This window comes from Parapedobacter tibetensis, from assembly GCF_024704835.1.
Lineage (GTDB): Bacteria > Bacteroidota > Bacteroidia > Sphingobacteriales > Sphingobacteriaceae > Parapedobacter > Parapedobacter tibetensis.
This window is the reverse complement of the sequence record NZ_JAMXBE010000003.1, coordinates 228,278-285,948: the sequence shown is the minus strand read 5'-3', so window position 1 is coordinate 285,948 and position 57,671 is coordinate 228,278. Positions and strand designations below refer to the sequence as shown.

Below are 57,671 nucleotides of genomic sequence, written 5' to 3'. Positions count from 1 at the left end.
TGAAAGACATGTTCCGAGCCATTGTCCCGGCTATCAAGAAAACAATCGGCAAAGATATCGTAGATGGCATACCGCTCTGATTGGATGATTTCTTCCAAAATCGGATGTGCCGCATCATAATCTTTAGAAAACACATGGAGGCGAGCCAATAGCCCTTTGGCGGAATAGGCCGTGGCACGGCCGGCTTGGTCGCCTGTCTGTTCCTCCGGCAATAGTTCCGCGGCCTGCTCAAAACCTGCAGCAGCAAAAGCCATTGTCTCCTCCTGCGTGGCACGGGGGATGGTTGTCAATTCCTCTGCTGTAAGGGGAGCTTCGATGATGGGAACACCACCGAAAAGCCAGCCAAGCTGAAAGTATGAAAATGCCCGTAAGAATAAGGCTTCTCCTTTGATGATGCCCCTCCACTCCTCGTTGATGAATGTGCCTTGGTCTATCGTGGCGAGGATGTTGTTGTTGCGGTTAATGATGGCCCAATAGGCTGACCATATCGACAAGATATTAGTCTCTCCATCAGAGAAGCCCATCCGGGTATAGGGATTGTTTGTAAACGTACTGATGTTATCGCTTAGGCTCTCCAGCACCAATGGATATTGGTAGCTATGGATGCCCCTAAGGCCGCCGTAGGCACCTGCGATGGCTAATTTGAAATCCTGTTCGGTGGTATAAAAATCATTGGCATTATAATTCGATTCGGGAGATAGATCAATATCTTTGTTGCAGGCCGTGCTGCAAAATACCACAATAAGGAATGCTATACATGTTTTATAATAGGATACCATTGTCATTGTTTTTAATTGTTAGCGATCAAAATACCACATTAATGCCCAAGGTATACCGGCGTGAAAGGGGATATGCCCCATAATCTACACCTGCAGCCGTGCTTTCATTGCCTTCATTATTTGCCTCAGGATTGGCTCCAGGATAATCGGTAAACGTGTATACATTATCTCCCATCACATAAATACGGGCGTTGCTTATTTTCAAGCGTTCAAGCAAACTCGATGGCAGGTTATACCCCAAGGTGATGTTGCGGATACGGACAAATGACGCATCATACACCCACGTATCATTATAAAATGGGTTCACACCAAAAAAATTGGGTGTTTCACCATCCCAAGTCATATCACGCCCTGCGGGAATGGAAGCCATGCTCTCAGGAGATTTGTAGGAATAGCGCCAGCGGCTGTATTGGTTGGTGCCATCACCCACGCCGTTATCAAATCCCCTTCGTCCCTGATAGAAGATCTCGCCCCCTTGCTGACCCTGCAGGTCGAAACTGAAATCGAACCCTTTGAACGACAGCTTGCTGGATATGCCCCATAAAAAATCGGGCTGGAAACTACCAACGGCTGCCTGGTCGTCCGTATTAATGATGCCATCGCCATTGACGTCTACCGCCCTCAAATTGCCGGCCAATTGCCCATCAAGTGTAGGTACTAGCGGATTGCCATCGGCGTCAAAATCCGACGCTGTAAGCAACCCCTGTGTGCGATACATGTAATAGCTACCTACGGGATGGCCCACACGAGTCACAAAGGCATCGCCATTCCATGAGTTGATGATAATCGGCGCATTATCTGGCCCCATGCTCAATACCTTATTTCGGTTTTGAGAGAAGTTGAACGACGTATTCCAACGTAGGGATTCATTATTGATGTTCTGGGTGGTAAGCTGGAGCTCCCATCCATTGTTTTGCATCTCGCCGATGTTGCGGCGGATGGTAGAAAAACCACTCAAACGGGTGACGGGCACCCTGAGTAACAGATCGCGCGTGCGGTTGAAATACATATCGGCAGTAAACTGTATCCGGTCCTCGAACAGAAAAACATCCAACCCTATATCACGCGATATGGTGGTCTCCCAGCTCAAGTTGGGATTAGGAATGTTGGAAGGCACCAGCCCATTTACCAACTTGCCATTGAGGTTATAGTTTTGTCCGGCAAGCAAAGAAATGTGTTCATAGTTGCCGATACGGTCATTGCCCGCCATACCAATGGATGCCCTGATTTTAAGCAGCGACATCCATTCCACGTCGCTCAGGAAATTTTCCTCGTTGATCTTCCAACCCACGGAAAGGGAAGGAAACAAACCCCACTTATTATTGGGGCCGAACCGTGAAGACCCATCATAGCGCGCCGCCAAGGAGAGCAGGTACTTATCCAAAAAATGATATTGTATACGGCCAAAGAATGAGGTGATGGCGTTCACGCCAATGGAGGTGGTAGCCAACGTGGGATTGCCTGCATTATTGAGTGAAGGTATCAAGTCATTGGGATAGCCATCGCCGCCTGCCGCCATGTATTCCTCACGGAAACGTTCAAAGCTCTGCCCCAAAAGGACATCCAAAAAATGACTGTCCCCGAGGTCGGGGACATAGTTCGCCGTATTTTGGATGCTGAAATGGTATGTATTGCGGTTAGTAGCGAACCCGGTGGCTTGTGCTCCCTTATTGACATTGAATGGAATAAATTCATTATATGTAGCATTATGGGAATTATACCCCAATTGGGAGCGCAAAGTCAACTCAGGGATGGGGGTATAATCCGCAAAGGTATTGAGCTGAATGTTGGTGCCTTTGCCTGCTGCGGTCATTTCTTCCAACCGCACCAGTGGGTTGATAAAGGTTTGTGCTTGTGAATAACCTGTTGCCTCCGTATTCTGATCGATACCTACAACAGGAGGCATCACGATGGCGTAATGTGCATTGCTTTCCTTGCCTTCGGTATTGGGGTTGTTTTGCCGAGTGGCAGACAAGGCAAGGTTTGCCCCTATTTTTAGGGCTTCTCCGATATTGAATAGCGTATTTGCCCGCAAATTGTAACGCTCAAAACCCGTATGGTGCATTACCCCATCTTGCCGTAGGTACCCTCCTGACACCACATACGATCCGATTTCGCCACCCCCTGATACATTGAGGTTGTAATTTTGCATCATTGCCCGGCGGTAGATGATATCTTGCCAATTGTTGTTGGGTAAGCTACCGGGTGTCAGGTAGGATTCCGGGTATTGGAACTCGGCTGGACGGCTTGTAATAGGCTGGCTCAAATCGCCGCCCGTGAGCCGGAAACGTTCATTGCGCACATACATGATGTAAGCGGTGTAATCCTCGGTATTCATCATGGGCAATACATTATCTACTTTCTGAAAACCGGTATAGGCATCAAAATCGATTTGCGTTTTGCCTTCCGCACCCGAACGGGTGGTAATAACAATTACGCCATTGCCTCCCCGGGCTCCATATATCGCCGCTGAAGAAGCGTCTTTCAGCACTTCCATGGACGCGATATCCCGGGGATTTATATTGCGCATATGGTCTTGCGGGATACCGTCAACCACGTACAGGGGCGAACTGGAGGCCGTGATGGAATTAATCCCCCGAATTTTGACGTTCATGGCAGACCCAGGTAGTCCCGAAGGCTGACTCACCCGTACACCTGCAATTTTGCCGGCAATACCTTCTTCCGTGTTGGTAATGGCATTGTTCTGAAAGTCTGCACCCTTGAGGGTGCTTACTGCCCCGGTAAGGTTTTTCTTCTGCACCGTGCCGTAGCCGATTACCACCACCTCATCTAAAGCCTCGGCAGCAGCTTCCGTGAGTTCAATGGTTTGTCCATTGGCTAAGTTCATGGGCATTTCAAAGGTTTCGAACCCCAGCAGGGAAAACACCAACATGGAAGAGGAGTCTGCCGAAGTTTTGATTTCGAAAGCTCCTTCTTCATCAGACTGTACAAGAACATCTGTACCCTTAACTTCAATGGTGACTCCAGCTAACGGGGCTTTTTTACTGTCGGTCACCCGGCCTTTTACAGCGTCTTGCTTGGCGGTGTCTTGTGCTTTGATTGTGTCCTGGTTGGTAATTTGATGACGAACGGATAAACCTGAAGCTTTGGTTTTTTGGCTATGAAGTGAAAGTATAATGCCCCAGCAAACTATGCTGATCTTTACCGAAGTGAAATAAGAGGAATAGGTGATCACATAGTTTCCAATATTTTTTTCCATAATGTAGTATACGCCTGAAGCTAGTGTTTTGTTTTTTATAATTGACTGTCTGGGGGTAGATGCGTTTTCTCCCGAATGGAGTCCATTGATTCTCGTGAGATAAGATGTAAAAACCGTTCCAGTTTTATGCATATGATTCATATTCAGAATAGTATAATGAAAAATAGAAAAAGAAGGTGTAGAAAAACTTACCCCATTTGGGTAAGAACATGCAAGGTTAAAGGGGCTTAACTATCGGCATTGGGTTTTACAATTTCACGATGCCTCGATAAATTTTTCGTAGGTTTGACAAATAGATTAAAGGTAACCAAAACCTTGTTGTGACCATGTTACGCTTCTTTTTGTCAATCGTATTGTGTATGTGCCCAGGAGTATGGCTGGTAATCGCGACAGCACAAACAGTACAATTCCAACAATTGGATATGGATGATGGCTTATCCCACAATAACATCACCGCGATTCTTAAAGACGACCAAGGGTTTCTATGGTTCGGCACTCCGGCGGGGCTCAACCGCTATGATGGCCATCAAGTAAAATTATTCAGGCATATCCCTAAAGATATGCAGAGTCTCATGGACAATGGAATAAACGACTTGTTTATGGGCCCGGAAGGCCGGCTATGGGTGAAGACCCAGATGGGCTATAACATATACGATGCCCGCACGGCACGCTTTATCCGTAATGCGGATAGCGTATTGATGGAAATGGGTATTCCGGCTGGTGATGTATTAAGTATCAAACAGGATTCAATGGGAAGATACTGGTTTTTGCATGGCAATGGGCAGCTCTACGGATATGACGCACAACAACATGAGTTGAGGGAATATAGGGGTGCACCAGGGGCAGCGCCCTTTACGAGTATGTCCTTGGGCGGGGATGGCAGTATTTGGCTGGTCAGTGAACTGGGCTTGGTTCAACGGCTCGACCCCAATACCTTGGCCATCCAATGGTCGGAATCAATTTATACTCCGGCCACGGAAACCCGGGCCAACTATAAGCTCTTCATTGACCGTGATGGCCGTCCATGGGTGTACGCCAAGAACGTCCCCATAGGGGTGTATTGGTGGCCCGATATACAATATCCACCCAAACATTTACATACGCAATCCGAAGGGGTAAGGCTCAATAATAATTTTGTGACCAACATCGACCAGGACGTGGAAGGAAGGATGTGGCTTGCCACCGACCATGGAGGGATCAACTTGTTCGATAAAAAGGACCATAGCATGGCCTACCTTGTGAATGATGAATTCAATGACCGCAGCTTATCGCACAACAGCACCACAACACTCTACCGGGACGTGGACGGCATGATGTGGGTGGGCACGTTCAAGGGAGGGTTGAGCTATTACCACCAGCATCAGGTACAGTTCCCACTGTATAGGAGCCATCGCGGGGATCCAACGGGACTGCCCTTTGATGATGTAAACTGTTTTGTGGAAGACCAAGTGGGCAATATTTGGATTGGAACAAACGGAGGTGGGCTTATCTATTTTAATCGGCGTGAAAACCGCTTTACGCAATATACGCACAATCCCAAAGATCCCTATAGCTTAAGTAGTGATGTGATTGTGAGCCTTTATCTCGATAAAGCAGGTGTGCTGTGGGTGGGTACCTATTACGGCGGGCTCAATCGGTTTGATGGACGTAGGTTTGTCCAATATAAGCACAATCCTTCCAATTCGAAAAGCATCAGTGACAATAGCGTGTGGGAAATATATGAGGATTCCAAGGGTCGTTTTTGGATTGGCACCCTTTCGGGCGGGGTAAATTTGATGGACAGGCAAAGGGGAACGTTCACCCCATTGGGTTTCGGTGCTGATGGTGGGCCTCGGTCCTCTTACGTTTCGGTCATCATGGAAGACCATGAGCATAACATTTGGTTTGGTACAGAGAAGGGAGTGGAGGTGTTAGAACAAGGTAATGGTCAATATCGGTATTTTTCCTATGATTCACGGAATGCCAACAGCCTGAGCAACGACTATGTGGCGGATATATTGGAAGATAGCCGGCATCGGATTTGGGTGGCCACGCGAGAGGGGCTCAACCTGTACCGGCCCGGTACGATGGATTTCGACGTGTTTCGGGTGGAGGATGGGCTGCCTGATAATTCGGTATTGACCATTGAGGAAGATATGGAGGGCACCATTTGGGTGAGTACCGCAAAGGGCCTTTCGGCCATTAGGCAGGTGCAATCAGCACCTCGCCATTGGCGCTTTAGGAACTACGATCGCCGTGACGGCCTTCAAGCCACGGCCTTCAATGAAAATGCTGCGCGGCGCTTGGTGAGTGGCGAACTGCTCTTTGGTGGCCCATCGGGCTTCAACATCATCGATCCATCACGGATCGTGCATACCTCCGTACTGCCCAAGCCGGTTTTGACCGACTTTCAATTGTTTAACCGTAGTATCATATTACCTACCGCTCCCAGCCATACTCGTAAAATAACGCTTCCGCATGACCAGAATGTATTGAGCCTGGAAGTAGCATCCTTATACTTCCTGCATAAGGACGGGGTTTATTTCCGCTATAAACTCGAAGGTTTTGGTGAGGAATGGTTGGTGATGGACAATGAATCGCGCAAGGCTACATTCACCAACCTGGATCCGGGCGATTATCGCTTCAAGGTAATGACCTCTACAGATAATGAATCATGGAGTGATGAGTACACGCTGGTAGATATCACCATATTACCACCGTTCTGGAAAACAGGATGGGCCTACTTTGCTTATTTGGTGGTATTCGTGAGTGCGCTGTTGTTGGTACGACATATTGAACGAATGCGTGAGAAAACGCGTTTTGCCCTGCGTCAAGAGCGGGAAGAAGCTCGTCGGATACGCGAATTGGACCGGATGAAAACCCGATTTTTCACCAATGTAAGCCATGAATTCCGGACACCGATAAGCCTTATCCTTGCGCCCCTTGACAAACTGGCCAGTGAGGCTACAGACGATTCCACAAGACAGCACCTCATCCTTGTGCAACGCAACGCCAAACGCTTGCTCAACCTCGTAAACCAGCTGCTCGATTTCAGGAAGATAGACACACAGGTATTGCAATTGAATCCCGAAAAAGGTGATATTGCCATGGCCATTCAACAGCATTTTGGGTCATTTACAGATTTGGCAGAACGAAAACGGATTGATTATAGACTTTCAATGCCTGAAACACATTTATACGTGTGGTTTGACCATGATAAATTGGAACGGATCTTATTTAACCTGTTATCCAATGCATTCAAGTTTACACCGGTGGGTGGCCAGGTAACGGTGGACGTGTCATTCACGCCTGAATCTATGGGTAAACCAGAACGGGAAATGACCATTACGGTTCGCGACACGGGAATCGGTATCCCTCAGGAAAATCAAGCTCGGATATTCGACCGTTATTTCCAACATGATACGCCGCCTAGTATGCTCAATCAAGGTAGCGGCATTGGTCTTGCCATAGTCAAGGAATATACACTACTGCTGAATGGAAAAATCGATGTGGAGAGCATCCCAAACGAGGGGAGCGCCTTTACGGTCACCATCCCGTTAATGGAAATTGTAAACGGAGATATTGACGTAGCAAAAGAAGTGCTTAATGAGCAGCCGCTATTGCTGGCGAAAGCCAGTGAAGCACCATCAACAGGGAGCATGCGACGTGTATTGTTGGTAGAAGACGACGAAGACTTCCGGTTTTATTTGAAAGATAACCTACGCGCGTATTTCTCCATACAGGAAGCCAAGGACGCCGAAGAGGGATGGTCGCTAGCATTGGCCTTTCATCCCGATATCATTGTTTCGGATGTGAGTATGCCTGGAGATGACGGTGTGGCGTTCTGCCTCCGGCTAAAAAAAGACAACCGTACACGGCATATTCCATTGATCCTACTTACTGCCATGGCCGATGAAAGCACACAGTTGGCGGGAATCAAGGCTGGTGCAGCAGATTACATCATAAAACCCTTCAATTTTGAACTATTGCGGTCTAAGGTGAGCAGCCTCCTTAAACAAAGGGAGGCCATGGAAAGGACATTTAGAAAGCAACTTGATGTACGGCCAGAAGAAAAAAAAGTGATTTCTGTCGATGAACAGTTTATGCGCAAAGCATTAGACGTCATCACACGCAACATGGGCAACCCCAATTTTTCCGTGGAGCTATTGGCGAGAGAGATGAATATAAGCAGAGTAGGCCTTTATAAACGAATACTTACCCTTAGCGGATACACACCATCTGAATTTATTCGCAATATACGCCTCAGGCAGGCAGCCCAATTGTTAGAGCAATCGGGGATGAATGTGGCTGAGGTGGCATACGAAGTGGGGTTTGGGAACCCCAAGCAATTCAGCAAGTATTTCAAGTCCTTGTACAATACTTCCCCATCGGCATATCGCAAGGAAACCTGATGGCTGAAAGGCCCAAAACAAGTGATTATAGGCGAAAAGGCAAAGAAGGTTTACCAAATCACCCCAAATTGTTAACATAAGCATCCCCCCGTAACCCGATATCCCCCTTAATTTTGTGCTATAGCTAACCACTGTATGCTTGTGCTGTAAGACAAGGGTACATTAGCCAATGTTAACTGGAGTAAGCCACCGCGTAAGTTTTTATAACCATGAGATTCCTATTTATTGCATTATACTTGATGATTATTGCCGCCATGCCAACGATGGCGCAATCCAATAAGGCAACATATATCCAAACGGATTTTGGTGTCACTATTGAATATAAGGGACTCCAGACGGCTATTAATCAGCAGTTGGAATTGGAAGTCATTACAGACGAAATTATCCATGTGGTGTCAAGACCGTTGGGTCATGAAGCAATCCAGCGGGAGTCGTTGATTATTGTCGATTCCCTTAGGCGTACGGCGGGGCCATGGACGCTGGAGGAGAAAGGCGACATGTTATCGCTTGAAACAGCATCATTGGTGGCCCATATCTCGCTGCACACCGGTGTGGTAGATTTCCATGATCGGATGGGCAATCCCATTGTGACCGAACAGAAGAGGAATGCACAATCGTTTGTAGCTGATGCGTTTGGTGGGGATGCCTTTTATCAGGTGAAACAAGGGTTTGTGATCACTGAGGATGAAGGACTTTATGGTCTAGGGCAACATCAAAACGGGGTGATGAATTATCAAGGGCGGCAGGTGACGCTTTTGCAATACAATACGACGATTGGCGTGCCCTTTTTGTTGTCAACCAAGAATTATGGTATCCTTTGGCATAACTATTCCATCACCAAAGCAGGCGACATCCGTCCCTTGCTACCTCTTTCTTCATTCAAGTTGCATGCTTCCGATGGCGAGCAGGGCTGGCTAACAGCCACTTACCGGGATAGAAATAACCCTGATAACGTAATCGTTTCACGGCCTGAGTCAACGGTAGAATACGCTTACCTGACCGATCAACACAAATTGCCCAAAGCGATAGACCTCTCCCAAAGCTTGGTGCATTATGAGGGGCAGATTGAATCGCCCTATGAGGGCCTGCATCGTCTACATTTTAAGTATTCTGGATACCTAAAAGTGTGGATAAATGGTGAGCTTCAACAGGACCGCTGGCGCGAATCATGGAATGCCGGATCCTTTGAATTGGATTTAACGATGGAAAAGGATCAAAAGTATCCCATCAGGGTAGAATGGTTGCCGGATGGTGGTGAGGCTTATCTCAGCATCAATTGGCAGCGACCACTTCCTGAAGTTGGTCCCCAGCTTTTTTCTTTTGACTCGGAAGCCGGCGATGCGGTAGACTATTACTTCATTGCTGGTGATAATATGGACGATGTCATTGGCGGGTATCGGCACCTCACGGGCCGTGCACCCATCATGCCCAGGTGGTCCTTTGGTTTCTGGCAAAGCCGCGAGCGCTATAAAACGCAACAAGAACTGTTGGATGTGGCCGCCGAATTCCGCAAGCGGCGCATACCCATAGACAACATGGTGCAAGATTGGTCGTATTGGCGCGAGCATGACTGGGGCAGTCACGATTTTGATGCCGGTCGATTCCCTGACCCCGATGGCATGATCAATAGTTTGCATCGGGATCATTTCAGAATTATGATCTCTGTGTGGCCGAAAATCAATGAGGAGTCCAGTGTATATACGCATTTCAGGGACAATGGATGGTTGTATATGCGTAATATCCATGACGGTCGCCGCGATTGGATAGGCAAAGGCTATACCTCTACCTTCTATGACCCGTTCAATGCAAGTGCGCGACAAGGGTTTTGGGACTTGATGAATGAAAAGCTCTATAAAAAAGGGATAGATGCTTGGTGGATGGATGCTAGCGAACCAGATATCCACTCCAACATCAACCTGGAAGAGCGGAAATCCGTGATGCAGCCAGCCATTGGTTCATCAGTAAGGTACTATAATGCCTTCCCATTAGAAAATGCACGAGGTATTTACGAAGGGCAACGACAAACGGACCCTAACAAGCGGGTATTCATCCTCACGCGTTCATATTTTGCCGGCCAACAACGCTACGCCGCCGCGGCTTGGAGTGGTGATATCTCATCCCGCTGGCATGATATGAAGGATCAGATTTCTGCAGGGATTAATTTCTCCATGTCGGGTACACCTTATTGGACCATGGATGCGGGTGGATTCCTGGTAGAAAAGCGCTTCCATAACCCCAATGCCGATGACTTGGAAGAATGGCGTGAACTGAATGCGCGCTGGTATCAGTATGGGGCATTTCTCCCCCTCTTCAGGGCACATGGGCAGTTTCCTTTCCGTGAGCCGTTCAACATCGCTCCCGAAGGGCATCCAGCCTATGCGAGTATGGTCTATTCCATCAACTTGCGGTATCGTTTGCTTCCCTATAACTACTCATTGGCCGGTAAGACCTATTTCGATAATTATTCGATGATTAGGGGGATGGCCATGGATTTTGCCCAGGATAAGGAGGTGCTCAACATCAACGACCAATACCTCTTCGGCCCTTACTTATTGATTAGTCCAGTTACCGAAAAAGGTGCCACATCACGCAATGTGTATTTGCCAAGTGGCCAAGGCTGGTATGATTTCTACTCCGGCGCATATATACAAGGAGGGCAGCATATTGAGGCCGAGGCCCCTTACGAGCGTATGCCGCTGTTTGTAAAAGCGGGGAGCATCCTACCGTTGGGGCCGGCGGTGCAATATACCGACGAGAAAAAGCCAGAAGAAATCACCCTCTACATCTATGCGGGAGTCGATGGTAATTTTACCCTATATGAAGATGAAGGCACCAACTACAACTATGAACAAGGAGCATTCAGCACGATAGCCCTGCACTACCATCATGCAACACGCCAATTGGTGTTTGGTGAACGTAAGGGCACATTCAATGGGATGCTGAAAAGCAGGACCTTTCGAATCGGGTACATTACGGAGGATCGACCCGGAGGATTTGACAAAGAAGCTGGGAGAATGACAACTATAAAATACAACGGAAAGGAGAAAACCATTCAATTGGATTAATAACAAGACAATAAAGCCGGGTGCCGGGGCTGATAGCCGGCAAGATGATAATTTATGGAATAACCAATGGTATGGGCACAATCGATGTATGCTCATCCGATAACACCTATAATTTAAACAATATGATCAAGCAACTTTTCAACAAATGGGGGCTTACCATACTTATCGGTATGCTATCCACAGCTGCCTTTGCACAAACCATCACGGGTACCGTGCTATCCGCAGACGATGGAGCGCCTATCGCTGGAGCAAATGTGCGGGTGCAGGGAGGCTCCACCGCGACTGTGACCAATGACCAAGGAAAATTTTCCATCAATGCATCCATTGGGGATATCTTGGTCGTATCGTACTTGGGATTTCTGGAACAGGAAATAACGGTAAATGCGGCCTCCGTTATGACCATCAGGCTCCAATCGTCGATCGCTGATCTTGATGAGGTGGTGGTGGTAGGCTATGGCGTGCAGAAGAAAAAACTGGTTACCGGGGCAAACCTACAGGTAAAAGGAGACGACCTGCTAGGCCAAAGCCAGACCAACGCGCTACAGGCGCTGCAGGGGCAAGCGCCGGGGGTGCAGATTACGACGGTATCCGGTCAACCTGGTTCGGGCCTTAATGTCATTGTCAGGGGCCTAGGTACCATTGGCAATGCTGGCCCGCTGTATATCGTAGATGGCGTGCAAACAGGGAGCATTTCCTACTTGAACCCTGCCGATATCGAGTCTATCGACATCCTCAAGGATGCTGCATCAGCAGCCATCTATGGATCCCAGTCGGCCAACGGGGTGGTTCTGATTACCACCAGATCGGGAAAAGCTGGGCGTGCTCAGCTTACCTTTGATGGTTATACCGGAACCCAACAGGTGGCCAAAAAAGCGCGGATGCTCAATGCCTCCGAGTACGCGGCCATCATGAACGAAGCACGGATTAATTCCGGAAACCCGCCATATTTCAGCAATGATGAATTAGCCGCGATGGGCGAAGGGACCAATTGGCTCAACGAGATGTTTGAAGATAATGCCCTTACACAGAATTATACCCTAGGAGCCACCGGAGGCACGGAGCAATCCGTCTATTCTTCCTCCATTGCTTATACCTCGCAGGAGGGCATTGTGGGAGGCAAGGGCTCTTCCTTCTATGAACGGTACAATTTCAGGTTGAATTCCGAGCACAAGCTTTACAAGGACATCATCAAATTCGGGCAACACCTTACCTACACCTATGCTAACAACAATGGAATCGGAGTAGGCAACCAGTATAATAATACACTACGCGGAGCATTCAACACCAGCCCCTTTGTGCCTATGTATGATGAGGAAGGCAATTTCTTCGACAACAGTAGCTCCGATTGGAATAATGGTGAAGCCAATCCTTATGCCGAAATGGTCATCAACAACCAAAACACCAACAATGACCAAAAGCTTATCGGCGACGTATATCTATCGGTGCAACCGATCCCGAGACTTACCTTCAAAACCATGCTCGGACTGGATTATTATGCCAACGAAGGACGGTCGTTTTCACCCATATACCGTTTGTCAATCTATGCGTTCAATGATTTCACCTCAGTGAACCAATCCATGGGTAAAGGACGGGCAATCATGTGGGATAACACGCTGACCTATGATTTCAGTCCGGCACCCGAACATCAATTCACTGCCATGGTAGGCTCATCTTCCTATAAATTGGATGGTTCCGGGATATGGGGGAACAATCGCGACCTCATCTTCAGTGGGCTTAAGTATGCTTGGTTAGACAACGCTACTAATACAGACGGTGCAAACATGTCCTTGGGAGGGGCCCCCGTCGAACCGGAACGAAGGATGTCCTATTTTGGCAGGTTAAACTATAATTTCAGGGAGACCTACTTGCTCAATGCCACCTTCCGTGCTGATGGCTCATCCAAATTTGCCCCCGGTCACCAATGGGGTTATTTCCCCTCGGTTTCGGCCGGATGGATTGCTACCAATGAATCCTTTATGGAGGCCACCAGTGGATGGCTCGATTTCCTCAAGCTTAGGGCTAGCTGGGGTCAGGTGGGCAACCAGAATATCAGCGGCTTTCAGTTCCTCGCTCCAGTAAGCTTTGGCATCAATTATATTTTTGGCCCCGAGGAGGGTGTGCTCACGCCCGGCGCCTACCCAAGTCGCTTGGGCAACGAGCTCATCAAATGGGAAACTTCCGAGCAGACCAATATCGGACTGGATGCCCGGTTGATGCGCAACAGGCTGGACGTAAACGTCGATTGGTATATCAAAGATACCAGGGACTGGCTTATCCAAGCACCGATACTGGCTACCGCCGGAGCTGCTGCCCCCTTTATCAATGGAGGCGATGTGCGCAACAAAGGCGTTGAGCTGGCGCTCTCATTCCACGATCGTGTAGGCGACTTGAACTATTCAATTGGAGTAAACGGAGCCTATAACACCAATAAAGTGGGAAGGATCCCCACCGGAGATGGTATCGTACATGGCAATACAAATTCACTGTACGCCAATTCCCTGGAATTTTACCGGGCGCAAGATGGCTTTCCCATCGGCTATTTCTGGGGATTAAAAACGGATGGTATCTTCCAATCTGAGGATGAAGTACTTGCCCACAGGAATCCAAATGGGCAATTGGTACAGCCCAGCGCGCAACCTGGAGATGTGCGCTACATCGATCTCAATGATGATGGTGTCATTAATGACTTGGATCGAACAATGGTGGGCGATCCCAATCCTAACTACACCTTTGGCATCAACATCGCTCTCGAATATAAAGGGTTTGACTTCGCTTTGCTGGCATCGGGGGTGGCCGGAAACCAGCTGGTCCAATCGTGGCGCAATCATTCTAGTCCCCAAGCCAATTACTCAGCGGCTATCTTAGATCGTTGGCATGGCCCGGGATCATCCAATTCCATGCCTCGGGTCACGGAGGATGCGCGCAATTGGACACAATTTTCCGACCTGTACATCCACGATGGCGATTACCTGCGTATCAACAATATAACGGTAGGGTATGACTTTGGCAAGGTGTTCAATAAAAGCTACCTCAGTAAGGTGCGGCTCTATGCCTCAGTGCTCAACCTGTATACCTTTACACGCTACAACGGTATGGATCCCGAAATAGGTTATGGAGAAGGGTTCTCCTCAGGGGTAGATTTGGGTTATTACCCCCGGCCACGGACATTCATGCTAGGGGCTAATATTAGATTTTAACCAATTAACGATGAAAACAATGAACGCATTCACACGATATATCATGGCGCTGTCTCTTCTTGCTACAGGGGCATGTACGAAAGGATTTTTACAGGTGGAAGACGTGACCAATGTCTCGGAACAAACATTCTACCGTACCCCTGAAGATGCATACCGGGCACTTGTGGGGGTATATGATGGGCTGCAGATCGTATGGGCTGAGGGAGTTTCCCTGCCGGTAGCTACGGAACTGTTCTCTGACAACTGCTTCGGCGGTACCGGCGCCTCCGATGGTTTTGGATACCAAATGCTCGACGAATTTGACCGATTACGGTCGCCCTCAGACCAGAATATCTTCGGTGCCAATTGGGCAGCATATTACAGGGCACTGCACCGGGCCAATACGCTCCTTATCAAGCTTGATGACATCGATTGGGAAGGCAACGAATCCCTGCGACCCATATACGAAGCTGAAACCCGTTTTCTTCGTGCGTACCTCTATTTTGATATGGTACGCCTTTGGGAAAACATCCCCTTGCTTACGGAACCTTCTGCAGAAAACCTGCCCCAGGCCCATCCGGACGAGGTATACGGTGTAATTGCTGAGGACCTGCAATTTGCAACAGCAAACCTGCCTACCGTTTCATTTTCAGCCAACAATCCCAACGCCGGCAGGGTTACCAAATGGGCCGCCCAATCCTTGCTTGCACGGGTATTTCTGTACTATACGGGCTATTATGGCAAGGCGGACCTTGTCGGAATGGTCTCCAAGGCAGAAGCTCTTGCCGCCGTAGAGGATGTAATCAGCAATAGCGGCCATGGATTAGTTGATGACTATGCGAAGCTCTGGCCAGCCGCTTCCATAGCCGATTATGTGGGAGAAGACAATATGGAAACCGTATTCGCAATCAAATATACCTATACCAGCGATTACGATGGCAATACAGATGGCAACCATTGGATGGTGATGGTAGGTATGCGCGAGCAATGGAGCTATCCATATGGAAATGGTTGGGGTGGGGCCACCGTGAACCCGAAATTGTGGAATGCCTATAGTGATGACGATACACGTAAAGTTGCCTCTATTATTGCGGTCGAAGAGGAAGGAGTCAATTTCACTAATCTTGGAGGTCAACGTGAATATACCGGTTATTATGTAAAAAAATATTCGCCCATGGTGGATGAGGAAGGTAATAGCCTAGTCGTGCTCAGGGGCGGCGAAAACTTTATGATCGGCCAATATCAGGATTATGTAGCTATCCGATATGCCGATGTTTTGTTGATGGCCGCCGAGCTGGGTAGTGCCAATGCCCAGGTGTATTTTGATGAGGTACGCAGAAGAGCATACAAGAGTGGTTTTTCCGCTTTGTTGGTCAACAATGCCAACCTGCTCCGTGAAAGACAGCTGGAATTTGCTTTCGAAGGCATACGTTACTGGGATTTGTTGCGTCAAGGCGTCGAAACAGCGGCTAATGAAATTGCTGAAACCACTACGGTACGGAATGGGGGAGCGGAGGTGACCAAAACGATATCGGCTTCTAAAATCACGGAAACCCGAGGGGTGCAGCAACTTCCCTATACACAAATCACACTTTCAAATGGGGTGCTTAAGCAAAACCCAGGCTGGTAATTTTGTAGACTTTTTTAAAACCTGAATGATATGAAAAGGTACGTAAGAATAACCATGGCATGGATGGCAGTACTGCTATGCATGGCCACATGTAAGCAAGTCGACCCCCAATTGGGTCAGCTGCTGGACAAATCACAAATAAATTTTGAAGTGGTGCAGGATTTGGTGACCGATCCCGGTGGCAACACGGTAATCCTCATCAACCATACCTCGGGCACCGTACCCGTTTGGGATTATGGTACAGGGAAGTCAAACCGGGCAAGGGACACTGTGCGCTATGCTTTTGAGGGTGAATACACCATCCGATTCTCGGCGATGACCGCAGGGGGTATGGTAGAGATGGATCCGGTGACCATCACGGTAACCGAAGACAACCTCAACTACGTAAACGACCCGCTTTGGATTGCGTTATCCGATGGACCGGGCGAAGAAAAACAATGGCTCTTGGATACTGAAAGCAAATATTTTGCAGGGCCCCTCTCTTTTTATGGCGTAAACAACGGCTGGTTGTTAGAAGGAGGTGCTTGGGATGGAGGAGGCGCCACCGGCTGCTATGGCGATGATTGCTGGACTTGGAGTCCTGAAGGCGTGTATGCTATGGACGAAGGTGATTATGGTGTCATGACCTTCAGCTTGAAAGGAGGACCTTTTTTCCACGCCATCAAGCCTATGGAAGGCGGTATTGAACAAAATGGCACCTATTACCTGGATATCAATAGCAAAATGCTCACCATTAATGGAGCATCTATCCTTCGGGGTTACAAACCCGAAAGTAACGGCTTGACAGGCATTAGCAATTGGACTAATTATCGGGTACTTGCCCTTGATGAGGATATACTTCGGCTGGGTGTCATCCGAGACCGGGATGTAGATGGCGAAGGACTGGCTATGTTGGTCTATAATTTTATCTCCAAGGAATATGCAGACAATTGGGTACCCGAGGAAGACAATACACCCGATGAAGGGTTTGATCCTTCATTTGAATCTGGTCAGTTGCTGAATTTATTGACCGGAGGGCCATCTTCAGGTAAACTGTGGAGGCTCGACGGTGAAGGTAATCCCGTAGACTGGATTGCCAAAGGAAAGGGCTGGACGGAAAATGCAGGATCTTCACACGATTGGGGATGGAATGATGGTTGGGCAGCTATTGCCGAAAACTCATGGATAAGGTTTGACCGCTATGGAGGGCAAAACTACACACGGAGCCAAAACGGTACGATCACCAACGGTACATTCACCATCAATGAGGAAACCAACGAAATCACGCTGTCAGGCAATACACTCATCCAAAATCCGGATAGCTGGATGAGCCCGACGCAACATACCATTAAAGTAGTGAAGGCGTTCCCAGATGAGCCCGGACGGGGCATGTGGTTTGGCACCGCCTATGATACGGGTAAAGACGAATGGCTTGCATTTCATTATATCATACCACAAGATTAATAACGAACGTAGTAAGACACCGCATGATAAATAGCACCGCCATATACCGTAACGGGATTGCGCTGCTTGTTGGAGCCAGCCTGTTGGCATGCAGCAAGAAAAACCAAACCGTAGAGATGGGAAACGAAACGGTGAAACCACCCACTGAAGTAGGCATTCCCGCTTCAGTAGGGTTTTTCATGGACGACTGGGCTCCGCGGCAGTTCATGGCACCCGCGTATGTACCCACCACGGCACCGATATTAGGTTCCACCATTACCGTCACGGCTGATTACAGTGAAACCATCAGTCGTGTAAACCCGAGTATATTCGGCACGAATACCAACTTGTACATCGGCCAAATGGTCGATCAGCCTGTGTTGCTCAATCATCTACAGGCACTTTCCCCCGGAATTATTCGGTTTCCGGGCGGAAACCTTTCTAGTATATATTTCTGGAACGCCAATAATGGCCAAATGCCTATGGATGTGCCAGCCACACTATACGATACAGGTGGAAACCCCACACAAGCCTTCTACTGGTATGGCAAGAACACTGATTCTTGGACACTCTCGCTGGCCAATTATTACCAAATGCTACAACAGACCAATACCAAAGGGATGATTACCATCAACTATGGTTATGCACGGTATGGCTTAAGCGACGATCCAGTGGCCGCAGCAGCGCACCTGGCTGCTGAATGGGTACGGCATGATGACGGGCGGACCAGCTATTGGGAAATCGGCAATGAAAGTAGCGGCCCATGGCAGGCAGGCTTCAAAATTGATGTGAACGACAATAAGGATGGGCAACCTGAGATTATCAATGGAACGGTGTATGGTCAGCATTTCAAGGTCTATGCCGATTCCATGCGCAAGGCGGCTATCGAGGTAGGCGCAACGATTAAGATTGGTGCTCAGCTCATGCATTATGATGCGGCAAACAGCTGGAATGTGCCAGACCGCACATGGAATGAGGAGTACTTTGCAGCGGCGGGAGATGAGGCAGACTATTACATCATCCACGATTACTATACACCATTGGGTGCCAATACGGGAGCAGCGGATATTCTTCAGTCGGCCGTATCCGGTACACGAAGCATGATGCAATGGATGCATACCAGCACCCAGCGGGCGGGAGTGGCCATGAAACCCATAGCCCTTACGGAATGGAACATTGGTGCCGAAGGATCCCGGCAGATGGTATCGCACATTGCTGGGATGCATGCCACGATGGTGCTAGGGGAGTTTATCAAACACAATTACGGCATGGCCGCCCGCTGGGGTATCGCCAATGGGTATGCCAATGGCAACGACCACGGGATGTTTAGCTTGGGTGATGAAGGTGATGGCACGGCCAAGTGGACCCCACGGCCGGCGTTCTATTACATGTATTATTTCCAGAAATATGTTGGCGACCGCATGTTTGCCACTACGGTTTCCGGGAGTGATGAGGTGCTTGCCTACGCCGCTGGATTCAGCTCGGATGATGCCTCCATGGTATTGGTCAACATAGGAACCGAAGCAAAAGTCACCTCGGTAGACATCAAGAATTTCAAGCCTGGCAGCCGATATTACTATTATTCATTGGTGGGTGGCGAAGGAGGCACGTTTTCACGACAAGTATTGATTAACAGGCAAGGACCTGAAGGATTATCGGGAGGGCCCACAAATTATGACAGCGTAAAAGCACTGTCAGCCCCGCTCAATGGCGTGATAAAACTTGAATTGCCGCCAAGATCTGTGGTTTATCTGATGGTGGATGGGGCTTAGTTTATGCTATCCCTAGCCTATTAGGAATCTGAGGCCTTATATCACATATCTCAATTCTAACTATTATCTTTGCAGCCTATGATGTATATCACCAGGCGCGAACGGTTTAATGCTGCGCACAAATTATATCGTGAGGAGTGGACGTTGGAGCAAAACGAGGCGGTCTTCGGTAAGTGCTCCAATCCAAATTGGCACGGCCACAATTATGAGCTCTTTGTAACGGTGAAAGGGAGTGTAGATCCCCAAACGGGTTTTATAATAGACCTGAAGGAACTGAAAAGTATCATCATGACCCACGTTATCAACAAGCTCGACCATAGGAATGTAAACCTCGATGTGGATTTCATGCGAGGTAAGATGGCGTCTACGGAAGTGCTGGCCATGGAAATTTTCAACCAGTTAAGGCCACATATCGAGGCGCATCAGGTCATTTTACATTCCGTCAGATTGGTCGAAACCGAAAATAACTCTGTAGAGTATTTCGGAGAATAAAATGCGCCAAAAATTAACAAGACATGGCTATGAACAATGATTTTCCGCTTGATGAAGAAAAAATTGACGGATACGTGAAAATCGACCGTTATAACCCCGATAAGATAAACCGTATAGCGGCACATTACGCGGATATTCTTGAGGCATTGGGCGAGAACCCAGCGCGTGCAGGCTTGGCGAAGACCCCTGAAAGGGTAGCGAAGGCCTTGCAATACCTCACGCATGGATACGATTTGGATGCCTCCGAGATTTTAAGGGGCGCTATGTTTGAGGAGGAATACAGCCAAATGGTGGTGGTGAAAGACATTGAAGTATACTCCATGTGTGAGCATCACATGTTGCCTTTCTTCGGCAAAGCGCATGTGGCCTATATCCCAAATGGACATATCGTAGGCTTGAGCAAAATACCCCGGGTGGTAGATATCTATGCCCGTCGTCTACAAGTGCAGGAGCGTCTCACCAATGAAATACGCGATTGCATACAGCAAACACTGAATCCTGTTGGTGTGGCCGTGGTCATCGAATGTAAACACCTCTGCATGTGTATGCGAGGTGTACAGAAGCAGAATTCGGTAACCACCACATCCGCCTTTACCGGAGAGTTTGCACACGAACGTACACGGAGTGAATTTTTGAGGCTCATCACGGCCTCCCTAGGCTAACTAGTGTCTGTCTATAATGTCCGCCAACTGCGTTACGCTTGTTCAAAAAATGCTCATCCCGCCTCAGCGGGACTGCGCTTTTTTTCACTACACAAGCCTTGTTGGCAAACGTTCTAGCCTAGACACTGACTTTATGGACAGACGCTAACTAATCAGCTTTAGCAGGTATTACCAAACCGGATTAGCCCTTCAACTATGTTGAGCGAGCTATCTAAGGCATTATAATTCCGCTACAAACTCCTTTATCGCCTGTGCCGGATTTCCGGTTTTCATAAAATTTTCACCGATGAGGAAACCTTGGAAACCAGCTTTGCGGAGCGTTCTGATGGTATGAGGGTCACTGATGCCGCTTTCTGAAACCTTAATGAAAGAAGACGGAATCAAATCTACCAATTCAAACGAATGGTCCAGTGAAACGGAAAAATCATTCAGGTTGCGGTTATTCACGCCCACGGCATCCACGGTATCCATAAGGGTTCTTCCTAGTTCGGTGCGGTTGTGCACCTCCAACAGTACATTCATTCCAAGGGATTTGGCATACGTAGATAAATCCCTTACCTGTTCGGGTGTAAGTACCGCCGCAATTAGTAGGATAATATCTGCACCATAAGCTTTGGCTTCGGCAATCTGGTAGCTATCAATGACAAACTCCTTGCGAAGCAACGGTATTTGCAATGCTGCACGGGCTTGTACCAAATCCTCGAGGCTTCCCTTGAAGAAATCGTGGTCTGTAAGCACCGAAACGGCTGAAGCTCCAGCGTGTTGGTAGCCGGCCGTGACTTCCGCCACAGCCGAACGGTCATTGATAATTCCCTTGGAGGGAGAAGCCCGCTTATATTCCGCGATGATGCCGTTTTTTTCAACGTCTAGTATGGAGTTGCGCAAGGAAAGGCAAGCCCTTGCAAATAGGGGCATCTTTTCCAAACCCTTAATCGTAACTTGCTTTTTTGCCTGTTCAACCTCGATACTTTTTTTGGCAATGATGGTATCTAATATGGTCATTCTCTTTATGCGTTAAGCCATCAATTTTCACCCAACCAATTGGAAATCATTTCTTTACCGTGTGACGTCAACACCGATTCGGGATGGAATTGCAGCCCTTTTACATCCAGTGTTTTGTGCGACAGTGCCATGATTACCCCATGCTCGTCTTCCGCAGTGATACGGAGCGCATCAGGAAAACCATCATGCGATACTGCCCAGGAATGGTACCGCCCAACAGGGAATGAATAGGGGAGCCCTTTGAAAATCGGTTCATCGGGCATGGTGACGAGCAGGGTTGTCGCCGTGCCGTGCACAGGCTTGGCTAAGTTGTATAATGAGCCGCCGTATACTTCAGCAATAGCTTGCTGACCCAAACAGATGCCAAGAATGCTCTTGGAGGCCCCGTATTCGCTGATTACATCCAATAGTAGGCCAGCCTCTTCAGGGATGCCGGGACCGGGAGACAGCAGGATTTTGTCAAAATCCGCTACATCTTCCAAAGCGAATTTATCATTGCGCCATACGGTGGCATCATGGCCACATTCATGCAACAGGTGCACCAGATTAAATGTAAAAGAATCATAATTGTCTATGACCAATATATTGGGTCGATGTTCTTGCAACCTGTTCATTTTCTATATCCCGTGATAATCGTTTGAATCATTCATTAAATGTTTTGTGCCAAATCCAACGCTTTGCGCAACGCGGCAATTTTGTTGTCCACTTCGTTTAGCTCCATTTCGGGGTCTGAATCGGCTACGATACCTGCCCCCGCCTGGTAATGGAGGGTATTGTTTTTGCTCAGGAATGAGCGGATCATGATGGCATGATTGAAATCGCCATTGAAGCCCATATACCCAATGGCTCCACTATAAAAACTACGCTGTCGGTTTTCATAGCGGTCTATCAATTGCATGGCCATGTGTTTGGGCGCTCCACTGAGTGTACCTGCCGGAAACGTATCGCCCACTACGTCAAAGGAGTTTACTCCCCGTTTTAGTGTTCCGCATACTTTTGATACCAAGTGAATAATATGTGAATAATATTGCGCCTCTTTATAGGATTTTACATGAACATGCTCGCAATGCCGGCTTAAGTCATTCCGAGCCAGATCAACTAGCATCACATGTTCTGCGTTTTCTTTAGGATCCAATTTGAGTGCTTCCGCTATTTTTTCATCTTGTTCCGTGTCGCCCGTGCGTTTGAAGGTGCCCGCTATTGGATAGATAGTCGCCTCCCTGTCGCGAATGGTCAATTGGGCCTCGGGTGAAGAGCCGAAAAGCTTGAAATCGCCATAGTCAAAATAAAATAGATAAGGCGAAGGGTTGATGGATCGCAGGGTGCGGTAGACATTGAATTCATCACCGAGGAATGGCCGTGAAAACCCCCTAGAAGGCACAATTTGGAAGACATCGCCCCGGTAAATATGAGCTTTCATTTTTACCACGAGCGCCTTGAATGCATCATCCGTCATGGTTGATTCTTCATTTCCATTAAGCGAAAAGCTATATTCTGGAAAGTTCTTGTTCTGGATGAGGTATTGAATTTTTTCCAATCCCGATGGGCCTTCTTCGTTTTCGAGCTGATGTTCGAAGACATAAAGTTGGTTGCGGAAATGGTCAATGGCAATCACATATTGGTATACATGATATTGCATGAATGGGATATTACGGCTAAGGTCTGCGGCGCTTTTCAGCTCGATATCTTCAAAATGGGATACCGTATCAAACGTAAAAAATCCAAATAACCCATTGGAAATGAACTTGAAATCCGAATCCCCATTTTCGTTGAACGCGTTTCTGAATTGAGAAACTTCATGCCGAAGGTCTATCGTTGAGGCAGGCTTCCTTTCCAGTGGGCTATTAGGGTATTGCACTTCAAAAAAATCCTTATCCAATTTGATGCCAGCTATGGGTTGGCAGCAAATGTAGCTCATGTTATTTTCGCGGCTATGGTAATCCGAACTTTCGAGCAGCAAGCTGTTGGGGAATACATCGCGAAGCCGTAGGTAGATGCTTACCGGCGTAGTGGTATCGGCCAGCAAGTGTTTATAAGTTGTTTTAAATCGATATGTCATATTTTTCCCTTTAGCAAAATAACACAAAAAAACCCGACGAATTTTTAAAAGCGTCGGGCCAATCTTTCACAAGGCTTTGGTTGATTATGAATACGATAACATATCATAGCTCCCGACGATATTTTCTCCGGGCCACCACCATGTACTGTTATGATATACGTTAATCAACATACGCCAGCAAACTTAGATAAAATTGTTTTTTTTCACAAGGATTAGTTTTCTTTTGTGTTCAAGCCGGCTTCGCCGGTATATGCACCCATCTTTGGGGGCAAAAACACGAAAAAAATTAGTTCATTCGTCCAGCAAATCGGGTCGACGGGCTTTTGTGCGGGAGATTGCCTGTTCATCACGCCAAAGGTTAATGGCAGCCTCATTGCCACTGAGCAACACATCCGGCACCTTATGCCCTCGCCAATCGGCAGGGCGTGTATACATGGGTGCATCCAGTAAGCCCCCTTGAAACGAATCCGACAAGGCAGAAGTTTCATCAGACAGTACCCCTGGAATAAGCCGTACCACGGCGTCCACCAACACCGCTGCGGGTAGCTCTCCCCCTGAGAGCACGTAATCACCAATGGAAAGCTCCCGTGACACATAGATATCCCGTATGCGTTGGTCTATCCCCTTATAATGTCCGCAAAGAATGATGATATTGCCTTTTGTGGATAGGTTGTTGGCTATCGTTTGATTGAGTGTTTCACCATCGGGAGTCATGAAGATGATTTCATCGTATTCCCTTTCTGCCTGTAGTTGCTCGATACAGGTGGCAAACGGCTCGATTTGCATCACCATGCCGCTACCTCCACCATACGGATAGTCGTCTACGCTTTTATGCTTATTGGCGGCATAGTCACGTAGGTTGTGGATTACAATTTCACACAATCCTTTTTTTTGTGCCCGCTGCAAAATGGAATGAGCAAAGGGGCTGTCTAATAGCCCAGGCAATACCGTGATGATGTCAAATCGCATGGGGCAAAGATAGGTTTTTCAGTCGGGAAGTCCGGCTTGGGTTCTTTTAGGGTGCATTCCAAATTGTCGCTCCTCGTCTTTGCGAACCAGCGCGGGAGGCATAAGCGATGGAGTGAAGCAGATTAAGAGGCCATCCGCTATGTTGAAAAACAAGTTTACTGGTGAGTTTTTCAACATAGCGGACAGCCTCTTCTTTTTCAGCATGTATGGTTGCCGTTATCGGGCCATGCACACAAGCTTTTGGGGATGAATGGTGCCGGTATGCCAATTAATTTGCTTCGGCATATTTTTTAAAGTTGTCTGTAATGGCTTGCCACCCGCCCCGCTGCATTTCAATAGGGTTTTCATTTTCGGGGTCAAACGTGGTAACCACTTCGGTTTCGTCACCCTGCCCCTTGAAATCGATTTCCGCTTTTCGCCCATCTTCCAAGGTGTAGACAATCCGTTTGTTGGTGATTACTTCATCATACATCCCCGCAAAGTCAAAACCAAAGCTGCCATCTTTAGCTTCCATCCGCGATAGGAATTTGCCGCCTACCCGCAGGTCATTTTCAGCCCTTGGCGTATGCCAGTCGTCTGAGGGGCTATTCCACTGGATGATGTCCTCGGGAGTCGTCCAAAGCTTCCATACTTTTTCTACCGGTGCCTTCACGGTAGCTGCTACCGTGATTTTTGTTTTGTTCGTTGTTTCCATTTTTTGTAATTTATTTGTTTGTATTTCTTGTTCTTTTCTTACAAAACAAAGGTCAGGGTAAAATTCGACATCCGTGAGGTATGAAAACGTCATATTAGCGGGTATATTGCGACAAGTCGATGGGCTGCTTTAGTCTTCACGGCTCGCCATGCACCCTATGTGCTTACCAAGCCGCTGCATGCATCCCTGAAACTGTTGAAACAAGATGAGACTGGGGCTATTATCCGCATCTGCGTGGTGCTCAATTTTGAATTGGAACGAGAGCTACTGGGCTTTGGCGAAGCGATGAAAGTGCTCTCGCCACGTGATTTGCAGAAGCGCATTTCCACACGTGCTGCGCAAACAGCAGCTTTATATCATGAGATGGCGTAAAGCTTAGCCTATGAGTGGCTTTTCATTTTGTCGGTACGGGTCCTTAGGAGTTGGAGCACTTTGTCCGTGGCTTGCTTGAAAGCCATGTCAATGTTATCGGCCGTTGCCGTTACCGCTTCGGGATTCATGCTTTTTATTCGTACCTCTATGGTGCAGCGCTTGTCGTTGCTCCCTTGCTTGTCGCTGTTCTCGTCAGCGAGGAACACTTCCAGACGGGTAATGAATTCGTCAAAGTGGGATAAGGAATCGGTTAAGTTTTCTGTAATCTTGCTAATGAATCCTTCGGTTACCTCGATGTTTTTGTCGGAATTAACTTGTATTGTCATAATTTCTTTTTGCGATGATACGGATAAGGATTGAAACTGCCGAGCCGGTAAGCCATTTAAGCGTCATTTTCTATCGGCTGGCAACCACTTCACTAAGTTTTTTTACTGTTAACAACCAATTATTCCATACTACCTTTTGTTCCCAACACTGGTTCAAGTTTAGGAGTCGGGAAATGCGGCTGGCTTAACTTGGACCTATCCAATACAAAGAAGCCTGTGGCTTCATATAGACCACCAAGCTACAACTGTCTCGATGCGGCCTTAAGTGCGGGGCCGCGGGACGCATCAAACCTTGGTTTTATTGTCAGGCACAAGTTACTCCGCCCACGGGCCTTTGACGCCTAAACTTACGCCAGTTTAGGGGTGGTATTCACGATGGTTTGTATAATATTAGTTTTACTATAAATTTACATATAGGGCTCCACAAAGCCAACCCTTATTTTTTAGCCAAACTCTCTCTTAATGCATATACCGCATCGGTGTCCAGAAAATTGTCGAAGCCTTTTTTAAAAGACCCTTGACCAATTTCTTGTCGCCACTCCATATTTTATGATTAAAGTGCAGGGAAAAGGCCACGTAAGATATATCTTTTGGGTCTACATCGTGTACCAGTTGTTCGGCTTCCAGCCACGCAGAAATACGGATTTGTTCCTCCGATATGAAAGTAATGTCTTTATATATTATCTGAAATTCGGCTTCTTGGATCTGTTGAAGTTGAAGTTTGGAGATGCTAACGAGTTTAAGGTAATGATCTTTGATCTCTTTGCGTAGGTATTCGGGGCGATTAAGCGCAAGTGATCCCGTGAATTAATCAATAGATCTGCAATTTTTCCATTGGTATTCAGAATGCCGCTGAAAATGATATTGGCATCGATGATCAGGTTCACTTAACAAAGCGGCTTCTGTTTTTGCTCCACCAGGATTCATTGACTTCGTCAGCCAGTTTATCTACGTCTGCCTGCGTAGCCTTACTTTTAGCGGTTGCCTCCAAATAATTGACATAGTCAATCAGGCGTTGCAAGCCAAAACTATCCACTGCAGATGACAGCGTGATCTTGATCTGGTTGTTTTCTATGCGTTCTATTACCATAATGACAAATTTACATAAAGGGTTTCACAAAAACAATGCCCTAACACTGTTGTTTAGCTTTTGCTGTCTTCATCCCCCTTCAGCAGCCATCCGCAAACCGAACGTCTTTATATGTTTGCTCACCCTTTGTCAACCTCAATGCCTTCTTTCCAGCCCACGGGCCTTTGACGCCTAAACTTACGCCAGTTTAGGGCTAGTTCCAATCTGATTCTTCCAATTCAAAAAGATCATCTACCTTGATGTTAAGTACAGAAGATATTTTCAGCGCTAATGCTGTCGACGGAACGAAACGTTTATTTTCAATAGTAGGATCGCGTAATCCCGGATATCCGTCGAATCATCTGTCCTGCAGTAGGCTTGCTTGCTGCTTGGGTAAATGTCATAATTTTTATGGTAGTAAAAAATTGAAATGAAAAACCTTATATTTGTTTTATGGAAGCATACGTGGTATATCCTAAAAATAAAGAACAGCTTTCCGCATTGAAGGCTGTGTTAAAGGCGCTTAAGATTAATTTCGAGCCAAAGGGCGTAGCGCCTCTGCCTCCCCACGCTATCGAAGGAATGAAACGCGGACTTGAGGATTTGGACAATGGCCGGAAAATCCCTTTCAGCGAATTTGAGGAATTGCTGACCCGTAATCCTTAGTTTCCGGAATGGAGGAATATAAACTCTACTTCTCCAAAGAAGCAAAAGACAGCTTTGAAGCATTATTGGAGCAGGTAAAAAGAGCGGTGGGGCATCAAAACCGCCAAACAATTCCAGAAAGATACCCGACGGGTATTGGGTATTGTTACCAAATTTCCATTTGCCTTCCAAACCGTTCAGGAGGATGTGCATGTAAGACGCGCTATAGTCCATCGCACCATTTCGTTTCTGTATCGGGTAGTCGGTGACGAGGTGCAGGTTATTGTTTTCTTGGACAATCGGCAAGAACCTATTCTTTAGGCCTCTACCTCTAAAAGCTCAACCCTTCTCTTGCTTTTCAGTATCTTCATGGGTATTCCTTCTACAATTAATCCCAACACTGGTTCAAGTTACTCCGCCCACTGGCCTTTGACGCCTAAACTTACGCCAATTTAGGGTCACCACCCATCCGGTGGGTTTCCGTTAAGTTTTCAGGAGGGTTACACAACCAATCAGACAAGTTTTTGAGTACCACAATGGAAATTATATTTCCGATTCCACTTTGTTTAATATTTTTTGCGCTATGACAACAATGAAATCAGCCATTAAAGCCGCTGTCATTGAATTTGTTGCGGATACGGACAAAACCATGCGCTTTTCCTGGGTGACGGATGTTCCAGTTGCGGCTATTTCGAAAATGACGGTGCCACCTATCTTAAAACGGGAACTTTCAGGGATGAAGAAGAAATAGAGGATAGCCCCCAACAAACGCCAAGAGCAGAAATCGGAGATCCAATCCATGCTGATATTAACGGTGATGGCATAGTAGATCGCTATGACCTTGTTGTCCCCGTAGACGCAACGAACACAAGGGAATTGACAGTTCGTGTAGCTAGACGTGAAAGAGTGGCTCGGGAGGGGCTCGCCAATGAGTTGAGCTATCAGGAGCTGGCTTCGCTGGTAGCATACCTCGAAAAACAGAAATAATGGCGACTTAGCTTGGTCGGGTATTCCAAAAATCTGTATGTTTGGACAAATTTCCAATTATGCCGCACCCATCGCCAAAAGTAGACCCCGATTTGCTACGCAGATTGCGTGAGGGGGATGATGCGGCATTTAAGGAAATTTACGACTGCTTTGCTCCTATTCTTTACCAGCGGCTATTGCGTTTACTGAAAGACCCCGATACCGTAGAGGAAATCCTGCAAGACACCTTTCTGAAACTTTGGGAGAAGCGCGCGCAGATAGACCCTCAACGCGCGTTCAAGACGTACCTGTATCGTATCACAGATCACCTGGCCATAGACGTTTTCCGAAAAATAACCCGCGACAAGGCATTGCAGCAAGAACTGTGGGCCAGCACAGTAAGCTCTTATCTCCATACAGAGGAAGCCTTGATTGCTAAAGAAGAACAGCAGCTACTTTCCGCTGCGATCAATCAATTGCCGCCAAAACGCAAGCAGATCTTGCTGCTGTGCAAACTGCACGAAAAGAGCTATCAGGAGGTGGCTGACTTGATGGGGATCTCTGTATCGACCGTGAGCAATCAACTGGTCAAAGCCATCAAGGAAATCAAAAATTTTGTGCTCCACGCCACGCGCAGCGAGCACGCCCTGCTCCTCTTCCTGTTGATCGCGTCGCGTATTTTTTAACCGCACCTCATTAATATTTCATTTTTTTTCGTCTAGCAATAGTGTGTTTTCCGAGCCGGACCGTATAGACTACAAAACGAATTATAAACTTACTTTCATTTTGGACAACCGCAGAGCAATACATAAGCTGTTAACTGCTTATTTAGACAAGCAGATTAGTCGCGATGAATTTGACCAATTGTTTGCCAAACTCGCTGCATTGGAGGACGATGCTTTTAGGAAAACCATCTACCAGGCATTGGATAATCCCTCCGAAACGAGCGATGCCGATTTCATCGCCCAGCGTGTTGCCTCCCTTTATCCCCAACTACAAGCGAAAATCCATCGAGATACGCCCGTTGCGGCCGAAACGCCAAGACGTACCCATCGAGTTTGGTGGAACATCCCGGCCGCGGCCGCCGCGCTCATTTTCTTGTTTACCGGCATTTACTTTTTTATAGCCGACCTCAGTCAGCCGGAGTCGGCAGCCATCACACCAGCGCAGATTCTCCCTGGTGGTAACCGTGCAACCTTGACACTCGTAGACGGGCAAACCGTCAATTTGAGTTCGGAAGAGAGCGGCATCGTAATCGGAGATGAGATTTCGTATTTGAGTGGAAGCGAGATTTTAGATTACGGGCAACAGGCAACAGACAACAGACAGGTCTCTCGTCTAATGTCTCTAACAACCCCCAAAGGCGGCCAGTATCAAATCACCCTCGCCGATGGCACCCACCTATGGCTCAACGCGGCCAGCTCACTTACCTACCCGGTCGCCTTCGACGGCGACAAACGGGAAGTATCCCTTCAGGGAGAAGCTTATTTTGAGGTGTCTAAAGACCAGTCCAAGCCGTTCATCGTCAATACGGTGAAGCAACGGATTGAGGTACTCGGCACTTCATTCAATATCAATGCGTATAACAACGAGGTACTGACCAAGACGACACTTTTAACTGGCTCTGTGCAGGTATATGCGTCTACTGACGGCGCAACAAACGGGAAAAGCCAAGTATTGACGCCGAATCAACAAAGCGTTGTTGATGATAGTGGCGAAATCAGTGTCAACAAGATTGACCCGTATACAGCCATCGCTTGGAAAGATGGGCTGTTTAATTTCCACGGCCTAAGTATTGATGAATCGCTGAAGCAGGTGGAGCGCTGGTATGATGTCGATGTGATTTATCAGGGCAAAAAACCTATAGGGTATTTAGGTGGGAAAATGAGTCGCGGAGTTAAACTATCAACGTTCCTTAGTTTTCTGGAAAAAGATTTCCATATCAAATCCGAACTGAAAGCAAACCGCACATTGGTCCTGTATGCTTCACAAGATAATGAATAACTGATTAATAAACTTAACGATTACGACTATGATGAGAACCCCACCATAAAGCCGACAGGGATACGATAGAAAGGCAGGGAAGTGTTTGCACCACTTACCCCGCCATAAGCTATGGGTACCCTGATATGATAATTCGGATTATTCCACCAAAGTATAACCTTAGCACTACAAAGTTATGAATAATAAGCGAGGCCTGGAAGACATTTACCTACGTCCCGGGCCGTATACCAATAGATCTATTTTACGGCAAGTCCTTATGATCATCAAAATAAGTTATGTACTGCTGTTGATTACGTGTATGCAGTTGCAAGCACGAAGCTATTCACAGACCATTACCATAAACTCGAGACGTACTCCACTCGAAAAGGTCTTTCAATCTATTGAACAGCAAAGCGGCTATGTGGTCTTGTACAATTATGAAGAGTTGAAACGTGCCAAACCGGTAAGTATTGTAGCCGATAACATGGAGATGACCAAATTGCTGGACAAGCTTTTTGCTGAACAGCCGTTTACGTATGCCATTGAAGATAAGACCATTTTGGTCACCAGAAAGAAGCCTAACATACCTATGCGTGCTGCTACTACCCCCAATCCGGTAATTGTTGAACAACAGCAGGAGGTGAGCGGCAGGGTTGTCGATGAGCAGCAAAATCCATTGGAGGGGGCAACGGTAACGATAAAAGGTACCGCTGCCGCTACCACAACCGATGCCAATGGCTATTTCCGAATCACGCCACCGTCAGCAGGAGGTACGCTGGTATTCTCCATGCTGGGCTATAATGCTGTTGAACGGCCCATCGGAACCAACCCGACCATCAATGTCACCCTGACCGCTTCGGTAAGTGATCTGGAAGAAGTGGTGGTTGTAGGCTACGGTACCGTTAAACGGGGTGATTTAACCGGATCGGTTGCTTCCGTAGGCGCTTCGGAAATCCAGTCTACCCCCATCGTCGCTTTGGACCGCGCCATGCAGGGCCGGGTTGCTGGTGTAAATGTAATCACCAATTCTGCGCGGCCCGGTGGAAGCACTACCGTCCGTATCCGCGGTACGGGATCAGTGAATGCGGGCAACGAACCGCTCTATGTCATTGACGGCTTCCCCACGGGAAACCTCAATTCCATCAACACCAACGATATCGAATCGATGGAAGTGCTTAAAGACGCTTCGGCAACGGCGATCTATGGTTCTCGGGGTTCAAACGGGGTCATCCTGGTGACAACCAAACGTGGCAAAGCGGGCCAATCGATGATTACCTACGATGGCTATTACGGCCAGCAATCGGTGCGCCATAAACTTCCGCTATTGAACGCACGGCAATTTGCGGAGTTTGTCAACGAAGCAAACGTAAACAATGGCGGCGCGCCCTATTTTGACGGCAGCGCAGCCGACCGGCCGCTGCCCGAAACACTGAGTGAAGGAACGGACTGGCAAAGCGCGGTGATGCGCGATGCCCCCATACACGACCACCAATTAAGCGCGCTGGGCGGCACGGAGAAAAACCGCTATGCGATATCGCTGGGCTATTACGGTCAGGAAGGCATTATCTTGCGGAGCGACTTCAACCGCTATTCGCTTAGGGCCAACCTGGATAGTGACGTGTCCGACCGATTGAAGGTGGGGCTATCCACGCAGGCAGCCTATACCCACGGCAACACCGCCGAGACCGAAACTGGGCGAAATACCTCGTACGATAACCTGATCCCGGCTACGCTCAATTACTCACCAACGTTATCGATTTTCAACGAAGACGGCACGTACCATACCTATACCGGTCCGCTCAACGGGTTGGGTGCGGATAACCCCTACGCCATGGCCATGGAATATACCAAGCGGAGTTCGCTTATCCGCGTACTCAGCAACGCCTATGCCGAACTGGAAATCATCGACGGACTGAAACTACGGAGTACCATTGGCGCCGATCTATTGGCCAACAAAGTCAGCGCGTACACTTCCCAGTTGGTGCTTGCGGGTGCTTCACTGGGTGGGAAAGCGGAGGTGGCCTCAGCCCAGACCATCAATTGGCTCAATGAAAACACGCTGACGTACGACAGCCAATTTAGCGACCGGCACAACTTCAACGCCCTGATCGGCTACACCTACCAACAATCGGACTACGAGACCGCAACGGCAAGGGCGAATAATTTCAATGACGATTTCGCCCTGTACCACAATCTGGGCAGCGGATCTACCTTGGTGGCGCCGGCGTCCGGAGCGAATCAGTGGCGGTTGATTTCGTACATCGCACGGGTGAACTATGGATTCGATGATCGATTCCTGTTTACACTTACCGGACGCCGAGATGGGTCTTCGCGCTTCGGGCCGAACAACAAATTCGGATTCTTCCCATCCGGGGCATTCGCGTGGAAACTAAAGAACGAGTCGTGGCTGCGCAATGTCAATAAACTCAGTGATGCGAAATTGCGGGTGAGTTATGGACTATCGGGCAATCAGGAAATTGATAATTATCGATACGTGGCTGGCCTTTCCTCTTCTAATTATGTATTGGGTGGCACCGTTTATGTCGGCAACGCACCCAGCATCATCCCCAACCCTGATCTACGCTGGGAAAAAAACGCCCAGTTTGATATCGGCCTGGACCTGGGTTTCTTTGATAACCGGCTTACGTTTACAGGTGATTATTACCACAAGACCACGTCAGACCTCCTTTTCAACGTCGGCGTGCCCACCACTTCGGGGTTTAGCAACATGCTGCAGAATATCGGCGAGGTGGAAAACAAAGGGGTAGAACTTGCCATCAGCGCAGACATCATCGACAAGGCGGACCTGAAATGGACGACTTCGTTCAACATCACATTTAATAAGAACAAAGTACTGGCACTGGATAAACGGCAAGAATTCCGTACGGGTGTGGATGCGTATATCTCCAATACGACATTGAACCCGATCCTACTCCGTGTGGGCGAACCGCTCGGCAATTTCTTTGGGTACGAGATGGACGGCATTTTTCAAACCGAAGCAGAGGTCGCCGCGTCGGCACAACCCGCTGCCAAGCCGGGAGACATGCGGTATGTAGACCAGAATGGGGATAATGCAATCAATGATGATGACCGAGCGATTATCGGCAATTCGAATCCGACCAGTTTCAGCGGGTGGAACAACACGTTTACCTATAAAGGCATCGATCTCAACGTGTTCATACAAGGCGTATTCGGCAACGAAATCCTCAACTATGGCAGTTTTGACCAATTGAACATGACGGGCGGCAACAACCTCTCCACACGGGTAATCGACCGGTGGACGCCCGATAACCCGAGCAATACCATACCGAGGGCCAATGCAGCCGGCGGGTCGCGGATATTGTCTTCTCTCCAGGTCGAAGACGGATCCTATATCCGCTTCAAAACCATTACATTGGGGTACACGCTGCCCAGCACGTGGTTCCGTGCATTGCCCATTAGCCAGCTGCGCATTTATGCGTCGGGGCAAAACCTGTTTACCATTACCGACTACACGGGATATGACCCCGAAGTGAACCGGTTCGGCAATTCGTCCATCAGCCAGGGGATCGACTACGGAGTCTACCCATCGGCGAAAACATTTTTGTTCGGGTTGAACCTTAAATTCTGATTACTATGAAACTGTTGAACAAAACATACTATTTTTTCTCGGCCCTGATCATAGGGGCCGTTGCTTTATCGGGTTGCGAAAGCCGGTTGGACATCGCACCGGTAACGAATTTGACCGATGCTACCTTCTACCGTACGGCCGAGGACGCCAGAGCGGCATTGGGTGCCTGCTACGCCTCCATCAACTATCCCGATGTCTTTCACGACTTGGTCGCAACAGACGATGCCATCCCCTTCCTGACTGGAGGCGCCGACCGTCCACTGATCTGGCGGTACGACATCACCCCCCAAACTGGCTTCCTCGGCTTTTTTGCAGGCGCCTACACCGGTATTAACCGCTCCAATATTGTGATTAGGCGGTTGCCCGACATCCCGATGGACGAACAGCTCAGGAGCCGCTATATCGCGGAAGCCAAATTCCTGCGCGCGCTCGCCTACCTCAACCTGGTTCGGTTTTACGGTGGGGTACCTATCGTAACCGAACCCACCGAAGGGGCAGAAAACCTGGAAGTAGCCCGTTCATCTGCAGAAGAGGCGTATACGTTGATCGAAGCCGATCTTCAGGAAGCTGAGCAAGTATTGCCTCAGAAGTACGAAGCAGCGGATGTCGGAAGAGCAACCAGTAATGCTGCAAAAGCATTACTGGCCCGCATGTACCTTTTCCGGGCGGGCACAGACACCGGTTCACCCTTCTGGCAACAGGCAGCGCAAAAATCGAGGGAAGTGATCGACGATGGATCATTTGGCCTGTACGACACTTTTGCGGAAGCATTTGCACTTAGTGCACGCGGAGGCAAGGAAAACATATTGGAGAAACAATTCCTTACAGATGTAAGTGGGCATGGACAAGGCCGTGGTTACGGTGTACGGGGTGCGCCCATCTATCCAGGTGGCGGAGCAGGGATAGCCAGGCCAACCGCGAGTCTTTACAATTCGTATACCGAAGCCGATCAGCGGCGGGAAGTGACATTTATTACTTCGTATACGTTCGGTGGCCAGACGGTCAACCTGTCGATCACCGACCCTAATCCAGCCAACGCCATCTCCTTCCAGAAATTGTGGGATAAGACCGCTCAAACGAATGGTGGGGAGGGAACAAGCTACCCGATCATTCGCTTTGCTGATGTGCTCTTGATGTATGCGGAGGCCCAGAACGAAGTAAACAGCGGACCCGATGCGTTAGCCTATGAGGCGCTGAACAGCGTACGGACCCGTGCAGGGCTCGATCCGGTGGAAGGGCTCGACTACCAGGCCTTTAAAGAGGCGGTTTGGTTGGAACGTCGCTTGGAATTTCCGTTTGAAAACATGCGGTGGTTCGACTTGGTTCGCACCGGCAGGCTTATCGATGCCGTAAAGGCAGAAAACAGCTTCAATCGGAATGCGTTGATCAAACCCTTCCATGTACTGTTACCCATTCCGCAATCGGACATCGACAATAATCCGTTGCTGGAACAAAATCCGGGGTATCAACTATAGGTAATGGCGATGCGACTGTGGAATTTTATCCTTGTAGGATGGGCCGTATCGCTTGGTTATATCAATCAGGCGACGGCCCAATCCTATCACCCCAAACGGGTTACCGTCCCAATCGAACAGGTCGCCACGGGTCGGATCATTCACCGGTTCCATGATACCTCACCCCTAAGCCCATCGGGAAGGTATTTTGCCCTATTCCGCATGCCGTTCGAGGATCATTATCCCGAACCGGGTGACTGGGGCGAGGTGGTACTCATCGATCGTCAAACCGCCGACACAACGGTTGTGGCGCGCTCCTTCGGCTGGGAAATGCAGGTGGGCGCCAACGTGCAGTGGGGCAAGGATGATAGCCAGTTGTTCTATAATGATGTAGACACAGCGACTTGGGAGGCCGTCACCGTAATGTACAATCCGTTGACAGGGGCATCCCGCAGACTGCATGGCACGCTATTTATGTGCTCAGCAGACGGCCGCCGGCTCGTGGGTCATAACCTCCGCAATTCATTTTATGCGCAGTCTGGTTACGGTGTCATCGTTCCCGATGCGCACAGACAGCGCAACATGGGACCGGTGGCTACAGACGGCATCTTCGTGACAGACGTAGCGGCCAACGAAACGCGACGGATCGCAACCATAGCGGACATTTACGAAAAAGCCATCCCCAGTTTGGCCGTACCCAACCCGCAGGATTACGAGTACTATTGCTTCAAAGCGATGTGGAACCCGCAGGGGACACGGATCATGACGTGCCTCATCATGCGGCCGCGCGATGGCGGCAAGCGCAGTGTAGCCGTCGTTACACTAAAGCCGGACGGAACCGACATCCGTACCGCCATCACCACCCAGCAATATGCCAAAGGTGGCCACCACATGGCTTGGATGCCAGATGGGGAACATATTTCCATGAACCTCAATGTCAATGACGATAAACCAGCCCTTGAGCTGGTGACGTTCAAATATGACGGCACGGACTTGAAAGAGGTGTTTTGGCCCGGTTCGGGCCATCCCTCCTTCCATCCCGGAGGCCTTCCATTCGTGGTGACGGATGCGTATCCCAACGAAACCAGTGTGACAAAAGGCGACGGTGTGGTCCCCATACGGTTGCTGAACATCGCCACTGGCGAGGAGTTTATTATTGACGAAGTGGAAACAGCCGAGGTCAACGATAGTTCCTTTCGACTGGATGCCCACCCAACGTGGGACCGAACCGGAAGATACATCATTTACAATAGTTTTGATGGTGGTGTGCGCAGTGTGAAAATGGCGGAAGTACAACGATTACTATAATAATTTGACAATGATGAAACGTAAAACATTCCTACAGGATATGATGTTGCTCGCCGGCGCATCATGCCTTCCATTACGTCAGCTGCTAGCGCAGCCAGCGAAACCAAAAACCATCCTATTGGTATCGGGATGGCAATATTACAATATCGGAGATATCGCCCACACGCCCGGCTTGCTGGCGCTGTTGAATACTTACCTGCCAGACACCAACGTGATCCTTTGGCCCGGTCATGAGGTACGGGCTATCGACCAGATGCTACTACGCAAGTACCCCGACCTACAGATCGTCACGGGATCCATCAGGGATGGCGAAGTGGAAAGTGAGGAAGTGATCCGTGCCGCGGAAACCGCCGACTTCATGCTGCACGGCTCTGGCCCCTCGGTGGTTGCGCAGTCAAAACTGCAATGGTGGAAATCCCGCATTAAGAAACCCTACGGCATCTACGGGATTACCGTTGAAGACATCGGGCAGGAGCGTCGAGACGTGTTGGACAATGCGTCTTTTGTGTACCTCCGGGATACCCTTTCGGAAAAAAATCTCAGAGACAACAACATCAAGGCAGGCGCGATAGGCTTCGCTCCCGATGCTACGTTTGCGATGGATCTCCGTAACGACCACGATGCCGTCAACTTCATGAATGCGCACCAACTGCAACGGAAGCAATTCCTCTGCGTGGTCACCCGGCTCCGACGGACTCCATATTATCAGCTCGGCAGGGATTGGACAGCTGAACAGATTAACGAGGTTGACACCCTGAATGACCAACATAAAGAGGAAGACAACAAGAAACTCCGTGAAGCTATCATTACGTGGGTGAGGCAAACCGGGTTGCCTGTGGTGGTCTGTCCGGAGATGAGCTACCAACTTTCCATCATGGACGAATTGGTCATCGATCCATTACCACCCGATGTGCGCAGCCACGTAATCAAGATGGATCGCTACTGGTTTTGCGATGAGGCGGCCTCTTTATACGCGAGTGCAACGGCGGTCGTCAGCATGGAATGCCATTCGCCGATCATCGCATGCTACAACAACACACCCGCTTTCTATTTACGGCAACCGCAAGACACGATTAAAGGCCAGATGTGGTATGACGTTGGACTGGAAGACTGGGTTTTCGAAATTGAAGAAACTACCGGCCAGGAAATCGCTTCTCGGCTCATGGAAGTGTACGATGACTACGGCGCGGCGCAAAGGAAGTTAGAAGTCGCCATGGACCATGTCCGCAATATCTACCGCGAAACGATGCTCGACGTGAGAATCCGAATATTTAGTGCTTAAGTATCTGCTCACTTCGGGGAATGCCAATTTCTAAAGCGATTTTTTGCCAACGGAAAACAGATGACTGAACTTCGTCTATGATCATATTCATTTCTTTGTCGGACAGACGGAAATAAGCGCCTGTGCTTTTGGACCATGCTTGCACATTACCACGGCCAGCAGGTGGTTTTTTCTTCCCCGAAACGCATGAGATCAAGGTCTATCAACTTGGAGAAGCATTCTTCAAGTTTATTAGTAAAAATGATCGGCAAAAGTTTGTTGACGTGGACATCCCAAAGTTAAAAAAGCAGGAGCAAATACGAATTGCTCAGGCAAAGAAAAGACGCTAAGGGAAATTGGTTGTATATGTACTGCGGATTCATTGATTCAGATACGTTGACCAGTTCCTTTGCGTGTGTGAAAACCGATACCTAGGCAAATATACAAGATTTACGCCTAATTTCGGCGTAAATCTTGTATATTTGCTTAATGAATGTTTCGAGAGAATACGGAAGATTAGAAAGTTACCTTGACAATTTAGTTGCTTTAGGCCGATATTCATTTACATCGAACGAAATAAAGGAAAAGCTTGAACTAACCCATAATGCCTTCCAAAAGCAAGTTTCAAACTTGTCCGAACGCCGTAAGGTAACATTAATCAGGAAAGGTTTTTATGTAATAGTGCCTCCTGAATACCGCAAAAATGGTGCTCCACCTGTTACCTATTATATAGATGGTATGATGAAGGGATTGAAGCGGCCCTATTATGTTGGGCTATTAAATGCCGCGGCATGGTACGGAGCAGCTCACCAACAGCCGCAGAAATACGTAATCATTGTACATCCACCTTTTTTACCATCAATAGATAAATCATACGCCCGTATTGATTTCGTCTATAAAAAAGAATGGCAGGAAAGCGATTTAATCCAGCAAAAGACAAATGCCGGTTATATTGCAGTTTCATCCCCGGAACTTACTGCATTGGATTTATGCTATTATCCTAGACACGCGGGGGGAATTAATCAGGTAGCCACAGTATTGGAGGAATTGGCAGACGAGTTGGACGCCATAAAAATCAGTGGGCTAGCAGAACGTTACAACAGCACCAAGGCTGTTCAACGTTTGGGTTTTTTGCTGGAATTCCTCGGTAATGACGAGCTAGTTGCTCCGCTTAAAGAATGGCTAAAAAACAGAAAGTATTACCCGGCACTTTTGGACCCAGTGGAAAAAAGCCAAAACAAAGTCACTGGCAACATTTGGAAAATAATTGTTAACACAGACATAGAAACAGACCTTTGATACCAATTGCATATATAAACGAATGGAGACAACAAGCTCCCTGGCAGGACGACTATCAGGTTGAGCAGGACTTAATCATTTGCCGGGCGTTAGCCGCGATTTTCTCCGATCAGGAACTACGCAAAAAGCTGGCTTTCCGTGGGGGAACCGCTCTTCATAAGATTTATATCAGCCCGTCCGCCAGATATTCTGAGGACGTAGACCTTGTTCAAATCTCTGCCGAACCCTTTGGTCCCGTAATTGATAGATTACGGGATTGCCTTGCCTTTTTGGGAACCCCATTACGTAAACAGAAAGCCCATAACAATACGATGATCTTCCGGCTGACGAGTGAGGCGGGACAAAAAATGAAACTCAAAATTGAGGTGAATACCAGGGAACACTTTACGGTATTTGGCCATCATTCTATGCCATTTAAACTTGATTCCGCTTGGCATACACAATCTTGTTCCATTACCACATTTACCATTGAAGAACTTTTAAGTACCAAACTAAGGGCTTTGTACCAGCGCAAAAAAGGCAGGGACCTGTTCGATCTCTGGTATGCTCTAACCCAGCTTGACTGCGACCCTAAGAAAATAGTTGAAGGCTGGCGGGTTTATATGAAGGAAGAGGGAAATAAAATCAGTCGCCGGGAATTTGAAATGAATCTGGATGAAAAGTTGCAATCACCTCAATTTATGGGGGATATGGGCTTTTTAATCAGGTCGGGCATTGAATATGACATACCCAACGCAGCTAAACTGGTAAAGGAAAAAATCATAACCTTGATATAAAGTGTGAACTTTATCGATAAAATGCCACTTTTCTTTAGCGATATTTTTCCGTTTGAAGGTTGGATTGGTCATAGGGGCTTGCTGAATTACTTCCGATTGGCAAGTATGAAAGAAAAGCTAAAGCACCTCGACAGTTGGCTGAGAAACCGGATAAGGTATTGCCTTTGGCATGATTGGAAGAAGCCAATTCGGAGAAGGAAAAACCTGAACCGCCTGGGTGTACCACCAAAGCGTGCGTATTGGTGGAGCAGATCACAAAAGGGAGGATGGGCAATAGTTCAAAGCCCAATAATGATCACAACCATAACTTTGGAAAGGCTTAAAAAGAGGGGATACGAATCAATGCAGGAGTATTACGAAAAAGTTTCTATATTACTTAACGAACCGCTGTATACGAGACCCGTACGTACAGTGGTGTGAGAGGCGCACCGTGGGCTTTATGGTTCACGGCCGTCTATTCGATTAGCGAAAATATGCAAGTAAAATGAACAGAATTTACTATCTAATGTTTATTGCTCTTTTTATCAGCTGTAACAGTAATCCAGGAAAAACACCTGAAGAAAAAATTGATTATGTTATGAAACAAGCCTATGAAAATGGAGGTTTTATAGGTAGTGTATTAATTGCCAATAGAGGAAAAGTAATTTACCGCAAGGATTTTGGAATGGCTGACGTGGAAAATAAAATTCCAATTAGCGACTCAACAAAATTTCTGATTGCTTCCGTCTCCAAGCCAATCACTGCTGTTCTGATTCTACAATTAATGGAACAAGGAAAAATCAAACTTGATGATTCTCTTAAAAAGTATTTTAATATCGAGAACAATTCTAAAGCTTCAAAAGTAACCATTCATCAATTGCTCACACATACATCGGGAATTGAAGAACTAATCAGTGAAGACCATGAATTCGACGAGTCTGACCTAGAACAAGCTACACTTAATTTCGAATCGGGTTCGGATTTTGAATACTCAAGTACAGGGTATGTCATTCTAAAAGAGATAGCTGAGCGTTCATCAGGAAAAGATTTTGAAACATTGATAGAGCAACAAATTTGTAAACAGACGCGATTGAATTCATCAGGTGTTGCTCGAGAACTCCATCAAATAAATGATATAGCAATTGGATATAAAACAACCAAACAAGTTGAAGTGGTTGAAATTGGATATTCCCTTAAAATAGTTGACGGAGCGGGTTCCTTATACGCTACTACAAATGATCTATTCAAATTAGACCGTGCGCTTCACTCAGGTGAACTTTTATCAAAAAAATCAATTGAACTCATGCAAAAACAGCATGTAAAAGAAAGATTCGGATATGGTTGGTTCTTACGGGAGCGGGGTGGAATCTGGGATGTCATGTATCATGAGGGTGATTTGCCAGGCTACACTAGCTTTTTCAGTAGACGAACTAAGAATGATGAAGCAGTAATCCTACTTTCAAACATTGAAGGGCTTGATCTTTCTGAAATAGAAAATGATATATCCAGAATACTAAAATTTGATAATTAAATACTTTCGCAATGGCTATAATTCCGCGTGGCGAAAGTGCAAAAATTGAAAGTTCATTTTTTTTGTCTTGTTCATGAATCGTGAACACCAAAAAATAGTGAACACGGCTTTGTGTCTAGCGGCCAGGCAGCAAATGCTTGTAATAGAACAACAACAAATGCTAATTTTACCACAGAACTATCTGATGTTTCCCGTTATTAGCCAAATGTTCCATTTACGGATAAAATTGTTGTTTTGTGTTCCTAATTTCCTAAAGCTTTCTTATCTTCGGGTACAGTCCCACCCCAAAGCATCAGGACAATGCCCACGGCGGATTGCGTTTTTTGAAATTGTGTTGCTGTTTTTAACCGATAAAAGGTTACAAATAGGTTACAGAGAAAAACAAAACTGATATAAGTCCCTGAAAATAAACATATTTTGGAGCAAGGCCATCTGCCTTACAAGCAGGGGGTCACTGGTTCGAACCCAGTAGCTCCCACCACTCAAAAAGCCGTTTTTCTTACAGGAAAGCGGCTTTTTTCGTTAGGTCGAATTTTGGCGGACGGCTCTTCCAAATTCGTTGTAACCTTTTTTTGTAACCCTCGGGTGAGGCAAAAACCAGGGAAACCAACCCTGACAGTTTAGCAGACTTGTCTGTTGAATTTCCCCGAAAAAGATTACAAATAGTTTACAGCTTCAAAAAATTCACAAATAGTTTACAAAAAAGGGTGACTAAATTTTTGAATTATGGCCACAGTACATGCTGTCAAACATTATCCTTTTGATGAATATAAAATTGCCAATCCGATCACCAGATTTGCGTCGATAGCAGCCCCTCTATCTTGGTTACTGCTGATGACTGTGACATAGTGATCGGACGCGAGCCTTTCTACCAAGTGCTTTCCTATGTTGCCCAGGGACCCTGAAATGATAATCTTCAGAATTTTTTTATTGCCATCCTCCCAAAAAACAGTAATATTGCTTTTATCCATGGAATCAGGGCATTTTGAGCAGTTTAAAGCTAATAACGATCGGGCGCTGTCCGTCTATTTCGACCGGTATTCGCGGGCGCTGATACTATTTGCGTACCGCATCACTGAGGATGCCGAAGTATCCGAAGAGGTCGTGCAAGATGCGTATGTCAAGCTCTGGACCGCACGCGATCGTATCGAGAGCGAAGCCCACCTCAAATCCTTCCTCTATCAGGCCACGCGCAACGCCTGCATTGACAACCTCCGTGCGGCGGGCAGCCGCATTCAGACATCCGCGGCGGAGCTTGACGAAAACCTCAGCCAGCCGGATGCCGATCTGTTGGCCCGGATGATCCACGCCGAAACGCTGCAACTGGTCTACCTGGAAGTCAAGAAACTCTCCCCTACGCAACAACAGGTATTCCAACTCACATTCATCGAGGGGCTTAGCACCGATGAGATCTCTGCACAGCTCGGCATGACGGCCAATGCCGTATTCATCGCAAGATCGAAAGCATTGTCCACGTTGCAGCACATGTTCAAGGGCAGGGACTTATTGCTATATCTCGCTTTTTTGCAACTGGCCGGCCTCCACCCCGCTGCACACGCCACTACTTAAAAAAATCAAATTTGCGGGAAGGTTTCCGTTCTATTTTCGTAATAGCTATCAAAGAACATATTAATGAGTACCGGATACGACATCGAGCAATTACTCCTGCGCCGTCTGCAGGGCCTCGCCACTGATGAGGAAAACCACCGTATCACGGCATGGGCTGCGCAGGCGCCCGAAAACCGAGTTGTGCTCGAACGCCTCGAAACCGAAGGCATGCTTAAAGAGGACCTCGATGCCTTGCTCGGGTTAGTAGACGCCCCCGAGGGGGAGGCTCGACTCCAACGGATGAGCGCGCATATCAAGCAAGCTGTGAGCGTTGGAAACCAACGCAGCATCCGCCAGACAAACAGGTTTACTTGGAGACGTTATGTAGCGGCTGCCGCCATCCTTGTTATCGTGTCGGCGGGAGGCTATTACTACCAGACCCGGCTGGCACCGGCAACCGAAAAGGGCAGTCAGCGCATCATTGCCGATATTCAACCCGGCGGCAACCGTGCCATACTCACCTTACCCGATGGGCGCTCAATTGATTTGAGTGAAGCGCAGGCGGGGATTGTCATTGGCGACGGAATTACGTATCTTGACGGGAGTTCTGTGATTAGTGAACAAGTTCACCCGTCCACTCGTTCACTCACGCTTACAACCCCTAAAGGCGGCACTTATCAAATCACACTACCCGATGGTACCAAGGTATGGCTCAATTCCGCCTCCACATTGAAATACCCGTCCCGATTTTCGGGAGACGAACGAGTTGTAGAGTTGGAGGGGGAAGCTTATTTTGAGGTTAGTGAAGTGAGGAAGTTAACGAATGAATCGGGTTCACGAACTCACAAGCTCACAGGTTCACAGAAAATACCGTTCAAGGTGACGAGCAACGGCCAAATCGTCGAAGTACTCGGCACCCAGTTCAATGTCGCTGCCTATCCGGACGAATCGGAAGTTAAAACCACCTTGGTGGAGGGTAGCGTGCGTGTAGTATCAACCACCAACCACCAATCACCTGTCATGATTAAGCCCGGTGAGCAAGCCACCAATCGCGGAGCGACCATTGAGATAACAACGGTCGACACTGACCAATATATTGCGTGGAAAAATGGCCGGTTCTACTTCAAGCGGACACCGTTGGAAGAAATCATGCGGCAAGTATCGAGGTGGTACGATGTGGAAGTGGTTTATCAGCATGGCATTCCCAAGGAAACTTTCAGTGGAAAAGTTAGCCGTAATGTATCGTTGATGGGATTACTCAACATCCTGCAAGTATCTGCTGTTAAAATCCGATTGGAGGGCAATAGATTGATCGTAAACTAAATCAAAATTAGGGGAATAAACAATTAAACACTTAACGACATGAAGACATGGGAAAACAATGACGTTTGAAAAATGAACAGGGGAAGTGCGGCTAACACTTCCCCTATCGTTCAGACAGCACCAGTATTAAACCAAGAGAATTAAAACCAGTTAATTAACGCCATCTAAACGCACAAACGTAATGATAAATTATGATTTTCCCCTATTTGGGAAAGAAAAGATACCCCTTGGCGGTATCAACCAGTTATTCAGAATCATGAAACTGACCTCACTGCTGCTTTTAATAGGCTTCCTGCACCTCAGCGCCGCATCCCGCTCGCAGACGGTTTCGTTGGACGTGAAAAACCAACCCATTGGGAAGGTGTTCGAAGCCATCGAAAAACAAACCAATCTCATGGTGGTTTACAACGACCGTTTTGTGAATCCGTCCACCCCGGTTTCCATCCGTGCAAACGGCTTGCCATTGACCCACGTGCTAGCATCGTTGTTGAAGCCCGTTTCGCTGACCTATCACATTACCGAGAATACGATTGTGATTACCGAATTGCCGGCCGATAAGCACGAAAGCACATCGCCAATTCCGATTGAAATACAGCAGCAGCGTATCAGCGGCCGCGTCACAGATGAATACGGCAGTCCATTGGAGGGCGTGACGGTAACGATCAAAAGCACCGCTGCTGCTACCACAACCGATGTCAATGGCTATTACCGAATCATCCCCTCTTCGAAAGGAGACACACTAGTCTTCTCCATGCTGGGCTATAATGCTGTTGAACGGCCCATCGGAACCAACCCGACCATCAACATCACATTGACCGCTTCGGTAAGTGATCTGGAAGAAGTGGTGGTGGTGGGCTACGGTGTTCGGCGAAAAGAGAGCCTTACTGGCGCTGTCTCTACCGTGGATGCGCAAGCCCTGGAAAACAGGCCGGTCAGTAACCTGGCATCAGCCCTGCAAGGCACTACGCCGGGCCTCACCGTGACCAGGTCATCCGGGCAACCCGGCAATGAAGGGATCCGGATACAAATGAGAGGAGCCACTTCCGCAAACGGCAATGTCAATCCGTTATTAATTGTGGATGGTGTTGCGGCCCCCATTGGTACCCTGCAGACACTAAATGTCAATGATGTAGACAACATTTCGTTCCTCAAAGACGCGGCCGCCGCCGCGATTTACGGCGCTCAGGCCGCGGGAGGGGTTATCCTGGTGACCACTAAAAAAGGTATATCCGGAAAGACGACGTTTGCCTATTCTAATTTATTTGGTGCGGACTGGATGCTCAATGTGCCCCAACGGATGAGTTTACTGGAAGAGGCCAATTTTTCCAACCTTTCTGCCGGGAATGCGGGGGGCAGCCCTGTTTATACAGATGCGGAAATCCAAATGATCAAAGATGGCGTAGAATATTATGTGGATCCCAGCGATACCAATAGGTATATTTATTTAAATCAGCAAGATTTTGTTAGCCAGACGATCCGTGACGTTACCGCTATGCAGACACATAACCTGAGCGCAAGCGGCGGCACCGAAAAATTGAATTTCTTATTCTCCTTCGGGACCTATTCAAAGAATGGTGCCTTCAGGGTCGGTCCGGATGCTTACAACCGCTATAACGGGCGTATCAATATCGGGGCAAATCTATCGAAACATGTTTCGATAGATTCCAGGGTGGCTTATACGAAACAAAAGGTAGAGATGCCGTCTTTAGCAATTCCCGCGTTGCTTTTCCAGGCACTCAGGCTAAGGCAGCGGTGGCCTATCTTTACACCAGAGGGAAGGCTCAGTGGTGAAGGATCCTTTTCCGCCAACCAATCCTATGCCTATCTTAAAGAAGGGGGCTACAATCATGAAAACGAGAATAACTTCGATGGCGTTTTTACCTTGCGTATCAAAGAATTGGTCAAAGGGTTGCAGTTAAGGGCTATATATGGGGCACAGTATAACCTGGCAAATCGCGATCTTTTTTCCCGGACGGTTGAACTTTGGCAGCGGTACTATCCGGTAGCCTATATCAACCAAACCAATAAATTTGAGGTAACCCGCGGCACTTATAATACAAATAACCTTCAGTTTCTGGCTGACTACGCCATTTCACTGGGTTCCGGACACGAGCTTTCCGCTTTGGCAGGTTATCAGTTTGAGGACAGCCGGATGTCTTCCGTCCATACTTCGTCACAAAACCTGGCAAGTAATGACCTTCCTGCACTGGGTTTAGGGGATGACGCTACCAAAACCAATAACCAAAGCATAAATACCTATGCGTATAAATCCTACTTTGGCCGTCTAAATTACAGTTATCAAGAGAGGTACCTGCTCGAGCTGACGCTACGGGCCGATGAAAGTTCCCGGCTGGCACCTGGTTTACGGGTTAAAACCTTTCCGTCAGCCTCAGCCGGCTGGAATATTCACAAAGAAAGCTGGTATGGTACATCGTCTTTGTTCTCCACCGTAAAGTTACGTGCCTCGTGGGGGCAGTTAGGCAGCGGTTTAGGCAATATCATTGGTAACTACGATTTCATGAATATGTTATCGCGCAATAACAACCTGGTATTGGGGGCCTCAGAAGACCGGGCGATGTATTTTTATCAGAGTGTGGTCCCTTCTTCCAGCCTCACCTGGGAAACGGTCCAGACCACTAACGGCGGTCTGGACCTGGGCATGTTCCGCGATAAACTTCTGCTAAGTGCCGACTATTATGTGAAATATAACAAGAACATGCTTACTCCATTGCAGCTGCCCGGTACCTTTGGCGTAGGGACACCGCGCACCAATAACGGAGAGCTGAAATCATGGGGTTGGGAACTTGAAGCCAATTATCGCAATACAGCGGGGAACGGCTTCCGGTATTCCCTGGGACTGAATGTTTCCGATAATCAGAATGAATTGATGAACTATGCCGGCAGGAAAGTAATTGCGGCGGGTATTGTGGGTATATTGGAAGGTTATCCGCTCAATTCCATTTGGGGTTACCAGACAGGCGGTTATCTCCAGTCACAGGAAGAAGTGGATAACTCGGCGTTTTTCAACGCGAATACCGGCGTGGGTGATATTAAATATACGGACCAGAATGCAGACGACCGTATTAATATCGGGAGGGGGACTGTCGAAGACCATGGAGACCTGGTTTATCTGGGAACCGATCAGCCCCGCTATAATTTTGGTGTTAATGCCGGCTTTGAATGGCACCGTTTCGACTTCAGTTTCTTTTTGCAGGGCATCGGAAAGCGTACGTTTTACGCTACGGTTAATACCGTCAATCCGCAGGTGACGGCGCCGCGGCAGCCGCTTTCCATTCACCTGGATCATTGGTCGGAAACTAACCGGGATGCCACCTTTCCCCGTCCATTCCGTGGCGGTCAGCATAATTATGTATTCTCGGATAAATGGATGCTTAATGGGCAATACATTCGTTTGAAAAATATTCAGCTGGGCTATTCCCTGCCCGAGAGCCTGCTTCAGAAAGTCAGGATATCTCGTGTCCGCGTTTATTTCAGCGGGCAGGACCTGCTGACCATCACCCGCCTGGGCATTTTTGACAACCTGTTTAATCCGGAATATCTGAATAATGTGGAGCATCAATACCCATTTTCAGCTACCGCCTCATTCGGGCTTAACGTAACATTTTGATCAATATGAAACCTGCATAAATTACCATGAACAAAAGGTAATGAATAATTTATGCAAGATTCATTGCCATTAAAAACTTAGCGAAGCGATCTCATTGATACCGCTGAAAAACAAACAAAATATCAATAAACAAATTATTCTAATGAAAAATTTACTATATTCCTTACTGTGTGTTAGCGCCTTGGTTTCCTGCACGGTAGACCGCATTTCAGAGACGGAATTATCAGACGGCTCATTCTGGAAAAGTGAGAACGACATCAGGGCCGCAGCCAATTACCTATATACGTTTTTACCCCGCCTGCCTGTGGTCACTGACAATTGGTCTGATGACGGATATGCCGTGCAGACAAATAACATCAGCGATGGCTCGAGGCTGGCGCCAGCTGCCTCTGCAGATTTTACGAGTCCGTACCGGCTCATCCGTGCGGCATCTAATCTGATGGACAAATCTTCCCTTGCCGTGCAGGCCGGGGTTCCATCCAACATAGTGGATAGCTATGTTGCGGAAGCCCATTTTTTTAGGGTGTGGGCTTATTTTGATTTGGTTAAGCGGTTTGGTGATGTACCGTTGATACTCGGCTTGTTGCAGGAGGATTCGCCTGAACTATTGGGGCCGAGAACTCCCAAAGGGCAGGTCTACGAAGCCATGTACAATGACCTGGATGCAGCTATTGAAAATCTCCCGACACCATCTGAGCGCGGCGATGCCGGTTACGGACGTGTCACCCACACAGCTGCCCTGGCCTTAAAGGCCAGAATAGCTTTGTTTGCGGGTACGTGGTCAAAATTCCATCAGGATGGGGATGCCGCTTTGCACCTAAACCTGGCTGTTGATGCTGCCCGATACGTTATGGAAAGCGGAGAGCACACGCTTTTTGCCACCTATTTTGATCTTTTTCAGTTTAACGGAGAAGGCCCCCAAAACAAAGAAAATATATTAGTACGGCAGTATGGAAAGGAAATTAGCGATAACATTGTCAGCTACAATTGCGGCACCATCATCAATGGCGCCACGAATGCAACCAAAGCCCTGGTTGATGCCTATCTGATGAAAGACGGGTTGCCCATTGACCTTTCTCCTTTATACACAACGCCGGCAACCTTTTCCGAAACATTCGTTAACCGGGATGAACGGCTGAATGCAACAGTCATGAAGCAGGGTGATCCCTACTTTTATGGGGTTGACTTTCAGGCTCCGGCGTTGGTATTTCATACCACCGCTTACTGCCCGCGTAAATTTGTGGACGCGTTTACCGTAGGGACAGGCGTCACATTTATTGATTATCCGATTATCCGCTATGCTGAAGTCCTGTTAACCTATGCCGAAGCATTATATGAACTGAATCAGTCCATTACTGATGCCGATTTGGATATCAGTATTAATTTATTGCGTGCCAGAGCCGGCTTACCCAGACTGGATAACGCCTTTGTACTGTCGCATGGGTTGGACATGCGGGAGGAGATCAGGCGCGAACGCCGTACGGAGTTAGCCATGGAAGGATTTCGCTATTGGGATCTCATTCGCTGGAAAACAGCAGAGACTGAGCTTCCGAAAGACGTGCTGGGCAGCTACTTTTTTAAAGACGAGCCCGGATTTTTAAACGCCAACCCAAAACTTGATCCCAATAATTATATCCTGCTGCAGTCTGCACAAAACAGACGGTTTGACCCTGCAAAAGACTACGTATGGCCATTGCCCGTCAATGAACTGGCTTTCAATCCGCAATTAACGCAGAATCCGGGGTGGTAGTGCTGGCCTTTAATCAACAGGTTTATTGATTCCACTTGCCCGTGGCGGGCAGCGCGCTCCTGCCCGTCACAGGTAATTTGCTTTATCCGATACCGGCGCTGCGTGAAATCGTTACGAACATGGTCGTTATGCACAGACCCACAATATGCACAGATTATTTCGAAATCTATCGATTTCTGGACATAGATGCATTTTCCAACCAAATTAACTTCACATAATATTCTTGACTTTTGATCTGTCCGTAGCTGTTTACGGACACGGATTTTAAAGGATAGAATTATGCAAAAGCAATGGTCATTCAGGATTGCGTCTTTCTCTGTTTTGGCGGAGAAAGCGGTAGCAACTCCACACGCCCCGTGCTCGGTAAATGCCTGAGGATTTACTGTAGCATGTTTTAGAAGCTCGAACCGGTCACAAATTGTGACCAGTTCATTTTTCCTTCGTTGGTAAGCTGAAAACGAACCGGCTTCTGTTTTTGCCTCACCATGATGCAGTGACAATGACAAACTTAGCTAAAATTGCCTAGGTATGCAATTGTTATCCCAGCTAATCCATCTTCAGATACTCAAAAACCTGCTTCTTCGACATCTGCTTGTGGTAGCCAAAAGCGAGGGAATCTAACGCTTTGCCGGCTGAAGCACGATCGGTATATTGCACATCGCCCAACCAGTTGCGGTAGTAATTCGGACACTTCAGATGGGCAGGCTCCGAAATCTGTTCGGGAGGTATCTTTCGAATGGAATGAATAGCTAAAAATATTAGTGTTTTCGGTCTGGTTTGTTATCTTTGCTTCATGGCAAACATCACTTCGGCACACGATAAATTTGTGCGGCAAGTACTCTCGGACCATCAAGCCGCAGTCGACTATTTCCGGACGGCCCTGCCGGTACACATTGCCGACAAGTTGGATTTCACCACACTCGAACGGCAATCCGGCAGCTACGTGTCCAAGGAATTGGAGAAGACCGTCTCCGATGTGGTCTATACCTGCCGCCGTCACGACGGAAAAGGAAGTGTGAATGTGTCGCTATTGATAGAACACAAGAGCGCTCCCGACAAGTATACGCCGATACAGGTGGGCGGTTACCTGTTTTCAGGCTACCAGCAGCAGATCAAGCAGGGCCGCAAGCAACTGACGCCCATCATCCCGATCCTGCTTTATCACGGCAGGAACAAATGGGAATACCACACATTGGAGCAGCTGTTCGATGAATCGGCAGAAGATTTGCTTGATTTTCTCCCAAATTTTGATTATGTTTACCACAATTTAAGGGAAGCACCCGAGGAGCATATCCACGCGATAAGCAACCGGTATCTTGCCGGATCGCTGCTGATGCTTAAGTACGCTTTGGATAAGCATAAGTTGAAAGGCAAGCTTCCGCAGGTATTGAGCATCGGGCTGTCCCAGGGTAGCAAACATCAGCAAATAGCGTTGCTGATTTATAGCTTTGAGGTGGTAGACTTTACGGAGGAACAGATAAAAGAGATTTTAAAGGGGTTACCGAAGAAAATTAAAGACAAAGTCATGAGTACGTACGACTTACTGGTAGAAAAGGGCAGAAAGGAAGAACGGGCTAAGGCCCAAAGACTAATTGAGCAGGAGCGGGCAAAGGCCGAACAAGAACGAGCCAAGGCGTATGCGGAAAAGCTAAACTCCGCCTCGGAGTTCAAAAAAATGGGTGTCCCCGTTGAGGATATCGCCAAGGGGTTGCAGCTTTCCGTTGAGGATGTGGAAAAGCTGTAATACTAAGATCGTGGTCTATCAGCAATGATATTAAGCCATCCGTACTTGGGTGGCTTTTTTAATTTATCTATCCTACTCCTTCCCTCTCTCCGAATCCCGCTTGGTTTTCGCTATGGCTAATTTTGCTTCGTATTCAAGCCGGAGTTCCTCTTGGCGTTCGGGGGAATTCAATTGGAGGTGGCCACAAATGGTTTCCAATACTTGTGCAAAGTCTTGCTTGAGAGTCTTGCAGGTTAAAAACAGATCAACAGCTATTAAGTTTTTATCCGTTGCTGCATACATAAGGTTACCAAACTGGATTTCATTAATATCTGCCCCGTCGGCTAGCGATTTTTGAGTATGAAGAAAGTTAATGACAAATTGGCCAAATTTTGAAAGTTCTTTATCCCCTTTTACCAATGTTTGCATATCAATTTCCTTTGTATTGTATTCTTGGAATACAAATTCGGCCATGTCATTAACTTCTTTTTGCGAGATGTTGTCTTTCGATGATTTTGCTATCAAATAGAAGTTATAAACATTGAGATTTGCCTTGTTGTTGCTGAGTTTCTCTAGCTTGGAAATAATGATACTAGTCTTGAAGTATATATCAAGTCTCTCAATTCCGTTGTTCCGTAAATATACACCTAGAAATGTAGGTTTGATTTTCTTCGCCATGTACTATTTTCAATAAAACTATGACGAGCAACTCAGTTTCATCGAATACGATTGAATTTATACCTTTTTTATAAATTTAAATTTTGTATTTAGGTTTTTAATATCTATTTTTGTTGTGGTAATATTTATTAAAGACAGATAGTTTGAGACAACACTAATAAAAATAAGACATTATCCAAGGCATTGGATATCGGCACTTGTTTCGAGAATGTAGGAAGTTTTCAAGTAAACACAAGTTGCAGGAGTTCGGTGCCCGTTACGTATCTTTGCAATGCGAAGGTAATGATGGGCCCCTCTTGTATGTGTTTACGACCCTCCTACAGGTTTCGGAACATACAGAGGGCAACCCATCATTATCTTTTGAAGATAATTCCCACGGTCATTCTGTTGAGGTGTTGGCATCCGGCCATAACTGAAAGACAGTATGATATATCACCAAACCAAGAAACAGCAAAACTGTGAAAGACACTCCTATCCCTTGCCAAACGGCAAGCGGCAGGGATTTTCTTGTTTTTGCCCACTTCCCTTCTGGCTATTTTCCACCAAGCACTTATATAAAAATCTCATCAAGAGTCCTGTTTAACGTCGCTTCATTTTCTTGGATTGTTAACTGAAATCTAAAACCACTAACTAATGAAGCATGACGCAAAATTTACGCTTAGGGGAATACTATGCCCTAACCAAGCTTAAACCTAAACAATTCAAAACACGATATACCAGCCTCTTGGCTGTGACGATCATCATGTGTGCAGACTCGTGGGCGGGATTTGCATATGGTAGTCCCGTCTTTCGGGAAGCCCATGCACAGTGCCCCGAGCCCTCGGGGCCCGTGCCTCTGGGTATCCACATAGATAGCATCAAACCACTCCAAATAGGGGATACCATACCCGATGAGGTGTGGAATATGCCCCTCCAAGTGGTAAACCATCCCAAAGGCAAGAAAACCATCACGCTTGCTGACTACAAGGGAAAGCTGATTATACTGGATTTCTGGGCAACTTGGTGCGGCGCGTGCTTAGAAGGTTTCCCAAAGATGGATTCGTTGAAAGCTGCATTCGGCGACAACCTTGCCATTATACTAATCAATGCAAAGCAGACGGGCGACAATATTGAACGTGTGCAGAAAACGCTTGAACGACTAAGGGTAGAGACCGATTACGACGTAAAATTGCCTTACGTGGTCGGAGATTCCATTCTCCAACAATTCTTCCCTCATCATATCGTACCACATTATGTATGGATAGATATGGATGGCAAGCTTGCAGCCACTACTTTCAATGAGGATGTCACCAAATCCAGCGTAGCCGCTTTCCTCAAGATCGGACGGGCAGATATCCATATCAAAAATGATATCCCGGATTTCGACGCGGCAGATACACCGCTCCATGAAATCGCGCGATCCTTAGGGGTTGTTCCAGCAGGCCAGTCCATGCTAACGGGTTATATCGAGGGGCTGGGCTTTTCGGGGGGCGTTACCGAAACACCCGATTCCAACCTAAGGATCTACCAGATCAATACCCCGCTGGCGGTGCTGTATAACATGGCTTTTAAAGACCGGATGAAAAATCTGCCCAAAAGCCACTTCATCTTCAGGCTGGAAAGCAACAGCGATTTCCGGGAAAGGTATTTCGGTATCCACGAACGCGACAATCGGTACTGTTATGAGCGGATTGTCCCAAAAGGCAACACGACGGACATTCCGGCGATAATGGGCGCAGATTTAGCGGGATACTTCAATGTGCATGTCAAACGGGAGCGGGTAAAAACCGATGTACTTATCCTCACTGCTGTCCCTTCGGCAGATAATCGGCCGAAGGGGAACATCCGGCTGCCCGTAGGGCGGTTTGTTAAACGATTGAACATGTTTTCACCTATTCCCGTAATCAACGAATCTAAGACCGGATATACCGTGGAGATAGAAATCCCAGCATCTCTTCCAGGTTTTTCGGCCCAACAGATGAAGGTATGGCTGGAACAACACGGATTTAGCATGTCCAGCGGGGAAAGGGTACTGGAAGCAGCTGTTTTCGAGAACGTACAACAACGGCATGTTCAATAATATCCGGATCAACGAATCGCTATTTCCGTTAACTGTAAACCAATAACAATGAAAAACCTATCCAGAAAATTACCTGCTTCACGGGTCCACCGGATCCAATCACGTCTTTTGTTGGTCTTATGGCTGTGTCTGCTCGCTTTATATCCGTATGATCTATCTGCAAATATCCCACATGTACGAAATCCCACCATGGCCCAGGTTCTGAGCGGAAAAATACCGGGGTGGCAGCAAAAGAACCTGGAAGGGAAAATCGTGACCGAAAGCGGTGATCCCGTAGTAGCCACGGTGGCTGTCAAAGGGAGCTCGGTTCGCACAACGAGTAGTGAAAGCGGTGAGTTCGAATTAAAAAATGTGCCCATACACAGCATATTGGTCATTACCGCCCTTCATATCGAAACCACCGAATTTGAAGTCGAGGAAAATGCGAACGTCCTTATCGTTGTCAAAAGAACCATGCATGAGGTGGAGGAAGTGGTCATCAATACCGGATACCAGGAGCTGCATCGCGAACGTGCAACAGGGTCATTCGGCTATGCGTCTAACGAGACGCTGAACCTACAGACCGGAACAAATATTCTCGAACGCCTCAACGGCGTGGTCAACGGGGTGCAGTTTACCAATCCATACGGAAGAGAGAACCAGATACGGGTTAGGGGATTAAGTACGATCAATGGCCCACAGGACGTCCTGATCGTACTGGATAATTTTCCTTACGAGGGGAACATCAATAACATAAACCCCAATGACATTGAAAGTGTCTCGGTGTTAAAAGATGCAGCCGCCGCCTCGATCTGGGGTGCCAGGGCAGCAAACGGTGTCATTGTCATCAATACGAAAAAGGGACGGCCGGATAGCGGACCGAAGATAGAATTGAATTCAACGCTGACGATGCGGAATAAACAGGATCTATATTACCTGCCAGCTATCACTTCTGCCGAGTACATCGACATGGAGCATTTTCTTTTCGAAAGGGGATATTATGATAACGATATTTCAAACGGCGCGTATTTCAAAACCCCATTGACTCCTGCGGTCAATGTCCTTTTGAAGGCAAGGAATGGGTTGATAAGCGCGACCGATTCCCGCTCAGAAATTGCGCGGCTAAAGGGGATAGACAGCAGGGAGGAATACTTAAAGTCCTTTTACACAAACTCGGGAGACCAACAATACGCCATCAACCTGAGTGGCGGTGGGCAGCGTTCGACTTACCTCGTTTCAATGGCATATGACAGGAGCGTGGATGACACTTACGGGAAAGACAGGCGTTTAAATCTCCGATTGATGAATACGCATAGTTTTTCATCAAAAGTGCAGTTGTCGGTTTCAGCGCTCTACAATCAGGCAACCGGAGAATCGGGGAGGCCAGGATTCAACAGTATACGGGTAAACAACAGAATCGTACCGTACCTGCGGTTTGCTGATGACGATGGCACACCACTGTCGGTAGAAACGACATTGCAAAAAAACTACACGGATACCGCCGGTCGCGGATTGTTACTGCCTTGGGGCTATCTACCGCTGGAAGACTATAAACATCACACCACGTCCTCCATCCGCAGCGAAATTGTCGGAAACGCTGGGCTGAAATACTCACCCATACCCGAATTGACGATCTCTGCCCAGTACCAATACCAGCAGCAGAACAGCAGAGAACGTAATTTGCGAACAGCGGAGAGCTTCTACGCCAGAGACCTGATTAACCGATTTTCACAGGTAGACGGGGAGACCGGTGCCGTCAACCACATTGTACCATTGGGCGGTGTTTTACAAACCGGGGGCGGTAGCGTAGCATCCAGCAATTTCCGATTGCAGACAGTCTATGATCGGACCTGGGATTCGCATGATGTGGCGCTGATGGCCGGTGCGGAGGTAAGGCAGGTGAAAAGCGATGCTGAATCGAATACCATTTTCGGATATTCAGAAGACCCCCTGGTGTCCATGAATGCCGATTTGGTCAACCGGTATCCGGAATATATCACCGGGCAACCGACACTGGTTCCCGGGGGCGCCTCGTTCTCAAACTCACTGAATAGGTCTGTTTCGTTTTACGCCAACCTGGCCTATACCTTCCGGAACACGTACACGTTTTCAGCAAGCGCAAGGCGTGATGCTGCCAATATATTCGGCCAGCGGACGAATGACCGCTGGAACCCGCTCTGGTCCGTGGGCGCTGCCTGGAATATTTCATCGGAATCCTTTTACCGGCTGGATATGCTGCCCTTTCTCCGCATACGGGCTACATATGGATTTGCAGGAAATATCGATCCCACCAAAACACCCCATACGCTGATCGGATATGTTAATTCAATAGATAATTATTACCACTATTTTCCCTGGGCGGATGTGTCGCTGGGAGACAACGCATTACGATGGGAAAAAACGGGAACACTTAATATCGGTGCTGACTTTTCATCCTCAAATGGCGTGGTATCCGGATCACTGGATGTCTATCAGAAGAAAGGCACCGATCTCTATGGCCCTACCTTCTATGATTATACATTGTACGGGCTCACTGCGCATATCACAAAAAACGTAGCCGATATGAAGGGATATGGCTATGAACTAACCGTGAAAACGCGGAATCTGCAGCATGCCCTGGTATGGAATTCAACATTCATCATCAATTATCTGCAAAGCAAAACAACTAAATACAACATCGAGTCCGCGACAAAGTACGCCTCCTTAATCGGGAATGGCCGGTCGATCAATCCGGTGGTCGGTAAACCGCTTTACGCCATTGCCAGCTACAGATGGGCTGGTCTGGACACCGAAGGTAACCCGCAGGGATATGCCGCGAATGAACCCAGCACTAACTATCAGCTGATCATGGCTGAGGCTAGTAGCCAAGAGGAGGCGGAAAACATCGTTTTCCACGGCTCATCCGTTCCCACCCTGCAAGGGGCCATCGGCAATGAGTTGAGTTATAAAGGGGTTACATTAACAGCATACCTCGCTTACCGGTTGGGCTATTATTACCGGAAACCTTCCTTGAGTTATAGCCAGTTATTTAACCAGGGCTATGGCCACAAGGAATACGCGGAAAGATGGGA

General features: G+C 47.7%; 38 protein-coding genes and 1 pseudogene (2 of these 39 running past the window's edge). 28 read left to right on the top strand and 11 right to left on the bottom strand.

Features of this window, described 5'->3' with window-relative positions:
• Positions 1–779, bottom strand: partial view of a RagB/SusD family nutrient uptake outer membrane protein gene (locus NF543_RS06200; RefSeq protein WP_257667242.1) — the 5' portion only. Its footprint begins 679 nt before the window's first position; the window shows 779 of its 1,458 coding nt (coding positions 1–779); the start codon lies at positions 777–779; the stop codon falls past the left edge of the window.
• A gap of 25 nt (positions 780–804) precedes the next feature.
• Positions 805–3,999, bottom strand: coding sequence for a SusC/RagA family TonB-linked outer membrane protein (locus NF543_RS06195; RefSeq protein ID WP_257667241.1), 3,195 nt, complete (start codon positions 3,997–3,999; stop codon positions 805–807).
• Positions 4,000–4,325: 326 nt separating this feature from the next.
• Here NF543_RS06195 and NF543_RS06190 point away from each other — a divergent pair, with 326 nt between their 5' ends.
• The 8 genes from NF543_RS06190 (at position 4,326) to folE (ending at position 20,609) form a co-directional block, all read left to right on the top strand.
• Positions 4,326–8,390: a hybrid sensor histidine kinase/response regulator transcription factor gene (locus tag NF543_RS06190; RefSeq protein ID WP_257667240.1), complete on the top strand. Its 4,065-nt coding sequence runs from the start codon at positions 4,326–4,328 to the stop codon at positions 8,388–8,390.
• A gap of 209 nt (positions 8,391–8,599) precedes the next feature.
• A complete protein-coding gene (locus tag NF543_RS06185; RefSeq protein WP_257667239.1) occupies positions 8,600–11,455 on the top strand; it encodes a TIM-barrel domain-containing protein in 2,856 nt (951 codons plus the stop codon).
• Between the two features lie 122 nt (positions 11,456–11,577).
• Positions 11,578–14,652 (top strand): SusC/RagA family TonB-linked outer membrane protein, encoded by a 3,075-nt coding sequence (locus NF543_RS06180; RefSeq protein WP_257667238.1) that lies wholly within the window; start codon positions 11,578–11,580, stop codon positions 14,650–14,652.
• Positions 14,653–14,671: 19 nt separating this feature from the next.
• Positions 14,672–16,261, top strand: a complete 1,590-nt coding sequence (locus tag NF543_RS06175; RefSeq protein ID WP_257667237.1) for a RagB/SusD family nutrient uptake outer membrane protein — start codon at positions 14,672–14,674, stop codon at positions 16,259–16,261.
• Between the two features lie 30 nt (positions 16,262–16,291).
• Positions 16,292–17,704, top strand: a complete 1,413-nt coding sequence (locus NF543_RS06170) for a hypothetical protein (RefSeq protein WP_257667236.1) — start codon at positions 16,292–16,294, stop codon at positions 17,702–17,704.
• 23 nt (positions 17,705–17,727) lie between these two features.
• Positions 17,728–19,455 carry an alpha-L-arabinofuranosidase family protein gene (locus NF543_RS06165; RefSeq protein WP_257667235.1) on the top strand — a complete coding sequence of 576 codons (1,728 nt, stop codon included), beginning with the start codon at positions 17,728–17,730 and terminating at the stop codon, positions 19,453–19,455.
• 78 nt (positions 19,456–19,533) lie between these two features.
• On the top strand, positions 19,534–19,947 hold the full coding sequence (locus NF543_RS06160) for a 6-pyruvoyl trahydropterin synthase family protein (protein ID WP_257667234.1): 414 nt from the start codon (positions 19,534–19,536) through the stop codon (positions 19,945–19,947).
• Positions 19,948–19,976: 29 nt separating this feature from the next.
• Positions 19,977–20,609: a GTP cyclohydrolase I FolE gene (gene folE, locus NF543_RS06155; RefSeq protein WP_257667233.1), complete on the top strand. Its 633-nt coding sequence runs from the start codon at positions 19,977–19,979 to the stop codon at positions 20,607–20,609.
• Between the two features lie 219 nt (positions 20,610–20,828).
• On the opposite strand, the gene trpC is transcribed toward folE, so the two are convergent.
• The 5 genes from trpC to NF543_RS06130 form a co-directional block, all read right to left on the bottom strand.
• Entirely contained in the window at positions 20,829–21,611 is a 783-nt protein-coding gene (gene trpC, locus NF543_RS06150; RefSeq protein WP_257667232.1) for an indole-3-glycerol phosphate synthase TrpC, read from the bottom strand.
• A gap of 20 nt (positions 21,612–21,631) precedes the next feature.
• Positions 21,632–22,225: an anthranilate synthase component II gene (locus NF543_RS06145; protein ID WP_257667231.1), complete on the bottom strand. Its 594-nt coding sequence runs from the start codon at positions 22,223–22,225 to the stop codon at positions 21,632–21,634.
• A 35-nt stretch (positions 22,226–22,260) separates the two neighbouring features.
• Complete coding sequence (locus tag NF543_RS06140) at positions 22,261–23,670, bottom strand: anthranilate synthase component I family protein (RefSeq protein WP_257667230.1); 1,410 nt, start codon at positions 23,668–23,670, stop codon at positions 22,261–22,263.
• A 291-nt stretch (positions 23,671–23,961) separates the two neighbouring features.
• Positions 23,962–24,639 (bottom strand): tRNA (guanosine(37)-N1)-methyltransferase TrmD, encoded by a 678-nt coding sequence (gene trmD, locus NF543_RS06135; protein WP_257667229.1) that lies wholly within the window; start codon positions 24,637–24,639, stop codon positions 23,962–23,964.
• 268 nt (positions 24,640–24,907) lie between these two features.
• Positions 24,908–25,333, bottom strand: coding sequence for an SRPBCC family protein (locus NF543_RS06130; RefSeq protein WP_257667228.1), 426 nt, complete (start codon positions 25,331–25,333; stop codon positions 24,908–24,910).
• 93 nt (positions 25,334–25,426) lie between these two features.
• Between NF543_RS06130 and NF543_RS06125 the strand changes: the two genes are divergently transcribed.
• A complete protein-coding gene (locus NF543_RS06125; RefSeq protein ID WP_308378575.1) occupies positions 25,427–25,705 on the top strand; it encodes a WCX domain-containing protein in 279 nt (92 codons plus the stop codon).
• An 8-nt stretch (positions 25,706–25,713) separates the two neighbouring features.
• On the opposite strand, the gene NF543_RS06120 is transcribed toward NF543_RS06125, so the two are convergent.
• The 3 genes and pseudogenes from NF543_RS06120 to NF543_RS06115 form a co-directional block, all read right to left on the bottom strand.
• Entirely contained in the window at positions 25,714–26,031 is a 318-nt protein-coding gene (locus tag NF543_RS06120; RefSeq protein ID WP_257667227.1) for an HPF/RaiA family ribosome-associated protein, read from the bottom strand.
• Positions 26,032–26,490: 459 nt separating this feature from the next.
• Positions 26,491–26,817: pseudogene (locus tag NF543_RS25470) on the bottom strand (PIN domain-containing protein); the annotation flags it as partial.
• A gap of 97 nt (positions 26,818–26,914) precedes the next feature.
• Positions 26,915–27,121 carry a hypothetical protein gene (locus NF543_RS06115; protein WP_257667226.1) on the bottom strand — a complete coding sequence of 69 codons (207 nt, stop codon included), beginning with the start codon at positions 27,119–27,121 and terminating at the stop codon, positions 26,915–26,917.
• A 432-nt stretch (positions 27,122–27,553) separates the two neighbouring features.
• Between NF543_RS06115 and NF543_RS06110 the strand changes: the two genes are divergently transcribed.
• From NF543_RS06110 to NF543_RS06030, 17 genes are all read left to right on the top strand, one after another.
• Positions 27,554–27,766, top strand: a complete 213-nt coding sequence (locus tag NF543_RS06110; RefSeq protein ID WP_257667225.1) for a DUF2683 family protein — start codon at positions 27,554–27,556, stop codon at positions 27,764–27,766.
• 562 nt (positions 27,767–28,328) lie between these two features.
• Positions 28,329–28,496, top strand: a complete 168-nt coding sequence (locus NF543_RS06105; protein ID WP_257667224.1) for a hypothetical protein — start codon at positions 28,329–28,331, stop codon at positions 28,494–28,496.
• A gap of 277 nt (positions 28,497–28,773) precedes the next feature.
• A complete protein-coding gene (locus NF543_RS06100) occupies positions 28,774–29,397 on the top strand; it encodes an RNA polymerase sigma factor (protein WP_257667223.1) in 624 nt (207 codons plus the stop codon).
• A gap of 100 nt (positions 29,398–29,497) precedes the next feature.
• Positions 29,498–30,715, top strand: a complete 1,218-nt coding sequence (locus NF543_RS06095) for a FecR family protein (RefSeq protein WP_257667222.1) — start codon at positions 29,498–29,500, stop codon at positions 30,713–30,715.
• 175 nt (positions 30,716–30,890) lie between these two features.
• A complete protein-coding gene (locus NF543_RS06090) occupies positions 30,891–34,304 on the top strand; it encodes a SusC/RagA family TonB-linked outer membrane protein (protein ID WP_257667221.1) in 3,414 nt (1,137 codons plus the stop codon).
• Between the two features lie 5 nt (positions 34,305–34,309).
• On the top strand, positions 34,310–35,779 hold the full coding sequence (locus tag NF543_RS06085; protein WP_257667220.1) for a RagB/SusD family nutrient uptake outer membrane protein: 1,470 nt from the start codon (positions 34,310–34,312) through the stop codon (positions 35,777–35,779).
• Between the two features lie 9 nt (positions 35,780–35,788).
• Positions 35,789–37,066: a hypothetical protein gene (locus NF543_RS06080; RefSeq protein ID WP_257667219.1), complete on the top strand. Its 1,278-nt coding sequence runs from the start codon at positions 35,789–35,791 to the stop codon at positions 37,064–37,066.
• Positions 37,067–37,076: 10 nt separating this feature from the next.
• Positions 37,077–38,348, top strand: a complete 1,272-nt coding sequence (locus tag NF543_RS06075) for a polysaccharide pyruvyl transferase family protein (protein ID WP_257667218.1) — start codon at positions 37,077–37,079, stop codon at positions 38,346–38,348.
• 468 nt (positions 38,349–38,816) lie between these two features.
• Positions 38,817–39,626 (top strand): type IV toxin-antitoxin system AbiEi family antitoxin domain-containing protein, encoded by an 810-nt coding sequence (locus NF543_RS06070; protein ID WP_257667217.1) that lies wholly within the window; start codon positions 38,817–38,819, stop codon positions 39,624–39,626.
• Positions 39,623–40,402: a nucleotidyl transferase AbiEii/AbiGii toxin family protein gene (locus NF543_RS06065; protein WP_257667216.1), complete on the top strand. Its 780-nt coding sequence runs from the start codon at positions 39,623–39,625 to the stop codon at positions 40,400–40,402. Before NF543_RS06070 ends, NF543_RS06065 begins: the two co-directional genes overlap by 4 nt.
• 21 nt (positions 40,403–40,423) lie before the next feature.
• Entirely contained in the window at positions 40,424–40,822 is a 399-nt protein-coding gene (locus NF543_RS06060; RefSeq protein WP_257667461.1) for a group II intron maturase-specific domain-containing protein, read from the top strand.
• A 64-nt stretch (positions 40,823–40,886) separates the two neighbouring features.
• Complete coding sequence (locus NF543_RS06055) at positions 40,887–41,912, top strand: serine hydrolase domain-containing protein (RefSeq protein WP_257667215.1); 1,026 nt, start codon at positions 40,887–40,889, stop codon at positions 41,910–41,912.
• Positions 41,913–42,818: 906 nt separating this feature from the next.
• A complete protein-coding gene (locus NF543_RS06050) occupies positions 42,819–43,481 on the top strand; it encodes an RNA polymerase sigma factor (protein WP_257667214.1) in 663 nt (220 codons plus the stop codon).
• Positions 43,482–43,544: 63 nt separating this feature from the next.
• The gene (locus tag NF543_RS06045) at positions 43,545–44,783 is read left to right on the top strand and encodes a FecR family protein (RefSeq protein ID WP_257667213.1); all 1,239 of its coding nucleotides are present in this window, start codon (positions 43,545–43,547) and stop codon (positions 44,781–44,783) included.
• A 181-nt stretch (positions 44,784–44,964) separates the two neighbouring features.
• Complete coding sequence (locus tag NF543_RS06040) at positions 44,965–48,411, top strand: SusC/RagA family TonB-linked outer membrane protein (RefSeq protein ID WP_257667212.1); 3,447 nt, start codon at positions 44,965–44,967, stop codon at positions 48,409–48,411.
• A gap of 142 nt (positions 48,412–48,553) precedes the next feature.
• Positions 48,554–50,161, top strand: a complete 1,608-nt coding sequence (locus NF543_RS06035) for a RagB/SusD family nutrient uptake outer membrane protein (RefSeq protein WP_257667211.1) — start codon at positions 48,554–48,556, stop codon at positions 50,159–50,161.
• A gap of 793 nt (positions 50,162–50,954) precedes the next feature.
• The gene (locus NF543_RS06030; protein WP_257667210.1) at positions 50,955–51,905 is read left to right on the top strand and encodes an Rpn family recombination-promoting nuclease/putative transposase; all 951 of its coding nucleotides are present in this window, start codon (positions 50,955–50,957) and stop codon (positions 51,903–51,905) included.
• A 72-nt stretch (positions 51,906–51,977) separates the two neighbouring features.
• Here NF543_RS06030 and NF543_RS06025 read toward each other — a convergent pair whose 3' ends face one another.
• Complete coding sequence (locus NF543_RS06025) at positions 51,978–52,562, bottom strand: hypothetical protein (protein ID WP_257667209.1); 585 nt, start codon at positions 52,560–52,562, stop codon at positions 51,978–51,980.
• 640 nt (positions 52,563–53,202) lie between these two features.
• Between NF543_RS06025 and NF543_RS06020 the strand changes: the two genes are divergently transcribed.
• On the top strand, positions 53,203–54,621 hold the full coding sequence (locus NF543_RS06020; RefSeq protein ID WP_257667208.1) for a TlpA family protein disulfide reductase: 1,419 nt from the start codon (positions 53,203–53,205) through the stop codon (positions 54,619–54,621).
• 48 nt (positions 54,622–54,669) lie between these two features.
• A protein-coding gene (locus NF543_RS06015) for a SusC/RagA family TonB-linked outer membrane protein (RefSeq protein ID WP_257667207.1) crosses the window boundary here: on the top strand, positions 54,670–57,671 show its 5' portion. 325 nt of this gene lie beyond the right edge of the window; the window shows 3,002 of its 3,327 coding nt (coding positions 1–3,002); the start codon lies at positions 54,670–54,672; its stop codon lies off the right edge, out of view.

Coding starts and splice junctions, on each gene's coding strand:
- NF543_RS06170 (WP_257667236.1), top strand. CDS start 16,292: ATGAAAAGGTACGTAAGAATAACCATGGCATGGATGGCAGTACTGCTA.
- folE (WP_257667233.1), top strand. CDS start 19,977: ATGAACAATGATTTTCCGCTTGATGAAGAAAAAATTGACGGATACGTG.
- NF543_RS06185 (WP_257667239.1), top strand. CDS start 8,600: ATGAGATTCCTATTTATTGCATTATACTTGATGATTATTGCCGCCATG.
- NF543_RS06025 (WP_257667209.1), bottom strand. CDS start 52,562: ATGGCGAAGAAAATCAAACCTACATTTCTAGGTGTATATTTACGGAAC.
- NF543_RS06085 (WP_257667220.1), top strand. CDS start 34,310: ATGAAACTGTTGAACAAAACATACTATTTTTTCTCGGCCCTGATCATA.
- NF543_RS06120 (WP_257667227.1), bottom strand. CDS start 26,031: ATGACAATACAAGTTAATTCCGACAAAAACATCGAGGTAACCGAAGGA.
- NF543_RS06070 (WP_257667217.1), top strand. CDS start 38,817: ATGAATGTTTCGAGAGAATACGGAAGATTAGAAAGTTACCTTGACAAT.
- NF543_RS06060 (WP_257667461.1), top strand. CDS start 40,424: ATGCCACTTTTCTTTAGCGATATTTTTCCGTTTGAAGGTTGGATTGGT.
- NF543_RS06175 (WP_257667237.1), top strand. CDS start 14,672: ATGAACGCATTCACACGATATATCATGGCGCTGTCTCTTCTTGCTACA.
- NF543_RS06130 (WP_257667228.1), bottom strand. CDS start 25,333: ATGGAAACAACGAACAAAACAAAAATCACGGTAGCAGCTACCGTGAAG.
- NF543_RS06165 (WP_257667235.1), top strand. CDS start 17,728: ATGATAAATAGCACCGCCATATACCGTAACGGGATTGCGCTGCTTGTT.
- NF543_RS06195 (WP_257667241.1), bottom strand. CDS start 3,999: ATGGAAAAAAATATTGGAAACTATGTGATCACCTATTCCTCTTATTTC.
- NF543_RS06075 (WP_257667218.1), top strand. CDS start 37,077: ATGATGAAACGTAAAACATTCCTACAGGATATGATGTTGCTCGCCGGC.
- NF543_RS06140 (WP_257667230.1), bottom strand. CDS start 23,670: ATGACATATCGATTTAAAACAACTTATAAACACTTGCTGGCCGATACC.
- NF543_RS06090 (WP_257667221.1), top strand. CDS start 30,891: ATGAATAATAAGCGAGGCCTGGAAGACATTTACCTACGTCCCGGGCCG.
- NF543_RS06035 (WP_257667211.1), top strand. CDS start 48,554: ATGAAAAATTTACTATATTCCTTACTGTGTGTTAGCGCCTTGGTTTCC.
- NF543_RS06110 (WP_257667225.1), top strand. CDS start 27,554: ATGGAAGCATACGTGGTATATCCTAAAAATAAAGAACAGCTTTCCGCA.
- NF543_RS06180 (WP_257667238.1), top strand. CDS start 11,578: ATGATCAAGCAACTTTTCAACAAATGGGGGCTTACCATACTTATCGGT.
- NF543_RS06115 (WP_257667226.1), bottom strand. CDS start 27,121: ATGGTAATAGAACGCATAGAAAACAACCAGATCAAGATCACGCTGTCA.
- NF543_RS06080 (WP_257667219.1), top strand. CDS start 35,789: ATGCGACTGTGGAATTTTATCCTTGTAGGATGGGCCGTATCGCTTGGT.
- NF543_RS06160 (WP_257667234.1), top strand. CDS start 19,534: ATGATGTATATCACCAGGCGCGAACGGTTTAATGCTGCGCACAAATTA.
- NF543_RS06145 (WP_257667231.1), bottom strand. CDS start 22,225: ATGAACAGGTTGCAAGAACATCGACCCAATATATTGGTCATAGACAAT.
- NF543_RS06045 (WP_257667213.1), top strand. CDS start 43,545: ATGAGTACCGGATACGACATCGAGCAATTACTCCTGCGCCGTCTGCAG.
- NF543_RS06020 (WP_257667208.1), top strand. CDS start 53,203: ATGACGCAAAATTTACGCTTAGGGGAATACTATGCCCTAACCAAGCTT.
- NF543_RS06050 (WP_257667214.1), top strand. CDS start 42,819: ATGATAATCTTCAGAATTTTTTTATTGCCATCCTCCCAAAAAACAGTA.
- NF543_RS06055 (WP_257667215.1), top strand. CDS start 40,887: ATGAACAGAATTTACTATCTAATGTTTATTGCTCTTTTTATCAGCTGT.
- NF543_RS06105 (WP_257667224.1), top strand. CDS start 28,329: ATGACAACAATGAAATCAGCCATTAAAGCCGCTGTCATTGAATTTGTT.
- NF543_RS06040 (WP_257667212.1), top strand. CDS start 44,965: ATGATAAATTATGATTTTCCCCTATTTGGGAAAGAAAAGATACCCCTT.
- NF543_RS06030 (WP_257667210.1), top strand. CDS start 50,955: ATGGCAAACATCACTTCGGCACACGATAAATTTGTGCGGCAAGTACTC.
- trpC (WP_257667232.1), bottom strand. CDS start 21,611: ATGACCATATTAGATACCATCATTGCCAAAAAAAGTATCGAGGTTGAA.
- NF543_RS06190 (WP_257667240.1), top strand. CDS start 4,326: ATGTTACGCTTCTTTTTGTCAATCGTATTGTGTATGTGCCCAGGAGTA.
- trmD (WP_257667229.1), bottom strand. CDS start 24,639: ATGCGATTTGACATCATCACGGTATTGCCTGGGCTATTAGACAGCCCC.